This is a genomic window from Paenibacillus sp. Dod16, from assembly GCF_049893405.1.
GTDB lineage: Bacteria > Bacillota > Bacilli > Paenibacillales > Paenibacillaceae > Paenibacillus_AQ.
Genome location: NZ_JBNDYG010000035.1, coordinates 56,509 through 97,465, shown reverse-complemented (window position 1 = coordinate 97,465; position 40,957 = coordinate 56,509). Strand labels below are relative to the sequence as shown.

Genomic DNA, 40,957 nt, shown 5'->3' with positions numbered 1-40,957 from the left:
TTTATCTTGTTCACATCACGTTGACTAAATAACTTAATACTCATGGTTTTCTCCCCGAATTTTATTTCCTTAAGTATATAGAAAAGTACCCCGTAGAGTAGACCTTTTTTAGGTGTCTACTCTACGGGGTACATTTTACAAATTATGTCTATCCTTCTTTTTTTGCCTTATATAAGGAGCAACATTATATAATTCTTTCCTTTTATCAACTCATTAATAAAATGCCTTCTCGAAGATCGCTTGATAACAGACCTGCTGCGTGGCAATTGATCCAGAGCAGAAGTCCTGCTTATCTCGGGAAAACTACTGGTAATAGAATCTTTCGAGGTGAAGATCATTTCTTGACAAACCCTAAAACACATGCGTATTTATCTTTAATATTTAGCTTTCCTATATCCAGCGGCAATAGCTTCTTCTTCGGAACAATACATTTCTTCAGCTTTGGTTTCTTCGTAATTACGGCCACCTGGTATATGATAAATCTTTTCGTTTTTTGAATTAATGTTTCCTTTGATTTTTGGCTTAGCACATTTGTTGTTTTTTAAGACTTGTTCCTTGCTTCCCTCCCCCCATAAACCTTTATTATTCTCCCTAGCCTCACGTTCAAGCTCGACAAATTTTTTCGAGTACATTACATTCGGTGGTACTGTCATGGTATTCGCATATCCCTCGATTAGAAGTATCTCGTTATACATTGTTTTTTCATTCTCAATGAAAATATATCGTAATAATCTTCCGTACCTGTCTTTATCTCCGGTGTCTTGAAACATATACACCGTTTTACCGTTTAATCGTTCATGACTGAAATTGCTCGCTTCTTTACCAAAGAATTCTACTTTTCCAAAACTTTCGGGAGTGTTTACTCCAACTAGCCTAACCTTCTGGCCGGACTCCGTCTCGAATGTGTCGCCATCCACGATGCGCGTAACGGTTGTAAGTTCATACTTTTTATCTTTCAATTCAGGATAATCCAACAAAATTTGAGTTATAAATGCATCTGTCTGCTTGCGCTGATTTTCAGCTTGTGAACAACTTGACATGAAGATGAAAATAAGTAAAAAGAAAATAAAATAATTTCTCATCGTAACTCCTCGATTAGTTTTGTTAATTAAAAAAGATCAGGAAATTGATTTTGTAATTTGCTCATATTATTGTTTCTGTTTTCTTGCTTGTAGTCGATTTGATTTAATGCGGGAAAATGATCCTTTAAATTTTTTAAATCTAAGCATTCTTGATTTCTATTGCTAAATTCTATTACATTATTCGTAAGACCATACTCTTCTCTCAGGTGAGGCTCTACACTTGAAACAGCGACCTTCTCATACATGGTTTTATAGTGTATAACTTGTTGTTTAAGCTTTGACAGTTCGCGTTTATATTCTTCTATTTTCTCAGTAGCTCCCTCCAGCTTTTTCAATTGTTCAAGAAGGGAATGACGTTCTTTATACAAGTCCTGAAACATCAGTTCAAAATGATGGAGCTCATTTATTAATTTTTGTTTGTTTTGTCCATAAATTTCAAAGAGAAACTCGATGTTGGGGAAATACACCTCATCTCCTTCGGATAGACCAATGCTGCGTGAGATTGGGGTATTTAAGTCATTAATGTATTCTTTAATGCGCCGCATCCAGGTATTTCGGCCAATACCCGTTTCACGTTCAAGCAACGAATAGGTTAATTGCTGATGTTTGAATTTAGTTTTTATTTTCATGGCCAATTCCTTCATTTCCTGATCAGATAGCTTTTCTTTAGGCCCTCGCTTTTTCGAAGAATCTATCATCGTTTTTTTAGGTTTGTTATTCATTTGACAGGTCCTCCATTATCAGTAACTCAATGGATGCACAATGATCCATCAACTGCTGTAATTGTCTAGATTTTAACTTCAGAGATTCCTCTAAATCCGGACGAACAATAGAAGATAATGCTTTACTCGTTGCGATCATATGCCTGATTACATCATTAGCCTGCTTTTGAAGAATTATCGAATAATCTTCAAGCCACTTAAGCGCTCTTTCGTGATCGTTAATGCTTGGTTTAAATATAAAATAAGGGCAGGGACGGCAATCCTCACCGCAATGATTAGGGAAGTCGTCATCTTTGCAAAAACCGTAATCTACCGGACGAAATGCTTGTGCTTGTTCATATGAATACATTTTTCCTCTGTCAACCGCAGCTCGTCTCCAGCCAATAAAACCGTCGGACATTCGACGACCGATGTTGTTGGACATGCCTGATCTTACAAGGTTGTACACATAGGATTGGACAAAGTTTTCGGCATGTGTATAGTAATGACTTGGCGAGTTGATCTCCGAATGACCGGCCATTTTCGCAATGGTTAGCATGTTAAAACCTTGTAAGAACAAATTAATGATGGCCAGGTGCCGAGTGTGGGATGGTAGTAATTCAGCAGTATACGACTCATGATAAAACTTACATAGTACATTTTGGTTAAAGTGTTTTAAAAGTGCACGAAATTGAGCTGAATTCCACCTGTTTTCCACACCGTTTGAGGTTCCGCCAAGATGAAAAGAACTGAAGTTTTTATAGTATTTTTGAGGTAATAAATAATCGGATTCCATGTTGTGTTTGGACAAAATAACTTGAAATTCCTTAATAAGGTCGTAAATTTCCCTAGAGATTTGAAAAGTTTGAGTAGGGGATATATCCCTGACGGATTGCTTAACTTTTTTAGATCTTGGAATTGTAATCCAATATGTTCCATCCGCCGCACATTCTGTACAGTCAATCCTTAACCTGAGAAATTCGTTTGGTCGCATGGGTATAATATTGGTTATTGCCCACCAGAGTTGAATCGGTTTATAACGAAGATGTTCATCAGCGAATCGAGCTTGGCGAAAGTAATTATTCACTGCATCGTCAAATATCAGAATATCCATAAGAGGAGGAAGCTCGCGACGTTTACGTTCAGATTCGCTAAACTTTTGACAAATATCATGAAATCGCGTAGCTTGATCGGTCGGATAAAAATCAATGAAATTTAATAAAGTTCTTGCCATATAGTATGCTTGTGAATTTGAAGGATCTGAGAGGTATTCTTCTAATTGCTCTGGTTTGGAAAATTCGTTCGTCACCATACCTAGTTTTTTTATACAATCGATTGTTGACCATATCCACGACACTGATTTTCCTTTTGCTATAAGCATCACGGAATACATCCGTAGCGCTTGATTCAATTCTCTGAATACCTCCAGGTCAAAACGCAGATGAAAATACAGGTTTGTAGTATAACAAGGCAATTTCCAAACGATATCCCCATAAGTGGAAGCGATAATATACCCCTCATTTCTCAACTCATTGAAAACCTCGACATATTTAGGGGTATCATGCCCATTAAATCGGACTTGCTCCACGACATATACTTTACTGATTCCGCGGTGATGCAAATCTTTTATCAGTTCCACGAAATGCATCCTCCTATCGGTCAATTTTTATTTTATCGGCTATATTAAATAGAGATTCTTTCCTCAGATCAGCTGAAATAAAGCCATTTACTGTGTCAACTCCAAACGCTTGCGTTGCTTCTTGGAACAATAAGAGAATGTTGTATAAGAAAAAAGAGTCTCGCTGAATAATTGTCTCGGAATGACTGTTTTTTATGGATTCAATGAGGCGAAAAAATTCTCTTCTCGCTTCTATCATTACCTCTTGAACCTGTGGGATAAATTCTGGACAACCTATACATGTTTTACGTTGAGGGAACTCACATTCAGGAAAACGCAAGCATTGGCCGCAGCCATCACGTGAAGGCGTATTTCCCTTATAAATTTCAATGATTAGTCTTTTAAGAAAATCCGTTGGCATTTTACTCAATCTTTGGATAACGGTTTCTCTGCCTTGATTCTTTTGAATTACTGACTTGGCCCATCCTTCCAACTGTATGGGTGTATATTCTGTTCTTAGAGCTTGAATGGTTGCGGTTCTTTCTTCGAGTTTTTGAGCATGTCCTTGCTGGCTACAAGCTAGACGAACCATAAAGTTATACAACCATCCAAAGTGTCCTCTTTTAAATAAATTCATGGCCACGCGATCCATAGAGCCGTCTTTATTTGTAACTTTAATGTAGACAGCGGTTGTGTTTACATCCTCGTGAGATCGGACCCATTTTGGTATCTCAATGGCTAATTCAGCGTTATCCTGATCATCCTCGGTAATATCGAAAAACAAATAGGTCATTGTACTATTGTTTAATTTTCGACTGCTAAAAGGCTGTAGTTTTGGATCTGTTTCAAGAAACCTCATGTGTGCCTCTTGTCCAGATGTTTGTGCATATATACTATCTGGCTGACTCCCAACGATGAATGTGCCGAGCAAGCGCCGCTTATCTTCCAGCATATTAGAATCCAGAGTCCTACAATGAAGTTCAGATAATACACAAGCCGTTGCTAAACACTCCACGATATCTGGAGCGACGAGGAAGTGAAGTGTTGCATTCGTTTTCGAAACGTTTACGTCACGCAGTTTCAAGTACAATTGGTTGATAATCATCTGACAGTCCTGAAGGGATAGCTTGTGATGCTGGAACCATTCCAAGGAATTTACGCCAACCACATCAACGTCGAGTCGTGGCATTTCAAAAATGATATCACTTGGCCGCCATGCATTGGTAAGCAGCATCGTGACCATAACCCACATGTTCGCATAATAACGATCCGTTTTTGCCTTTTTTATATGTTCATCGATTTGCTTGACATGATGTTCAAAACGCCGATAGATATCCGGAGAATATATATCATCTCTTATTTTAGTTTCGTTTGATTTATGTTTCCTTGAGAACATGTATTCTCTTTCCGGCTCGATCCCCATGGTTTGATAGGAATATTTCAGAAAAAGAACATAGTGTTCACGAACCGGACTAGAATGTATATGGTTCGTAAGAATGGCTTCGATTTCATCATAGGATAATTCATGAATTTCGCTCGGAAGCTTGTGAATGATTTCTCTGTAGAGCTTTTTCAAATGATTCAAAACTCTCCGTAAATTACTCGATCTACCGCCTGTTGCATTTAATCTTGTTTGGGCATAATCACAATAAAGCTGATGGGTCTTCGTAATAACATGGGACACTGCCACGCTTGCTAGATAATCAAGAAGTTCTTGAATGACCTCATGCTTGCCAAATTTAACTGTCGACCTATCTTTGTTTTTTAGATATTCGTCAAAATCCGAACTTGTGATAATCCAATATCGATTCTCTTTTCGTGCAGTAGGAAATAAACCGCTGCGTATCATTTTGGTAATTGCAGCTTTCGATTGATTAAGAAGTTCGGCCAATTGTTCTACTTTCATATATCCTTCGGGAGGAACGAACTCTTTTGTTACTGGATATCTATTTCTATGTATTCGTTTTGGTGGGAGTAGCCTTGATTCTGATTCAGGTAGAAGCTTCGGCCCACTCTTCTTTATTTTTGATGCATGATGTTTGTGTTTACTCTCCCGGTATTTTTCAATATCTTTTTCATGAATGATCCAACGATTATTATTGATTTTTTTGGCAGATGGAAAAGAACCCTTTTGTATTAAAGTATAAATGGAGTCGCTTTTCACATTAAGAAGAGCCGCGACTTGATTAACTTTAAGGTACTCTTCTGGTATTTCTAACTTCTCGACAGAGCCGCGTATAGTACCACTTTTTTTGGTTTTGGCTTGCTGATAGTTTAATGCGTCAGACTCCGAGATGAACCAAACATTTTTGTCTTTGATTGCATTGGGGAATTTACCTTGCCGCAAAAACGCTTGTACAGTTTTATATGTGATGTTAAGCATTTGTCCGACTTCATACGTCGTTAGCCATTTTTGAGTCGTGTCCAATATTTGATCATTCTTACCGTTAAATTTTATTTTTCGATTAGTGATCGAAGAAATACTTTGTTTCTTCAACTTTTCGATATTTGCATTCTGCAGGTTTTTTAGACCACTAAATGACTTTCTTAGTTTAACGTCCGATAACTTGTCAGTCGCGACATAAAGTCTCTTATAATGGTCAACTACTACGAACTTTGACTCAATATCGCCATCAGAAGCCCATTTCGCAATTGTACCAGGAAATACCTTGATTAACTTCGCGGCGTCCTCAATAGAGTAATAACCGCTGGGGACCATTCGTTCATTCTTGATAAGTTGTGCAAGACGAACACACTCACTTTGTTCAATATATCGATAACCCATGTGCAGAATCGATGAAATGTTCTTGCTTCTAATCCAGTTGCTAATATCCGTCCTCTTGGCATTGATTCCTAATGACTTCAGGTACTTAGCAACCTCGTTTGTGGATAAAAAATTCATCTTATTGAATTTATCGTTATAACCCAGCATTTTCTTGATTTCGGGAATTGCTTCTGGATCAATCTTTATTATTTTCGCATCACGTATTACTCCTTTAATTGAGGTACCAGCAAGCTTTTTTGACAACGTACTTTTTCCTAAGCTCAGCATCTTTGCAACCTCGGAAACCGATAAATATTGTTTGTAATCCCCCATCATTACACCCGCTTTATTTAAACTCATTGCTTCGTTCAATAAGTCGAGGTACATAATCGGTATGCATGTGATTGATTCGCTCCTCAACTTTCCTCCGGACGCGCTCAGTATTCGCCAAGTAGGGAAGACAAGAAAGTAAATCGCTGTCTCCTCTAAGGAACATTAACTCTGCTGGATTCTCTATTTCTTCAGCAATTAAATTGGTGAACGTACCTCTGCAAATATGTGTAGCCCAGTTCGAAAATTGAAGATCCGCGGCTATCACCTTATCCTCGACACTGCCGTAATCTTTAAGAAAGTTTATAAATTTATCTTTGAGCTTGTAAAAATACTGGCTGTAGCTCTTTGCAGTCATCGGTTTACCGTCTCTATTCAAAAATAATGCACCTGTTTGGTTCGCATCTTTACCTTTATAAAATTCCACATGGTCACGATATAAAATATCTCCCCAGTCTTTGATCTGGAGGATGAGTTGATTCCTTGCTTTTTTAACATAATTGGATCCGGAACTATCCTTGATATCTGTTCTAAACTGTCTCTCCCGAACATCAATCAGGAAGTCTGCACTATCCATTCTTTTTCTAAAGCTTGTCCGCTTCAAATTGACAACTTCTCCGATTCTTAGGCCACCAAAGATTTGCAAATACAATCCAAACGCGATGGGATGAGCATATAAAATAGCTATTTCAAAAAGAAGTGGTAAGTATTTAACAGGAAACAAGTGCTTTCTATTCACTGTGGTCCGGCTAGGAAGGATGGGACTAAAAATGGACTCAAAATAAGTCCTGCCATTATGGGGGTTAGTCATTTTATTAATTTCGAGTATCTTTTTATCAACATAAGGAAGACAATCTTGATTACTAAGCCATAGATAAAAATAGGTCAATGTTCTCCCGGCATCCAGGATCGTATCTCTTCTTAGTTCATTATTTGTCAGACTGTTCAAGTATGTATTCCCAATCGTAATAGATAGGTCGGACAGACTCGTAATATTGAGATTACGCTTGTTGGCCAGCAGGTAATTAAGAAATTTGACCAAATTGTTCGCATGTTTCCTTTGAGTATTATATTCGCTGGATCTCCACTTCCAAATCAAAATAAAATTGCTTACGGGGTGAATGGTATGAACATCTAAATCCTTGTTCTTCAATCCAATAGCGGCAACCTGTTTCCTAACAACACTACCATCCCTTAATTTATGCCAATCCAACCAGACCGGAACCATCACAAACTCATATGGATCGGGATGGTCAAAAGCTACCACATTATTTTGAGCGATACCCTCAGCTATCAACAAAATATCCCCCCCAATGGATAATATGTACATTCGATTTCTGGTAAAGTTATGCAGATATCTGTCGATTTCTATAATATCACAACATGGGAATATGTACACAAATAGAAATCAAAAAAAGAGCGCAATATCGCTCTTTATAAGGGTTTTCTTGCTATATAATTTGTACAGTAGAAATATGCGCAGAATTATGGTGATAGTCCGTCAACGGCTTTAACCAGTTCCACGGCTACCCGCGGAAGATTCAGATCATCGGTTGGATAGGTCGTTTGTTTTGAATTGGTCGTGCTGGTGTTTGACTTGGCTTCGGATTTAACGGTTGTTGCGGTTTCATGGTTTGATGTCGCCGGGGACATCAGCGGCTGGCTGCAGCCTGATACTAGCAGCAAGGCGGTTAGCATAGCGGTTAACATTCGTTTGTTCACTTGTTGTCACGCTCCTGGCTTGGAAGTTTGGTTCAGATGGTTTAGGAGTTTATGTAATGTTGGTTCTATATAAGTAGTTCTTATATAGAGAACATTCGTTCTAAGCCTATATAGTAGGACATATATCCTTGTTTTGACAATAGTGAATAAGGGCTATCTGTATATCAAAATAATATCTTGCCGTTCTGCTGCAACTGTGATATTCTAATGTCAAATTATAACAGACAACGGAAGCACCGTTCATGGACCGCATATTGCGGCCTTGGACGGTGCTTTTTTGGCGTTGTTACAGAAGAGAGGGATTGGATTTATGATACCGGCCCGACTTGTGCTGGCAGTGCAGGATTCCCGGTATGTTGAACCGCTGCTGAGTTATTTGCATGGAAGTTCTTACGGATCGGCTCTTCAGGTGACCGCATTTACCCGCATCGATTCATTTCTACATTATATGGAAGTGGGAGAAGTGCCCAATCTGGTCGTGGGGGATACGGAAATGCTGGAGAGCTGGCTTAGCCGGGGGGAGACTTCGGTTCCGTGGCTGCTTCTAAGTGAAGGTCATTCATCTTCTTCTCTTGTAGAGGGCGGCAGCAGTACATTCAAGTATCAACCGCTGCCTCAGCTGATGGAAGTCATCATCACCCACTGTAAGCGAAGCGGTGGAGCGCTGGAGAAATTGAATGTCGGAACAACCTCGGTGATTGGCATTGTATCTCCCCTGAGCGGGAGCGGGAAGTCAACGATAGCCATGAACATGGCGAAGCAGCTGGGCGTGCTGGGATTAAAGGTGTTCTATCTCAATTTGGAGACGGTGAACAGCGGTGCATTATTTCCTTCCGGTTCGGTGGGCATGGAGGGGAGCTTTTCAAGATTGTTGTACGACATTAAGGCCTCACAAGAAACGGCTTCGGGGACCGATTTGTCAGTAACCCCTTATATCATCAGACATCATGGCCTGAAGTGCGATTCCTTTGAGCCCAGCTTCAACGTGAAGGAAATCACGGAGATGACCATGGAGGACACGGCTTTGCTGTTGGCTTCCCTCGTATCGTGCAATCAATATGATGTCATTGTCGTGGATACCGAGGGGTGCATGGATGAACGAATGCAGACGGTTCTTGAACAGGCCGGGGTACTAATCTGGGTTTTATTGGATGATCTCATAAGTATGTATAAGAGCGGTGTGTGGATGGATCAATTGGAGCTCAAGATTCCCGCGCTTTTCGGAAGCGTGAAGAAGCGGAGCCGATTCATTGTCAATCGGTACACAGGGCAACTTGTTAACGGATTCCCCCGCAAGGATATAAGCATAGACAGCGTACTGCCTTATATTCCTTCATGGAAACAGCTCCATCGGGAAGAACTGCTGTTGTCCTCACCCATCTATCAGAGAGAGGTATTGAAGCTCTGCCAGCAGCTGCTGGAGGGCTCAAGTATCACACCAGTGCAAGCGGGTGGTGAGCAGTGATGATGGAGGATCCGTTCAAGTCGGTTCGTGACCAGGTTCGTTCCGAGCTTGATATGAGTGCGAGCATTAACAATTCGGAATTGATGGCCCGCATCGAGGAACTGATATGGAGAAGACGCGAGCTTATGGAGCTGACAGCCGCCGAGAAGCGGAGGCTGGTGCGGAGGGTATTTGATTCATTTCGCGGGTTGGATGTGCTTCAACCATTAGTGGATAATCCTCGAATTACGGAAATTATGATTAACAGCCACCAGGACATATTCATAGAGCAGGATGGCGAGGTGAAGAAGCTGCCGCTCCAATTCGAATCGCAGAGCCGCCTGGAGGATATCATTCAGAGCATTGTCGGTACGGTAAACCGGGTGGTGAATGAATCCACCCCCATCGTTGACGCCAGATTGAAGGATGGCTCGCGGGTAAATATCGTACTGCCTCCAATAGCGCTGAAAGGGCCGACCATGACGATCCGTAAGTTTCCGGAATCGCCGATGACGATGGATGACCTGGTTGGAAGGGGCGCGCTAACAGAGGAGGCAGCGGAGCAGCTTCGGATATTGGTCAAGGGTAAATACAATATTTTTATAGGCGGAGGGACGGGTTCGGGGAAGACGACTTTCCTGAATGCATTATCGCAGTATATTCCGCCTGATGAACGTGTCATCACGATTGAGGATTCGGCGGAGCTGAAGATCGTGACGGTCCCGAACCTCGTGTCGCTGGAGACCCGGAATGCCAACACGGAAGGCCGGGGGGAGATCGCGATACGCGATCTGATCCGATCCTCGCTACGGATGCGCCCCAACCGGATCGTGGTGGGCGAGGTGCGGGGAAGCGAGGCGCTGGATATGCTGCAGGCGATGAATACCGGGCATGACGGAAGTTTGTCGACGGGGCACGCCAACAGCACGCAGGACATGATCAGCCGTTTGGAAACGATGGTGCTGAGCGGTGCGGATCTTCCGATCAGCGTAGTCCGCCAGCAGATTAGCTCGGCGATTGATATATTTGTGCATTTATCCCGGTTAAGGGATCGATCGCGACGCGTAACGGAGATTAGCGAAGTGATCGGAATGAGCGATGGCGAGGTGGTGCTGAATCCGCTGTACCGGTTCCGTGAAACGGGCGAATCGGGCGGCCGGGTGATTGGGCGTCTGGAGTCTTGCGGCAATCCGCTTCAATCGTCGGACAAGCTTCATATGGCTGGGATTGCGACTTGGCCGCTGCAGAAGATGTTGGAGGTGACATCGTGAAGCGATATGAAGGTTCAGTCTTGACTCCGGAAGAGGGTCAAGGTGAGCGGGTGATCATGAAGAGGAATGGAGCTGGAAAGCGTGAGCAAGCTGCTCCAGCTCGAACCAACACTCTTCCGGATTACGGCGTCTATCATCTCTCGATGAGACAGAGAATGGGATGCATTATCCTTGGCTGTCTTATATTTTTCTCCATCGGTTATCTGTTTTATCACAATCTGATTTTGTCGCTGCTGCTTGGAACGGCAGGTCTGACGACCCCTAAATTTTGGAGACGGTTTATGCTGGAACGCAGGCGCAAGACACTGAATCTTCACTTCAAACAAGCTTTGTATTCCTTGTCCTCATCATTGTCCGCTGGCCGCTCCGTAGAGAATGGGTTCAGGGACGCGGTACAGGATTTGCTGCTGCTGGATCCCGGAGGCACCAGCGATCTGATCTTTGAGCTCAAAGTCATCGTGTCTCGGATGGAGTACGGCGAGCCTATTGAAGTGGCTTTGCAGGATTTTGCCCGAAGAGCGGGGATGGAGGATATGGACAATTTTGCCGATGTCTTCTCGACTTGCAAACGAACAGGCGGCGATCTGGTTGAAGTCGTGCGGAGAACTTCTTCAGTCATCGGAGAAATGCTGGATATTCAGCAGGAGATATCCGTGATGATCGCCCAGAAGCGGTTCGAATCCAAGGCACTGCTGGCTGCGCCGTTCCTGCTGCTGCTGTTCATGAACCTGACGTCTCCCGATTATATGGAGACGATGTACAGCGGGCCGGGGATTGTGATCTCTTCTTTTGCCCTGGCCGCTCTAGGAGGCTGCTTCCTGTGGATCAGCAAAATGATGAATATCAAGGTGTAAGGAGGTGAGGCGGCCATGTTGACATGGGTAGCGGGCACGTTGGTGGTTCTGCTTGTGGGTGGTTGGGTGGTGCTGAATCATATGTGCGGTGAACGATACCATCGTCTCAGTAAAGTGCCCATGGAAGGTCTCAGGCTGCAACGGTTAACACCGCCTCTGTTGTTCCTGCTGGAGCAGGGAAAGATTCCGATGCGTTTTCTGATCGTGTTCTATCGGATGCAGGGCTCCGTCCAGAAGATCCATGGCTTGCGGCACAGCGCAGAAATGACGTTGTTGTTTATGGCCGAGGCTCTTGCTTATACATGGCTCATTTTGATTGGTGGCTGTATATGGTCATTGTTGTCGGGAGATGTCACCGGACTTCTGGCTGGATTGGGATTGGGGGTGTTGCTGCCTGTTGCTATGGCAAAGGATCTCCACAAAAAGGTAATGTTGCGCGAGCAGGATATCGTTATGGAGCTGCCGGAGCTCCTAAACAAAATTGTGTTACTTGTTGGCGCCGGCGAGACGGTGCAGCGGGCGGTCATTCATTGTGTAGAGCGGAATAAGGATTTGAACCACCCTCTGTATGTCGAGCTGAAGCGAATGGTGCTTGAATGGGAAGGCGGCCATCCGTTTCAGCAAGCCTTCGAGCAGTTCAATAAACGTTGTGGCGTTCAGGAAGTATCGATATTCACAACAACCGTTTTGCTTAATTTTCGACGCGGCGGGAATGACTTTGTTTTGGCACTGCGCGATTTGTCCCGAGTGCTCTGGGAGAAGCGTAAGGCCATCGGAAGAACAAGGGGGGAGCAGGCCTCCTCAAAGCTGGTGCTGCCAATGGTGGTCATTTTCATGATCGTGATTGTTTTGCTCGGAGCGCCTGCATTTATGATGATGAACATGTAGAAGGGATCGGTGTATGCGTTATGATGTTGTCCATGGTAAAGAGCGGTTTGAAAGCTTTTTGGAAGGATGAGAAAGGAATCGGAACACTTGAGATGATTCTGATCCTTGTCGTTATTTTGATTATCGCGCTGATATTTAAAGATAAGATTACGGCGTTGGTTAATAATTTGTTTCGTAATATTGACAATAAAAGTAAAGGTTTTCTTGAGTAAAGGGTTTCAGAGAAGATGGAAGGATGAGTCAGGGAGCTTCACGGTGGAAGCTTCCCTGGTGCTTCCCATCGTGTTGATGGTGACGGTATTGCTGCTGTTCCTATGCTTGTACGTCTATCAACAGTCTATGCTGGTCCAGGCTTCAGCTGCAGCATCCGAGCGGACTGCGTATAGCTGGGATAACAGCCATAAGATTGCAGCCACGGGATCCGTAGAGCAGGGACAATATGATTCGCTATATTGGCGGTTGACGGATGATCAAGTTATAGGAACTCTATTCGGCTTGGCTGGGGGTGAGAAAACGAAGTCCATTTCATTGCCGCATGGCGAAGAAGGGGGCGGGAAACTGCCTGAACTCAAAATGTCCAAGGGCGGCACGGCTGTTCCCACAAGCATGGCGGGAGAGATGAGTTATACCAATCAGTTGCTCATTCGAAAGGTAACGACTTCGTTAAATGAGCAGGTATCTCTGACGCCATTGAGCCGAATATTGGACGATGGAGGCCAGATCAAGGTCAGCGCACAATCGATCGTGGTGGATCCTGTTGAATTTATTCGCACGGTGGATCTAATGCGATATTACGGATCGAAGTTTCAAGGCGGGAGAAACGGAACGGATAAGACTGCCGCAGGAGAAGTTCTACAAAAGTTCGGAGGTTCGCGATAGTCATGACGAAGCGTAGGGAAGCACGGTCGAGTCGGAGAAGGAGAGAGGGTGGCCGATCTTCCGATGGATCTGTATCTGTTTTTTTGATTATCGCCCTGGCTGCTGTATTCATGTTTGTAGCTATCTTTATTGATTATTCCCGCATAGCAGCGATGAAGGTACAGAGCGAAAGGCTGACCAGAGCCGCCGTACGCTCCGTAATGTCCTCCTATGATCCGCAGCTTCAGAAGGAATATGGATTATATGCCCTTGGGGACACCAGTGGCGATCTCATTATGGGCAATGTGCTGAATGACAGCATGAATCCGGGAGAACGGAGCGATGCATTCCGGTTAATGGCAATGGAGCTCGATAGTTCGGGTCTTGATCTGCAGCGTCCGCTAGGGACTTATGACATATTCAACCGGCAGATTATTGAGGAAATGAAGTATAAAGCGCCGATTGATTTCACTTTGGAATTAGTCAATAAGTTCAAACCGTTATCGCAGTCCATGAAGGAAGCTTCCAATACGGCAGATGCCCTTAAGAAGCTTCGCAAATTGTATGACAAGCGGGAAGCGGCACTGGATGAGATGCTGGCAAAGCAGCGTAAGGCAGGGGAGCATGCAATCCGGCTTTCGAAGCTGGTTATGGATCCGCCGGGACAATCGATCTCCGACACTTCGCTGGGGAGCAGGATGTATACCGCCGCTGATGTGGCATCACAATACGAGGATTATAAGGCTAAACAACAGGAGGATGCGGACAGGCCTCCCAAGGAACAACAGTATACGCTGCTGCTCATGGCTTACCGGAGCGGAATTTCTTCCATTGGCTCACAGATTTCGAGGGAGGCCAGCCGAATTCAGAGGGAGAATGACAAGCTGCTCTCAGATGCACATCAATTATGGGAGGAAGCAAGGAATCTGAATGAAGAGATGAAGCAGGTCATCAAGGATTCCGAGAGTCGTTCATCTAATTGGGGATATGATCTGGTCACGAATGATGTAACGCCAGGGTCTAACGATTCTTCCGGGGCAGAAGCGGAGATGATTCAATCCATACGGAAGCAAGCTGACAAATTGATTCATAGCGATGAATTCTTGAACGCCTTCCGGCAAGAGATTGACAGCCAGGAGAGTCGATACCAACAGGTTGGACGAGCAGTAACCACTCTTCAGTCTTCTCTAGGGGGGGAGGGAATGAAGGGAACGGTGTTTGAAGCCAGTCGCACATTAGAGCGTTTTGTTTCTAATTATGGAGCATCAGGCAGTGGAAATATTATAGATCGGCAGCAGGCGTCATTGGAACAGTTCCGCACATCGGACAAGGAACGGAAGGCGATGGAGAAGCAGGCCAATCAGAAGCTGAAGCAGGCATCCAAAGTCATTGAGTCAATTAACGGGTTGAATGGACAACATCAGGCGATTATGGATGAGTTCCGTGAACTCCAGCAGTACTATGACGAAAGTCTTCAATTTAATGCCGAAGCGGACAGCATGAGTAAGGGCAAACCTATGGACGATGATCCGTATGATGCCGGTAAACAGGCAATGGATAATATGGACGGTATGTTTGGATTTATGGGGAACGTGCTTGGCGGTGTCAGGGATGAACTGTTTCAAAATGAGTACGCCGTTCATTATTATCAGCATTTTGATATTGGGAAATTAACCGGAATGGTTGATGGTTCCAACACCGGCGGAGATGTCGTCCAGGAATTCGACATTGGGAACCAGGAAGTGGAGTACATTCTATACGGATTTCATAACCCCGCTGGGAATATATCGGCGGCTTATGCAGAGATTTTTTCTTCCAGACTCGCGGTCCGGACGATGGAAGGATTCATTGTGAATAGTAAATTAGGAAATCCGTTGGCGATTTTGGCGGCAGCCATTCTGTATGGGATTGAGAAGGCCATAGAGGATATGATCCAGTTGTGTCAGAAGGGGAGTGTTCAGCTATCCAAGTATGCCCCCATTGAGCTGACTTACAGAGATCATTTACGAATATTTTTGTTTATTCACAGCAATAACGAGAAGAAGCTGTCGCGCATGTTGGCATTGATTCGATTGAACACCGGCACCAATCCTGCGGAGCGATTTACCTACGCTTCAGGAGAGGTCAAGACGGCCATGCGTTTATGGTTTCTTCCAGGGGTGACGAAAGCGATCGGCGTTGTATTTGGAAGCGATGGGGACGAAGTTCAGGGAAATCGTTACATGGTAAAGCGCAAGGCGGATTTTTCCTATTAGGATTAGGGGTACTTGAATGAAACGATTATCGGTAATACAGAAACCTCTCCATAAAGGTAAAGCGTCATCGGAACAAGGAAGCATGGTGGTGGAAGCTGCGCTTGTGCTGCCGATGTTTATGTTTTTTGTCATTTTCCTCATTTATATCGTGCAAATGACGTTGATATCGACAGCACTCCAGAGTACCGTTTCGGATACGGTCAAAATCGTAGCGGCTCATATGTATCCCGTCTCGCTAGCCGTGCAGGCCAATTCCGATGGTAGTGGAACAGGAGAGGGCTCACCAAGCACATCCCATTGGGAGATTCCCAAATTGTCACTTTCTGATTGGGTTTCGAATTACAGCGACTCTCTTCCTTCTCCTGTTCATGAGTGGATAACGCAAGCCGTAGCGTCAGGCGAGGAGCCGCTGCAGCAGCTTAAGAACCAAACCGTGGAAGCCGTACTCGATCCCGTGGTTAAGCCGATGCTGAAGCCATTTATGCCTGAACATCTTCTGGACTATGATCGAATCCATGTGTCCAATGTTCACATTCCCAATTTGAAGAGCGGGGCGAGTCCCTATTTCGGCATTGAGGTGAATTACGCGCTTCCGATCCGGGTTCCTTTCTTGAACAAACGCATCGTGCTGCAGGCAAAGGCTCAGGAGAGATTATGGATTGGCGACACCGGCGAAGGAGGGATGGGTTCAGGGGATGGCTCGGGGACGAACGGGGCTATCGAGCTGTTGGAGAAGCCGAATCCGGCCGTTGCCAGCAAGCAGGCTAAGGTAAAAGTACGAGTGGAGCCGGGCAGCAGTGCTCAATTGTCAGTCTATTATAAGAGTGGTCTGAGTACGGCTAAATATTTGGGCTGGGAAACCGCGGACGAGAACGGCTATATCGAATGGGAATGGAACGTAGGCTTTAATACAACACCGGGAACGTGGCTGTTTGTCGTTGAGACAGCAGACGGGCAGCGGATTGAGGTGCCGTTTACGGTGGTCGCGCGGTCAGGTTCTTGAAACCTTGATAGCAAGAGTTCGAAATGAAGGATTCCCTAAGAAGTGTTCCAGAGAAGTGTTCCAGAGAAGTGTTCCAGAGAAGTGTTTCAAAGAACGTTTCAGGGAAGTGTTTCAAAGAAGCGTTTTAGAGAAGTGTTTAAGAAAGTATTCCAAGAAGCATTGGTTGTACATCCATAGTTAAAACCCTATCACGGCTATTCCAGTGAATAGTTTAGCAAGGGAGTTATGATATCGCATGTCCGTTGCCTTTGGTGTTTGTGCTGTTTATTTGATTGCCGCATTCATTACAGACCTTCGTTCCATGAAAATACCGAATGTTTTAACTGGTTCGGCTATGCTGTCCGGCCCTGTCTATCATGGCGTTCTGGACGGGTGGGAGGGGCTGCTCTTTTCTTTGAAGGGGCTTGGAGTCGGGTTTCTTATCTTGTTGATCATGTATTTTATAGGGGCTGTAGGAGCGGGTGACGTTAAGCTGTTTGGGGGCATTGGTGCCTGGACCGGCTTATGGTTTACCTTGCAGGGCATTATGTATTCTGTCCTTTTTGCCGGTGTCATCGGTTTGCTTATCCTGCTATGGCGTCGGGAAACGATGAAGCGAGTACGTAATATCGTTGGTAGTATCGCCGGCGTTTTTGTGATGAAGAGCTGGTTGCTATGGCGCAACAGCCAGGAGGAACACTTGCGATTCCCCTTTATGATTGCCGTCCTTCCTGGCGTTATCAGCACGTATGTGGTACTGCACATATAGGAGGGGGAGCTTATGCTCGGATTAAAGGCGGATTTTATGCAGAACGGTGGAACCATTATGGTGCTGGACCGGGCTGAAGGAATCCAATCATCAGAACTTAATCATGTACAGCTGGGAATGATCCGTTCGTCGAGAATCCCTCATTTCTTGAAGCTGCATATGAAAGAAGTCGATTATAAGGTAACGCTGGAATATGATATTACCGGCAAAAAAATGCTGTCTCAAACGTTAAAGAGCGAGCGCATGACACTGACTGAATATTTTGGATTGCTGCTTCAGATCGTCACGGCTCTGGAGGACAGCAAGTTGTATATGCTTCAACCGGACAATTATATTTTGCATGAGGATTATCTGTTTATTGAAGGTTCCCTGCATCTTGGCACTTTATATTTAACTTATGTTCCCGTTGCAGCTACCGAAGTAAGCGGCACTCGTCTTCCGCTTATGCTCAAGGAACTAATGACAAGGTTGCTCGCATCGGTGACGGAGCTAAAAGGGGGAGGGATACAGGCACTGATGTCGTTCTGCAGCGAACAGAGCTTCAATCTACCGGGCCTTAAGAAGCTTGTGATTGAACTGTTAGCAGGAGAGGGTGAAGACCATCGTACTGTAACTCAAGCAAATGCAGCAGTGCCTTTAGGTTTGAATCAAGGATCGCCCTATACCGATAGTCAATCAAGCAACATGGGCTCCAGGCCTTCATTCGCATTTGCAGAACCGACTCGTGGACGGACAGCAGTGCCACAGACGGAGAATGACATCTACACAGATAAACAGAGTTTAATTCAAGGTCTGAAGGAACGTACAAATGAGATGTTCGGGAAGAGGGGCAAGAGCGAGGAAATGAATTCTCATGCGGGTCGAAGCCCATTGGGTTCCACTCCTTCGTGGCTGCCCGATACGGATGACACAAATTCAGAAGCTTCGGACAATGACAAAGCCTCGCCGGTTCGCACCTATATTATGTTAGGATGTTTGCTCGCCGCAGCGGGAGCTTGGAGATTGCTTTACATGAATCAGCCTGCTCCACTGATGCTGGGGTTGTCGGTAGGGATTACGATTCTGCTTGCTGCGGTAACCTGGCTTGGCTGGACAGGTAAACTCCAGCTGCTCTCACGGAGATCCGGCGATTGGTCCGGTTCCTTGCCCATGTTCGAGTCAACAGAGCTTAGTCCGCAGGAGCATTCCAAGTGGAAGTCTGTCCCGCGTTTTCAGGCGGACCCTTTATCGGGTCTTCTTGGGGATAACTCGGAAACAGACGCTGGAAAAGCAGAAGCAGGGCTTGAGGAGGGGAAAGAGAATTGGAGATGGCGGACCCCTAAATCTCCATTCAACTCCGAGAGAGATCACCATTCAGGGGGATATTCCGCACAATCTCCGCAGGGCCATGCTTATTCGCGTTCATCTGAGGCAGAAGCTGCGGCCGCGGATCCATATGGGGAAGAGGGGGATTATTATGCCCAGTTGTCCCAACGGACGGAAGTGCTTTCGTTCCCTGGAGGTGAGGGAGCTACCGTCTTGCTAAGTCCGGATGCAACAGCCCGTCCAGCCGTGCAGCATTCAGCAGGTGCTTACCTCGAGCTAAACGAACCGAATGCAGCCGCCCCGCAGCGGATTGAACTATATCAGCCCCATTTCATCATCGGCCGATCCCCTGACGTAGCCCAATTCATCGCACAGGGTGTGGGGACTTCACGGGCGCATGTCGAACTTTCGCGCGAAGGCGGAGATTACGTCCTGAAGGATCTGGGTTCGAGAAATGGTACGGTGTTGAAAGGGGAATCCATGGTGCCTTATAAAGAATATCCTCTGATGGATGGAGATAACTTTATTATTGCTGGATGGTCGTTTACCATGCGAAGGGGATAATATTAATACGGGATATTATAGTAGAAGTAAGATTTGCGTAGCTATTATTCTATGTAGTTTGGAGAAAAGTTGGATTATTGCAGAAAACCAAATGGGTTCCTTGGTTTATGGGAATTCTTTTGGTTTTTTCTTTTTTGTATGTATTTAGAAACATTTGGTATGATGCTAAGGTAAAATATACCTGCTAACTAATAGGGATAAGTTTGCATGTTCCAGAGGGGGTAACATTTTTATAGGAATGGTCGTGTGTATAAGGAGGGCTTTGCTATGTCTGAAGATCTAAATAGAGAAATATTGAAAGAGCTAAAAGAAATCAATAATAAACTAGACACCTTGAACTCGTCAAAAGGAATATCCGGAACTCTAAAAGTGATTGCCCTGATATTCGGGTTTTTAGTGATAGGACCTTTGCTTGTAGGGATAATGGTGTATCTATTTAATTTAACTGGCTAAGATCTCCTCTATATTCAGGGCGTAGGGACTTCACGGGCACATGTTCAGCTTGGCGCTAAAGCGGAGGATATGTAGTGAAGGCTCTGGGTTCGAGAAACGGTGCGGTGTTAAGGGGGAGTCCATGGTCCCTTATAAAGAATACCCTATGATGGGGGATGTCTTTATTAATGCTGGTTGTTTACCCTGCGCAAGGGTTTATACTGATATGGGATAATATAGTAGAAGAAAGAGATTTGGCTATTTCCGAAGCCAATATTCAAGGGGAAATACTTACTTGTATAGATATGATTCAAATTATGTTTTTAGAAGATAATAAGATTGTATCTAATTATAAGGAAGCTAATAGATTTAAAATAATGTCAGTTATACCCGACTTGAGTTATTCCCAAGAGCTAATAGGAGAGATTGCAGTTGAAAGACTGAGTGAAATTTATAAGGATATAATGAAAAAAATAGAGTCACCTGCCCTTATGGCAGAAATACTTGGAATAGAGGCAACTACGAATGAAACAGTTCTGATTCAAGAATTTTTAAGACAATATTGGGATCTTTGGGGAGCTTCGAAAGAAGAGGCAGAAATCATTTTTAATGGGTTTAGAAAAAAACTCATAAAAATTGCAGAAAAAACTAAAGGCGCTACACTTGATGTTTGCGGGGAATGGTTACTTGATACGCCTAATGATGATGTAGAATCAATGGAAATGAAGATAGATGTAAGTGAGCAACCTAGAGAAATGACCAATGCCCAAAAAATTGGTGCTAAGCTTCGTTACTATCGAAAGAAGAAAGGGTTAACGGGTGAGCAGGTTGCTAAATATCTTAATGTCAGCAGAATGACTATAAGTAGCTATGAGACTGGATCAAGAGAGCCTAATTTTGAAACAATAATTTTACTTTCCAAACTATACGATATGTCTGTAGATAACCTATTAGGGATAAATGGGATATCAAATGGATCTGAAACCTATGCTTGGATCTCTGACCTGTTATCAGCTAGTCCTGAAAAACAAGAAGTCGTGAAAAAGGTATGGGAAGCTATACGAGTTATGAAATAATACAATACTTATCTGAGAGGTTTATGCTATGTATAATGATTTTCAAACTAAAACGATTGATTTAATTAAAGTCTTTTTTAATTTTTTCTCTCCAATTAATATTTGTATTACAAAGTCATCTGATAAACCCAGAAAAATTGATTAATTGTGGTGGAGCATACTGCAAAATGGAGAGTGGAAATTTTTATGTTTATATTCATGAAGACTTGAGAGCTATAGTTGATCCAAATGTATTTAGAACAGGGATAGAATATCGATTGAAAACATTCTTTTACTCTCTGGATGTTCCAATCACAAAAGAATCAATATTTCTCTTTTCGCTGTTGCATGAACTGGGACATCTAGACACATTTGAAAAATTGCATTTAGCTGGGTCTCCTGAACTCTATTTAGAAATGTCTAAACACCGATTTAAGAATGAAATAGCAGATATATGGGAGCAGAACAATCAAATCCAATTCGAACAGTATTTTAATATCATTGAAGCACAAGCTGATATTTTTGCTATGACCAATTTTCCTGAATTTTGGGGATTAGTAGAACCAATATAATTATCAAATAAAACAATTCACTTATCAGGAGTAGAGATGAAAAAGAAAATTATTGGCGGAATTATAGCCGCTTTAATTATTTTGACTTTATTACAAGTCCCCAATTACCTCAGATACAAGATAGAGTCGGCCTTGGGCAATCCCCAAACTTATTTTTATGGAATTAACATGGGTATTATGCTTAATGATGTTGGAGGGGGATATGACGAAGAAATCAATCTGGATGAACTGTCCAATGTAAGCATCGATCTCACTAAGTATAGTGACGATAAGGTGGATATATTTCTCTACGGTAGATATGTGAACAGTGCTGATCCTCTAGTTGTATTTCTAAATGATAAAATAATTTATAACGGGCAACCACAAAGTACTATGTCAGACTTCTATGCGAGTGATTATATTAAGAAACACTTTGTTGTTAAGCTCACTGAATCAATACGAAAAGGCGAAAATAAACTGCTAGTATCTACAGGAAGTGCGAACGAAAACTATAATATAACCATAAAATGAGTCATTCATAAGGGGAGAAAAGTATGGTTGATCGTGGTAAAGCAACATTATTTAAAGAACAAATTAATGATCTATTGTCCCACGATTGGAAGATTCACTACAATCCGGAAACAGATACCACCACAATTATAAATGAAGTGGGAAAAGAAATTAGTCCATCAACTCTTGGCTTTGTCGGTAGTGAGCTATTGGACTATATCAATCGCAGAGAAGAGGATAAATTTGGGAAAAAAAGAAAAACTCCTTTAGATGAGTTCTCCAAAAAGCGCTTTGGTATTCAGGACTACGTATTAATTGAGGAAGCAGAGGACTTAAATCAATTCTAGAGGCGTATCATGATCAAAATGGCTTATTCATGTTAGAAAAATTTACTGTACTTCCTCAAAACAACTTGAAATATACCGAGTTTGATGTCTGCTTAACAGTTGATGAAGCTGAGAAAATATTAGTTTCGCTGCAAAGATTTGTTGAAAAGAACAAGCGATAAAATAGCCTTTCATAAGGAGTTGGACTTTGTGGAAGAATTTGATGTCGAAAAATACAGAAAAGAAAATCCAATGGACTACTTAAAAGTCATGGATATATTAAATGAGCATCATGATAACCCATTTATATTTGAAATCATGTTTAAGATTACAAGGCTACATATCCCTAAACTACTATACAAATACTATTCATTAGCTGATAACGATCCATTTAATGAGGTTAAGTTCAGTACACTTCTTGATAAGAAGATTTATATTTCTGATCTCGAATCATTTAACGATCCTTTTGATGGAAGAGCATTTTTTTATCGTAGTGAGGAATTACTTAAATATGAATCTTTAAAAAGTTGGAATGGAAAACCAATTGATGATTTTGCATCTTATGTTCGGCTTGCGTCATTTACAAAGGTAGGAATCAATAATATGCCTATGTGGGCACATTATTCAAATAATCATAGAGGGTATTGTGTAGAGTACGACACAACACTTCAGGAAAACCTGTACCTTAAAGCTTCTATGTTTCCAGTTCAGTATGTTGATAAACGCATCGATATTACTCCAATTATGGATACAATCATGTCTGAACTCGAGAGATTAAAGGAAAAAGCCCTTAGGGAAGGCACTAAAAGGATACATCTTGATAATATGATTCTTCCGCTTATTGGCATATTTTATAACTGTATTAAACACCCAAGTTGGAGTTATGAAGAAGAAATTCGTTATATAACATCCTCAACAAACGATTATTACGTAAATGCTATTCCTTCTGCAATATATATAGGAGAAAAGTGTAATAATGTAAACAAGAGTCGGTTGTTAGATATTGCAAATGAGTTAAGAATACCCGCATATCAAATGGGTCTAAGCAAATATTCCTTAGAGTATGAGTTTGAACCTAAATTAATTAGCTAGATCTTAATAAACGAATCTTTCAACGGCAGTGAAAACAAATGGATATGTTATCTGAAATCAGATCCTTAATATTCTAAATGCTAAATGAAGTAAAAATTTATCCTGAAGTGCCAGAATACTAACCTGCAAATAACACTGAGTAACAGACATGACGGGTTAACGATAAAAGAAGCATTCAAGATATTAGATTTAACCTGAGTAGTCTTAAACTAGAATCAACTGCGGTACAAGATAGAAATAAATTAGGATTTATAAATCATCTAAAATAACTATTTCTTCAGAAATGAGATGAATTTTTGTATGAGTCTAATTAGTGTAATTGCAAAAGAAAATTATTGCTGTGTCATGTCTGATGGAAGAGTAGTGGACCAGGTAACGAAAGAAGTTATACAAGAAGATTTCCAGAAATTTATAAATCACAATAATCGTTCTTTTATTGCCTATGCTGGTGGAAAAGACATTATAGACATGCTTGTGAATAATATTGAAATTAAAACTAACGAATTTGATTTATGGCTAGCGACATTTCAACAGACCTTCCAAGAATTAGAACTTCGTGAATTATACAATATCGATCCCTTAAGGTATAAAGTGTTACTTTTATTTGGTGGAAGGAACGAAAAGAACGAGATCGAACTATATTCGATTAGTTCAATTACTGGAGATGTTCAGCATTATCTCCCAAAAGATGATCAGGTAGCCGTTACTTTTTTATGTAGTGGCAACGTTGCAAATCACTCAGATATCATGGAATTCATGGGGGCTAATCTTAGGTCTTTGGGTCATAGGACACCAAGCGATGCGCTTAGTATTATGAAATTAACGAATACTTATGTTTCAAATATTGATTGGTCTGTTGGAAAGAAGACTTACCGCATGGTTATAAAATGACTGATTTATAAAGAAATTTTGAAGAGAAGAGGTTATTATGGAATGATCGCAACATGCCACTCATGGCATGCGTAGAATGAAATATAACTTACAGAACAGGTGGGGCTAATATTGATATACAATTATGCTGAGAAAAGTTTTAACTGGGATCAAAGAAGTAATATTTGGGCATCTATTCGTTCAGATTTTGAGGCTGACTTGATCTTAAAACGTGCTAAATCTTCTGTAGAATCAGTTTTAGCTTTACACCCTAAGGATATTGTTAGTGAAGATGAGGCAGTGATTGAAGAGGCATTAGGAAAGCTAGAAATTGCGATTAGAAGAATTGAAGATTCACCAAATTTATTCACCTTCAATGATGAAGTGAAATCAGAATTCAAGTCTTCTTATAATGAACTGTGTGAGAAGTTCGCACCTGATTACTCAAAGACGAATTTCTTGGTAAATTACGATAAAATGGCTATTTCTTATTGAGATTTATACTAAGGGGACTAATATGAATTTTCAAATTCCTATAGACTGGGGTTCATATTTTATTTCAGTACCACTAATATTAGCAGCCATGTGGGCTGGAATAAGGTTGTTCGCAAAATCATTTATGAACCAACAGTTTAATAAATTGCTTGAAACACATAAACATGAACTACAAATGTTAATGGAAAACAATAAATTTGACCTGCAAAGAAAAATGCTTGATTTTAATTTATTTACGACTAAAAAACACGAAGTGTATACTAAATTGTATAATTTATTTTTGGTTGCCGAGGGTAGGGCAAGGGGCATAGGGGGAATTGGAGACGATCCATTTATCAGAAAATATGGTCGATCAGAAATTGAGGAATACTTAAAAAGTTTGAATATGCCAAGTGCTGATATACAAAGCTTCGTAGGCAATTGGACCCCAGAAAATGCCCCCCAAATTGTGGACCACATAGTTGACTATTTGCAAAAGTTAGAGGTTAGAAAGGCCATTGAGTGTCATCAAGAAGCCAAGAATTTCTCAATATCCTCTGGATTATATTTATCGGATAATGTTGCAGTAATTTCTAAAGAGTTGTCAAAAAATTTAGGGTCATTCTGCAATGATCTCAATATAATTTACAATTTTAATTTGCTTCAACCTGATAGGGAAAGTATAGCAGAAGAAATGAGAGTTAAAGAAAAAAAGATTGGGGAACTAATCGCTTCTTTGAAGTATGAGATGCAACAAGAATTATCAATAGGATATTACAAAATTTTAGAATAAGAGCTTTTGTATGAAAGGCTTTCATCAGAAAACTAGGGAGGTAAAATTATGGCTTTGATGACATCATTTAAATTACCGTGTGGGTCTAAAAATTTTTATCCGGAAGTGATCGATTATCTAACTAGAAAGGGATCGTATGTAATTTTTCAAACTCTATCCGATAAAACTAATACCGCATATCTTATCTCCCCAAGAAAAAAGGGATGTGAAGTGGTTGCTAAAGGTGTTATTTTAGACATAGTCGGACTATATGGAGAGTTGGATTTAATTGAAGAAGAGGTAAGCGATTCTAACGGAGTTTTCTTCTATAAGGTTGCCAATAATCAAGAAGAATATGAAAAGTCAATTTCAAATTTAGTTCCAGATCAAATATAGATATTGTATATGTAAAGTAGCTGTAAAGTAAAAAGACCCTCCTGTTATGGGAGGCCACTGAAAAAGCCGCTCTTCTAAAAATAATAAAATATCAGAAAAAAACGAGCCTCTAGAATCGCTTCTAAGGCTCGTTTCGTATTTATGGAGACATTTTTGATCCCCCTAATTTCTTGATTTTTTCAAAAACATTAGTTTTTCAGTGGCCCCCTGTTATGGGAGAGTCTTTTTTTATCTTAGTCGTCATTCCACTATAATACTACCCTTAATCATGATGATTACTCGTAATAAATCGAACTTCAAATAGTTCGTTTGGAGTGACATCAAAGTAAGCACATAGTTTTGCAATAAGAGAAGCGGGAATCCTTTTGTTCTCCATTTCTTTATTGTGTATAAGTTCATTTATTGTACTTCTACGATGATCAATGTCCTTGGACAGTTTTAGGCCAGAGACTTCATGCTTATCACCTTTGATGGAGATGACTTGAAACATTCCCGCTTCTTCAGCCGACTCACTAGTTTACCAATCCAAGTTAAATTTAAAGAATATATTAAACGCCTCCTTAGAGGTTAGTAATTTTTCGTAAAGGGTTAACTTGCTCTATTGCGAAGGGGAATGTAAAATGGTCGCCATAGGTTTATAGCCGATAGTAGATATTAATCATATTGAAGAGTGATAGGTGAATTCTGGATCTTGTTAGAAACCAAAGCACTAGAAAAAAGGGATCACCGATTGATGATCCCTTTCTAGTAAAATCTAGTTTGATCTTTTGAATAAATATGAAGCGATCTCAGAAGTGAAATATCCAACCAAATATGTCCCAAGAATGATTAGCTGAACATACAGTATACCTTTCGATGATAAGCCCCAACTCTTAAATAAATTAGGAATCCAAAATATACAAACCATAGCTAAAATAATCAAAATGAGAACCGGAAGAGTACGTAATAGTGCCTTCATAGTTGACTCCCTTATTCTTAGTCTTCATCATAACTTAGAAGCATTTTGTTGGCAGCTCACGTGGCCAGAAGAAATGCATAAGTATATTTTTTACTGTTGTTTTTCCTACTTCATCACCAACAGTAAGACAAACTATGGATCTTACCAGGTCACGTTCGTACATTTCAAATGTGACGGACATGTCCTCATCTCTTACTATTTGATAAGCAGTAAGAATCAGTCCGGTTACAATTGCAGTAATTGCAGCAGCAAAGCCTGCTGTTATTATAGCTTTATATGCTAGTATGCCAAATAAAGCACCCACAGCAGCTACTCCTAATCCTAAAATATAGCTTGCATCACCAGCAGCTATATAAACCTTATAGCCAAACCCCTTGACTGCACTCCATATTTTTTCAATTTTACTTCCTTTCCAAAACCCATCCTGGACACCGATGGCCCCCAGTGCACGAGCAGAATCAGCACTATCTATTGCTTCCTCAAGGTTCTTCTCAAATTGGAAATATGTTCTTTCTACAACAACAGATTCATTATTATTTGCTAGAAGAGCGAGATTATCCTCACTATTTATAATAATTGTTGAAGAAACTGTAGCATAATGAGTGTTACCGTCATTATTATTTTTCACTTCAACAACCGACATTCCATTCTCGGCATTAGTGTAGACAACTGTAGATTCACAATCACATTCTTCGGATTGAGCATACGCCGGGGCAACAACTGAAAACAACAAAATCAAGGATAAGAATAGACTAATCATTTTCTTATTTTTAAACAAGGTTAAAACCTCCTATAAAAAGTGATTTATTTGAAATCCGGCCGGATATTCAAATCGTAACACGATCTATATGTAATAATATACCATGAAAACACTTTATATGGAACAAATAATACAATTATCCTTTTGTTTAATATATTTCATACTTATTTATGAATGATGAGACTAAAAAACTATCTAATTAAACATGGTTAATAAATCTGTATGGGATTGTCCAAATCACAAAGTTGTTCAGAACTAATACTATTAATGGGGTTATATGAAAGATGGAGATACAAATGATATGAGGAAAATGAGATGTTAAGGTACACAGAAAGACATCAAAAGCCCCCTTCACTATTATAGAAGGGGGTCAGAAAATATTACTTGTTAATCAAATGCTGATATGGCTTGTAGTCGATTTCCTTCTTCTGGAGGAAATTCATCAGGAATTTGTAATCTCGCTTCGGCGTAGCCACGATGTAACCTTTGATGCAGTGATCCCGGGTTACTTCGTTTGCGCCGGATTCGACGGCGATTTTGCCGATTTCGGCAGCAATGGAGTGTTTGGCGATATCCCGGAACGGTCCCGGAACAGGCTGCACCAGCTCGTCCAGAAATGCTTTGGATTCATCCGTCCACAGCGGGCGGCTTCGTTCTACCCAGTAATTTTGCCAATCGAGCTTTGATTTACCATCGGCTTTGGGAAGCACTTTCAGAAACTTGCGGAACATGAAAAATCCGCCGATGCCCATCAGCCCAAGCATGACCCATCCCCAGAAGGCAATGGAGTTCATGAACCATGACGGCGGCGCACTGGACGACAAATAGCCCATGACGGCCCCTGTGCTCTTCATTTGTATATCACCTCAATGATTATTGTCACATGACACTTTCATGAGAATTATAACGCATTTCTAGATTTATTTCGATAGCCCAGACATAATTAAATCATGTACGGTACTATAGGGATTTCGGAAGTTATGGTGAGGATGTGCCCACGTGTTACCCACACTTATGAATTCATTACCTCTTCGAAACGGTCAGGAACTAGTTTTCGTTGTTGTTCGGTAACGTGTAGATAAATTGTTCTTGTGATTTCGTCGTTCTTATGACCAAGCCTTTCTTGGATTACTGCTAATTCTTCTTTGGCTTCGGCAAGTAGTGAAACATGGGTATGTCTAAGGCTGTGAGGGGTAAGGTTGTCAGGAAGTCCACAGTCTTTCAGGATCTTTTCAAATCGTTTCTGATAGCGACTATAACATGCTGGATATCCGGGAAACCTCAAGCTCCAAAATATAAAATCTGCATCATGTTGTAGTTCACCGTTATTGATTTTACTTTCTCTCCAAGCAAATTGCGCTTTGATGGCTTTGATTACACTTTCACCAATGGTGACCGTGCGGACTGAGCTATCATTTTTCGGGGGACCGAGTACATAGTTTTTTACGGACCCATCGACATACAGATTTTTTTTAACAGAAATAGTTTTTTCCTCTTCATCGAAATCAGATACTTTAAGTGCGAGTAGTTCGCCGATCCTCAAGCCAGTGTAAGCGAGAGTTAAAAAGACGGCATACTCTTGCGGCTTACCGCGGAATCTGATGTATTGAAGTAAGTGCTGTAACTGCTTCTTTTCGAGGAACTTCGGAATTTTAACAACGCCTGATTCTATTTCTTCAAGGGTTGATTTAAAAACAGGTAATGAAGCTTCTTCTGTTGGATCATTGAGTATGATTTTCTTCTTCTTTGCATCTCTAAACATGAAGCTTGCTGCTGAATGATACAGTTTTATTGTTCCTTGCGCAAAATCATCTTTTTTTAGCTTGTTCAAATAAGACTGGTAATCATAACTTGATATTTCTTTAAGCTTTGTATGTTCACCTAAATACTTTTTAAGGCACTTTAACCCATTCTCCCTACTCCGCACAGTCCCCTTTGCCGGTTCGCGTTCTATCTTATAGTCTTCAAGCCACAGTTCAATCCATTGCCCTAATGTGATTGTTTTTTCATCAATTGTTTTTCCTTCAAGGCGCTTTGCTTCAATTTGGATACCGGCAAGGTAAGCTTCTTTTGGAGTCTTGAACGAGGGGGTTTCTTTCTGTTTCCGTGTTTTTTTTCCGTTCACTATTACCGGAACACTGTAGCGATAAGTATACCTTCCGTCCCTTTCCCTAACACCAGGAGGAAGCACTTTCTTTTTGGACATGTTATCTACCTCCCACCCGAATGAGTTTTAATCTTCATTCCACTTGGGTTGAATTTGAAGGGCTGCAAGATAGGCTTCCTGTGCTGTTTCATATGGAGCGGTTTCAATTTGCTTTCGGACTTTCTTTCCATTTTTCATTACCGTATCGGTGTAACGATAGGTGAATTTTCCATTACGCTCCCTGACACCATGAGGTGAAAATTTCATTTTTGACATGTTATCCCTCCTAAAACAAGATCATATGTTTGGTTTTATCATATATTTAAACAGCCCGTTTATAAGCAGGCTGGGAAACATTCAATTGTTATTCAAGCGTTTTAAAAATTCTCAAGGGATCAAAACAAATAATATGGTTGCCAATTTTTTTGCTCTGGCCGTATTTTTCAAGATAATGTTTTATTGATTCATCTATGTATTCTTCGGTAACATCCAAAAAGTCTGCTATTTCAAATCTATTTCTAGCACCTGCTTCACAAGCTTCTATTAACCCCTGAAGAGTCACTAATTTTTCATATCCCCAATTACGGGCGCGTTTTTCTTGTTTGCGGTTGGGTATTCCTTTAACATCCAAGATATTGCCGTAGCTGGTGTAATGATGTCCTAGTTCTTCTGCAAAAATGCAGACCCATTCCGTTTTAGTTGCAATAGCCCCTTTATTCAATGCAATTATATTGTCAAAGTAAAGCCCTTTTAGCTTATTGTTTTTGAATATCACATGGTAGTCTCGTTCCTCTACAACAAGGATTCCTGCTAATTCGGCTTCTTCAAGAAGTTTATCAATCATGCAATACACCTCATTTTCGTCGTGATTTAATGTATTTTGCATATTCCATGATTTCTTTTAATTCTTCCTCGGTGAAATTTTCACCATCGAAATGCGCTGCTATCGTGAAAGGAATATCTTGAGCAAGGTTTTCCATTCCTCCTTCCTCAATAATATTGCTTTTTTTAATATTGAAATGAGTAGCAATTTTTTCAATCGCCCCCATGCGAGGCTCCTTTAAGCCGTTCTCCCATGCGGATACGGCTTTATTAGTAACCCCAGCAATATCAGCTAAGTCTTGTTGAGTAAGATCAAATTTTTCGCGAAGCATTTTTATATTTTCACTGATACCCACCATTACCACTCCATTCTATTTTAAGTAGATTATAATCGACATGTAGATAAAAATCAACTGAAAGGTCTAATTTTGGCCTTTTTGGTGTTGACATTCTACTTTAAGGAGACTAATATGGGTTTATCACCAAAGAAAGGAGGGCGCCAAGGTGCAATTATCTCCTGATCTGAAAAAAGGAATTACCCCTAGGCAGGCAAGATTGCTAAGTGATATGTCCCAAAAACAGATAGCGAATTTGCTTGGAGTTCACAGGCATACTTACATGAAATGGGAACGGAATGCTGACGAGATGCCTGTGGGAAAAGCAAGAGTTTTTTCGGAAATTGTTGGCATGCCGGTTGATGAAATTTTTTTTAGTCGTCATTCTACTTAAAGTAGATATTAAGGACACTTTAAGTGGATTGATTATTAAAAAAGGAGGTAAAAAAAATGAATGCGAGCAATAAAGAGCTTCCAGCAATTTTAACCATTCAAGAAGCGGCGACTCATCTTCGCCGCTGCACGAAAACAGTACGCAACAGAATCAAAGCTGGTAAGTTGAGAAGTTTTAAGGAAGGCCAAGAACATCGTATCCGGCGAGAATGGTTGCTTGAATATGAAGAAAGCCTGATTTCTAAATCGCAATAAGGGGTGACAGGCAAATCACCATATTCAAAAAAACTAGAAAGGAGTAAATAAATGTCTAATATCTATCCAATCGAACAGAAGCTTGTCCCGTTTAATGGCGCTGAACTGCTTGGCGTGAAGGCGAATGACGGCAAGATTTATGTTGGTATTCGGTGGGTTTGCGACGGAATCGGTCTATCAAGAGGTCAAGCTAACAACGAAGTAAATCGAGTCCAAACAGATATTGTACTAAGAGAAGGCGCACGAAATTTCGTGTTACAAAAAATGGGAAATGGTAAAGGTAGCGTCTCTGATGCCCTCACCATCGAACTTGAATCTCTTCCATTGTGGTTGGCTAAAATATCCATCACTCCGAGTATGCAAAGGTATCAACCAGAAGTGACGGAGAAATTGGTCCAGTATCAGTTAAAGGCCAAGAATGTATTGGCATCTGCATTCATTCAATATACTCCTTCTTACCAAATTGACGACCCGATTGCTAGAGCTGAAAGATGGATTGAGGAAACGAAAGAGAAAAAAATGCTAGTCGAAACGATCGAGGAACAAAAGCCATTGGTTTCATTCGCTGAGATATGCATGCAATCGGATGAATCCGTTAAGGTTCGGGATTTGGCACATTCATTAAGCAGTCACGGTTTCAAGATCGGCCAGAACAGACTATTTGATAAACTCCGTGAATGGAAACTGATTTGCCAAAACTCTACGGAGCCCACTCAACGTGCGGTGGAACAGGGATTGTTCGAAGTTGTAACCGGTGTGAAGCAGAAGCCTACTGGTGAACCGTTCACTTGGAGGACGCCATATATTACCGTCAAGGGTCAAGTCTACGTGACTGATCGGCTGAGAAAGGAATACGGAGAATGACACTTCCTGAGCTTGCCCGTCTCTGGTTCAATCACCCGCTGCAACACGCAATCATTATGAAAAATATAATCCGAGGGGAACGAATGAAATGAAGAATATTTTTGAAATCAAGAAACTGGAAACGGAATTGAAAAACTGGACTGAAATCGCTAATAAGCATATCAATCACTTCCAACAAGTGTATACAGCAAACGAAAGCGAAATTTTAAATCTGAATATGAAGATTCTTGATTCCTTCACTTATGCGTTTTATAAGAGAATCCCCAGTGATGAAAGGGAAATGCTGTTGAACGCTGTGACGGATGGTGAACTATCAAAATCCATTGCAAAGAAATTCGAATTAGCCGACGCCATGCCGAAGTACGGACCGATGAACCCTTTTGCGGCTCTTAGGATTTATCACCGCAAGATCACTGCTTTGGTCAGAGAGACAGCAGAGATCAAAAGCGTAGTAAGGGACCTTTTCAAGGAACTGAAAGAAATCGACTTGAAGGCAAGGGAGTTCGAAGCAGCTGGTGTTCAATCAGGCATTCTTTTCAACATCCAAATGAACATACTAGCCTTCCAACAGTCAGTTAAGGAGATTTTGGAGTTGAAAACGAATGCTAATCGAATCGATTTCATGATTTACGTTCGGGCATTAATAGAAGGCCAAAAGACGATTAAACGGGAGGATTTCTTGCAAGTCATTACTTTAAACAAAGATCTTCGTCACTGGGGCGAACCAGTTAAATCGTTTTCCAAAGTGTTTTCTGAAATCCCTGAGGAAATCAGTTGGGAAGAGTTTCAAAATTTGATTTTCGTAGAGAACATCGAGCGTCCGGGAGAAGAATACCTTGCTGATCTATTCATGGAACATGTCTTTATGGTCCGCGAACAATATGAGGAAGCGACCGGAGAGAAGGCTTTTGATGCTTTCGAAATTCTCGAAGAGATCACCGGAAAACCTATGCAGACGTACACGGCAAAATTTGATGAGTATGGCGATGTCATCAGTTTGACACCAAACAAACCAAATTTGAAAGTAGTGGAGGGTGGCGTACATGAGCAATAAAATCTCGATTCAAGAAGCTAGAGAAAAAGCAGGCATGTCATTGGGGGATGCTGCACTAGCAGCGGGCATCACGAAGAAGAAAATGACTTGGTATGAAGAAAATCCGGGGCTTATGGAGTTCGATGAAGCGATAGCATTATGCAAACTATATGGATGCAAGTTTGATGAGGTAGACTTCCGCTCTAAATCTAACAAGGCTGAACCTCACAAGATTTATCTGCCTTACAGACGATTGACCTTCCTGCTGGAAATGAAAAAGAAAATGTCCAACATCATGTTATCAGTCACCGATGATGGTCAATATTCAGAAAGGCATCTTTTGGAAGATCTTATTGATTTGTTAAATGATGTTGGTCACGAAGAGGAAGCAATCATGAACGAACTGGAAGCCGGTATTGTGTCTATAAAAAGCGAAAATCACCTTAACTTGTCTTTGGCGGGACGTTAAGGCGATCTAACAATTAGAGGGTATTCCCTTGGCGTCATTATTACATAACACCAAGAGAACCGTCAAGGGGTGCCCCATTTAGGAGGGTAAAATCCATGAGTTCTGCAACTATGTCAAAAATTGAATTCATCTCTAAAAATAATGAAGCGCTGTATGTAACGCTTATCGAGAATTACGGCTTAACCTTTGCACTTCCATTCCTCAAAGTGATTGATTCCGTTCGCTACCTTACGATGGATGAAAAGATAGAAGCATCAAAGCTCTATTTGGCTAGTGTCGGCCGGATTGTTGAACAGAATTTTGTTCATAGTGACGGTCACACAGTAGAAGTCTCGAGCGGATATAACGACGATATGGGGTTTTTCATTGAGGCAAGATGCTGGGAATGTGACGTATCAGATTGCCACTGCAGCAAAAGCCTTGGCCTTAAGGATGGAAAGCCGGTTGACAGGGTTAGGCGTAATTGGCACGGGCTGAAACGGAAGGTTGTGACTTTATGATGAATAGGGACCAGCTTCTTAAGTCGCATGGGCTTGACATTATGATTGATAACGGTAAACGTCCCGATTCGGACTATAACGGCAGATACCATCATTTAAATGTGAATTGGAAGCCGTTCGTCAACGATCGGGACCTGATGACCAACTTGATATTTGATGCACTGGATTGTGTTGGTATAGAAGAGCGCAGAGATTTCTTTGTACAGATGGCTTGGCGCATCATAGACGGCGGAGATGCCTTGGAACGGCTGCTGTCTGCGGCTTTTGGGCAGCAAGAAATAGCAAAATGTTAATAAGCGGGTGGTGACATGGAAGGGTGGATCAGCCTTCACCGTAAGCTAATGGAAAGTGAGATATGGGAGAAGCCGCCACTTTATATGAAGGTGTGGGTGTTTCTCCTGCTCTCTGCTCAGCACAAACAATATAAAGGTTTGAAGCCTGGGCAGGTTTTAACGTCTATCCCAGAAATCATTGAAGGGGTTTCGTGGATGGTAGGAGCGAGGCGGGAAAGGCCTACGAAAGACCAAGTTTTTCAGGTTTTACAATTTTTACGCGGTAAAGCGATGAAATCGAAACGAAGCCCGGACGAAAGCAACGAAGGGACGCCAATGATCACGACAACGAAAGCAACGCACAAAATACTCGTGACCATATGTAATTACGGGGTTTATCAGGACAGGAATAAGGGCGAAAGCAACGACGAAAGCAACGACAATACACCTACGAACCCGCCGCGAAAGCAACGAGCACCCGACAATATAAACAATAATGATAATAATGACAATAACACTGATATAAAACCTTCTTCTCGAAAACGCAAAACCCGCGTTTACGAAGCGGATGATCGTTATTATCAAATGGCCTTATACCTTCACGGAAAGATTATGGAGCATGCAGCAGCCAATAAGGTTGAACACCTAGTCCGGGATGCGGACATGCAGAAGTGGGCTGATGAATTTAGAAAAATCATAGAGATCAACAAGCGGGATCCTAAAGAGCTTCAAGCAATTATCGATTGGTCTACATCCCATCATTTTTGGAGCAGTAATATTTTGAGCCCTAAAAAGTTGAGAGAAAAGTACCAAGATCTCGGCATCAAGATGGCATCGGAACGGAAGTTACCGCAAAGTAGTGGAAACCGTCAAGAAAGGAATAAGGAATATCTAAATAAACGCATGGGGGAGATTGACCGTGAACAACAAGGAGCTGCTACATCTCCTTTCGATAGTCGTCACAGCCTACCCGACAGTTCAAGTTTCTGAGGAAATGGAAACGCTATGGGGCAGCATGCTTGGTGATGTGAGTTATAAGAGGGCCGCGCAAAACTTAGCCCAGCATATCAAAACTTCGAAATACCCGCCGACCATAGCCGATATCAGGGGGAACATCACCCCCTTATCGGTGGAGAATCTAAGGATACAGACACAGGAGCGGTTTCGTCTAATGGATAACTGGCAGAAAAACGCATGCCCGCGGCCGAGGCTAACGGAGGGAAAGCAACATGATTGATTTCAGTATGGAAGCGGAACAGGCGGTATTAGGCAGTATACTCCTTGATCAGAGCCAAGAGACAGCGGCTAAAGCAGTAGAGCGATTAGAACCCGATTACTGGTCGGAAGCACACCGACCCGTGTTTGAAGCGATATGCGAATTGCAAAGAGAAGGTACTTCAATTGACATCGTAACCCTATCGCAATGGTTATATGATCGGCAACTAACAGGGTACTTCGGCAGCATCGATTACCTAGGAGGATTAGTCGAACAGGTGCCTTCCGTTGCTAATGCCGGTCACTACATGAAAATCGTTGAAACAACAGGTATCAGGCGCAAGGCTCTTGATTCACTGGAAGTACAAAGACGGCTGATAGAAGAAGAGTCGGATCCTCGAAAGGTCGCCGCGCTATTCCAAACGGCTGCCGATGAATTGGGGAGCAAGGTCCGGTCAGATAAGAAGCTAACACGTATACGCGATGTTATGAGGGACCACGAGGACGAATTAGAGGTCCGTAGTCAGTCCCAAGGTATAACTGGTGTACCAACTTGCGGAGCGGACTTAAACAAACTCACAGGAGGCCGACAAAAAGGAGATTTGATCATCGTGGCGGCTCGGCCCAGCATGGGGAAGACGGCATTCATGTTAAATGGGTCCGTAGCTGCGGCAAACGCTGGATTTGCCACTGCTATTTTCAGCCTAGAGATGCCAGCGAGGAAACTTGGTGAAAGAATCATAGCCAACATCGGGAACCTGGACAGCACCCTTTTACGTACAGGGGATCTTGGACCGGATGAATGGCCTAAATATACACAAGCCCGCTCCATTCTGGATGAGATGCCGATTTACATTGATGACACAGCAGGGATCACGATTCAGGAGATTGCATCCAAGGTCAAGCAATTAAAGAAGGTCCATCAAGATTTACATGTTCAGATTGATTATCTACAGCTGATCAATTCCGGAAAAAAATTTCAGAGCCGGGAGCAAGAGGTTTCATACATCAGCAAAACATTGAAGCAGATTGCGCGGGATAATGATTGCCCAATTGAGTGCTTATCTCAGCTCAGCCGCGGAGTGGAGCAGAGACAAGACAAGCGACCGATGATGTCCGACTTGCGGGAATCTGGTTCCATTGAACAGGATGCCGACGAAATTGATTTCCTATACAGAGATGATTATTACAATGCCGAAACGGAGAAAAAGAACATCGTTGAAATCATCGTTGCTAAGGGGCGTAACACCGGAACAGGGTATGCCGAAATGATCTATCTTAAAAATTTTAGCCGCTTTTGCGATCTGCATCGGATTCATTATTGAATGAGGTGATAGCATGGATACTTCTTTTTCCCATAGTGAGGACTCGGAAGAAAATGTGCGTCTCATAATTAGGTATCACAAAATCTTTCTTAGACAACTGGACGGCGCTAATAAAGATGGCCAACTTGACGATTTGACATATCAGAGATTAAAGAATGTAAAATGCACCGCCCAAACTAAACAAGGAATTTATGATCATTTTGACCGGCTCTTTAGGGAGCTGGTCGAACATTACCAAGAACGACTAAGGAAACGAATATATAAAGGCGCTCAAATGCTGGATTCCATGGGTAAGAATCATCCGAATTATCAGAGTTACATGAAACTGTATGATGAGCTATGCGAAGAGCTGAAACGAAGCGAAGAAAGGGGTGCTAGCTTTGGAAATATCGGCTAAAGAAGCAGTCCAGCAGCTCCACGATATTTTTAAATCCGTTAAGGAAAATTACGAACAGAACATTGAAGAAATCTCTTACTGTGATAGCGAATATCTCGATTTGAACCACGCCCTAGAATTCTTTGACGCTGATCAAATAGGGCATTTAGAGTTGGTCAGTCAGTTACAAGAGAATCGCAGACGGAGACGAAAGGCGAAGGATGAAAACGAAAGGCTTCAACCACTCTATGAACTGGTGACCCAAAAGAAGGAACTCGTAAACGAGGTTAACAAGGGGCGTCGTACGATCCAAGGGATCATAAAGACACAGGCGGGCCGGAGGTACACACCGCGGGTCCGCTCGGACCTCCAATCCATTTTCGATGAAGTGAGAGCAGCGAATCAGAATGTCTCAACCCATCAAGAACATGGAGTGTGAGTCACAATGGCATTTGCGAAAAAGAAGAAAGATATAGCCCCTTGGCGGCAAAACATTCTATCGCATCACAAAGGGCGTCCATCCCGTGCGGATCGGGCAGTGTTCCCGGCAAGTGTTGTTAAGGAATTGATCGAGGAAGCGGGTGGGCTTTGCCAGTGCGGCTGCGGCCGACCGGATACGGAAACGCACCATGTCATGCCCCGTACGCGGGACGGCCGCGGTGTCAAAACGAACGGCATGCGAGTGAATGGCATCTGTAATCAACGCTTTCATGCGAACGAGGATGAGTTACAACAATGGATCAACGTCTATACCGAACGATACGGCCCTTATTTCTGGTATGACGATCAAGATTGGGAAGAGTATCGACGGAGAGAGAACGCCGAATTTCAAGCGGCCGAAGCCCAGCGCCTGAAAGATGCACGTTTAGAGCCGGTAATGACATTATTATCATCCGCTGCAGGTAGGAAGCTTAGAGCGAAGGAGAAGCGACTTATTGAATCCCTTCCAGACAAACAAATGAACGTTCTGGCGGATTTGATTGCGGATGTGGTAAACGGTGTGCAACAGGCAGCCGGTTATTACCCAAATCACGGATACGGCCATTATTTCGAGGATTAGGGGGAGTGATTGGGAATGAGTAAAGACAAGCAGAAAATAAAAAAAGGCGACTCGGTAATATTGCGAGACGGATCTATACATGAAATATCAAGCATTCAGGACGTTCATAACCGTTATCAGCTTGTCGGGGTTAGCGGATGGCAGAATGACATCGATTCGTTGGTATTGGTTCAACCGGGTTCAGCATATCGATATTGGCAACTTCAAGCCGCTGCAGCCAAAGAAGAAATAGCCCGTATCAACTGTGACTATTATGCAGACAAGCAGCGTTTTCACAATCAGGCCCGGGAACTGGTAGAAGTGAAAGAGCGTGAGCAGAAGCTAAAAGAAAGGTTAGAGGATATAAAGGAGCAGGCAATGTGGAGTAATAATGAGATTTTCGTCATTGCGCGAAATATATTGGATGTCCTTTATCCGAAGGAGAGGGAGCAATGACCGACGAAACAAAAGCAGAAATCATGGCGTTCTGGCAAAGAATCAAAAAGGTCGTGTATGAGCTGATAAACCGTATTAAAGCCTTCATAAAAAAAATCATTATGGATTTCGTTCATTACTGCTTAGAATACGAGACATTGAAATCAAGGGCGAGGATATACCTGCTGACAAAAAACCGGAGGATAAAGCGCAAGCAATTCAAATGGCTGGTGAAGGCAGTGTTTGGAGGTCGAACGGCGTGAAAGTAAAAGCTCAATCCTATTGGGTCTGGACTGATAAAGCACAAGAGAAGAATCCTAAATACTCAAGGGCAGGCGATCCGATTTGGCCGGATTACAAACATGAAGCGCCGTCTGAATGGGTAGAACAAGGTTTAATCTGTGACGCAGCGGAGGTTGAGAAGGAAGGGCAGGCGGATCTATTTGAGTACATTTAAAAAGGGGTGACCCTATGGGGACGGTGGAGCAAATGGAACTATTCCCGAGAGCTACGGCGGATGAAATCAAATATGTTCGGCAGCAGCTCAAGAAATATCCCGAGATGCGCCGTACAATCGCTGTACTGAATCAGAAGCCCGCTTTAAACGACATCGAGCAGAAGGTATTGGCTAAATACAGGCGCAAGACAGAGGCATTAGAAACAGCCATTCAATGCATACTCGATGACGAGATTAGAGAGATCATGCACTACCGATTTATTGAAAGTCACGAACGGTGGGCGGCAGTATCAAAATGGAGTCGGTTCACTGATCGTTCGTTAGACCGAAAAGTTCGGGATGGTGTAAAGGCCATCGCCGGAACATTGAAACTGACTCATGATATAGATTGAAATCGTGTCTGTTTTACGTCTGTACAGCGTCGCCTTTGTAAATCGGTAACATATTAAAGTAGGGACATAGAGCTAAACGCTCGGGTGTCCCTGCTACCCCTTATCGTCGCAGGACTCGACTGTGCTGAAAAGGGAGCCTTGCGGCAATCTGGAGCGTTTATCGCGGCGGTATGGATGCGGGGAAGGAGGTAAGATCACTCCAAACGCACTCCGCCCGGGCGCGATATAAATACGGGCTTTTAATATGGCCTTCATGGCATTGGTAGGTTCGAATCCTGCAAAGGCCTTTAGAATCGAATAAACTTTCAAAGAATGAGTCGCTATAATGGCGGCTCTTTTCTTTTTGGCCGAAGGGCATCAATGCGACTGAATAATCCCAGGCGTAAGCCGAGGGCCGGATAACAAGGTTTTATTATTTCTCCTGAAAGGGTGACGTACAAGGTGGGGTATTCAGAAATGGTATTTACTCGTGAAGAGTTACATAGTGCAATGGACGCGCTAGATCGGTTAGGGAAGATGTACACCATCGATAAAATCACAAAGAATATAGAAACGGAAAAAGATGAAGAAGATTCATTCCGACTATATCCATCCAAAGAGAAGCATCCGCATTTATTCGATCGTTGGATTATAAGGGAAGTGTAATAAGTGGCGCTGAAAAAGTTCTGCCGTCACACAGGCTGTAAGAAGCTAACCACAACCGGTTACTGTGAAGACCATCCAAAGCAATCCTATGACCGGAAGCGGGGCACATCAGCGGAGCGGGGATATGATCATCATTGGCGGCGAGAGCGAAAGAAGTTCTTGCGTGAGAATCCGCTTTGTATCGACTGTTACGCTTTGGGCAAACTGACACCCGCTACTGATGTTGATCATGAAATACCACATCGCGGCGATAAGAATTTGTTCTGGGATAAAAGCAATTGGCGGGCACGCTGCCATAGTCACCATAGCCAAAAGACGGCGAGAGAAGATGGAGGGTTTGGAAATGGGCAAGAGTAGTAAGCCTCCCACAATTCCCACAAT

General features: G+C 42.2%; 51 protein-coding genes. 38 read left to right on the top strand and 13 right to left on the bottom strand.

The features are described from left to right. Positions 1-374: 374 nt before the first annotated feature. From ACPV3A_RS24460 to ACPV3A_RS24435, 6 genes are all read right to left on the bottom strand, one after another. Positions 375-1,082 (bottom strand): thermonuclease family protein, encoded by a 708-nt coding sequence (locus ACPV3A_RS24460; protein WP_426201765.1) that lies wholly within the window; start codon positions 1,080-1,082, stop codon positions 375-377. Positions 1,083-1,108: 26 nt separating this feature from the next. Then, complete coding sequence (locus tag ACPV3A_RS24455) at positions 1,109-1,804, bottom strand: hypothetical protein (protein ID WP_426201763.1); 696 nt, start codon at positions 1,802-1,804, stop codon at positions 1,109-1,111. After that, entirely contained in the window at positions 1,797-3,422 is a 1,626-nt protein-coding gene (locus ACPV3A_RS24450) for a site-specific integrase (RefSeq protein WP_426201761.1), read from the bottom strand. The genes ACPV3A_RS24455 and ACPV3A_RS24450 overlap by 8 nt, the downstream gene beginning before the upstream one ends. Before the next feature lie 13 nt (positions 3,423-3,435). After that, positions 3,436-6,537: a helix-turn-helix domain-containing protein gene (locus ACPV3A_RS24445; protein ID WP_426201759.1), complete on the bottom strand. Its 3,102-nt coding sequence runs from the start codon at positions 6,535-6,537 to the stop codon at positions 3,436-3,438. Then, positions 6,512-7,795, bottom strand: a complete 1,284-nt coding sequence (locus ACPV3A_RS24440) for a hypothetical protein (protein ID WP_426201758.1) — start codon at positions 7,793-7,795, stop codon at positions 6,512-6,514. The genes ACPV3A_RS24445 and ACPV3A_RS24440 overlap by 26 nt, the downstream gene beginning before the upstream one ends. Positions 7,796-7,980: 185 nt before the next feature. Next, positions 7,981-8,217, bottom strand: a complete 237-nt coding sequence (locus ACPV3A_RS24435) for a hypothetical protein (RefSeq protein WP_426201756.1) — start codon at positions 8,215-8,217, stop codon at positions 7,981-7,983. A 310-nt stretch (positions 8,218-8,527) separates the two neighbouring features. Between ACPV3A_RS24435 and ACPV3A_RS24430 the strand changes: the two genes are divergently transcribed. The 20 genes from ACPV3A_RS24430 to ACPV3A_RS24335 all read left to right on the top strand — a co-directional run bounded on the left by ACPV3A_RS24430 (position 8,528) and on the right by ACPV3A_RS24335 (position 25,885). Further along, positions 8,528-9,682: a hypothetical protein gene (locus tag ACPV3A_RS24430; protein ID WP_426201754.1), complete on the top strand. Its 1,155-nt coding sequence runs from the start codon at positions 8,528-8,530 to the stop codon at positions 9,680-9,682. Beyond that, positions 9,682-10,932 (top strand): CpaF family protein, encoded by a 1,251-nt coding sequence (locus tag ACPV3A_RS24425; protein ID WP_426201752.1) that lies wholly within the window; start codon positions 9,682-9,684, stop codon positions 10,930-10,932. The genes ACPV3A_RS24430 and ACPV3A_RS24425 overlap by 1 nt, the downstream gene beginning before the upstream one ends. Positions 10,933-10,988: 56 nt before the next feature. Further along, positions 10,989-11,786 carry a type II secretion system F family protein gene (locus ACPV3A_RS24420; protein ID WP_426201771.1) on the top strand — a complete coding sequence of 266 codons (798 nt, stop codon included), beginning with the start codon at positions 10,989-10,991 and terminating at the stop codon, positions 11,784-11,786. Between the two features lie 15 nt (positions 11,787-11,801). After that, positions 11,802-12,674 carry a type II secretion system F family protein gene (locus tag ACPV3A_RS24415; RefSeq protein ID WP_426201750.1) on the top strand — a complete coding sequence of 291 codons (873 nt, stop codon included), beginning with the start codon at positions 11,802-11,804 and terminating at the stop codon, positions 12,672-12,674. A 20-nt stretch (positions 12,675-12,694) separates the two neighbouring features. Beyond that, positions 12,695-12,886, top strand: coding sequence for a Flp1 family type IVb pilin (locus ACPV3A_RS24410; protein ID WP_098748904.1), 192 nt, complete (start codon positions 12,695-12,697; stop codon positions 12,884-12,886). 43 nt (positions 12,887-12,929) lie between these two features. Then, positions 12,930-13,553: a TadE family protein gene (locus ACPV3A_RS24405; RefSeq protein ID WP_426201748.1), complete on the top strand. Its 624-nt coding sequence runs from the start codon at positions 12,930-12,932 to the stop codon at positions 13,551-13,553. 2 nt (positions 13,554-13,555) lie between these two features. Then, positions 13,556-15,787: a hypothetical protein gene (locus ACPV3A_RS24400; protein ID WP_426201747.1), complete on the top strand. Its 2,232-nt coding sequence runs from the start codon at positions 13,556-13,558 to the stop codon at positions 15,785-15,787. Between the two features lie 82 nt (positions 15,788-15,869). After that, positions 15,870-16,790, top strand: coding sequence for a TadE/TadG family type IV pilus assembly protein (locus tag ACPV3A_RS24395; protein ID WP_426201769.1), 921 nt, complete (start codon positions 15,870-15,872; stop codon positions 16,788-16,790). Between the two features lie 235 nt (positions 16,791-17,025). Further along, positions 17,026-17,538 (top strand): A24 family peptidase, encoded by a 513-nt coding sequence (locus ACPV3A_RS24390; RefSeq protein WP_339219621.1) that lies wholly within the window; start codon positions 17,026-17,028, stop codon positions 17,536-17,538. A 12-nt stretch (positions 17,539-17,550) separates the two neighbouring features. After that, complete coding sequence (locus ACPV3A_RS24385; protein ID WP_426201744.1) at positions 17,551-19,407, top strand: DUF6382 domain-containing protein; 1,857 nt, start codon at positions 17,551-17,553, stop codon at positions 19,405-19,407. 267 nt (positions 19,408-19,674) lie between these two features. Next, on the top strand, positions 19,675-19,860 hold the full coding sequence (locus ACPV3A_RS24380; protein ID WP_076324645.1) for a hypothetical protein: 186 nt from the start codon (positions 19,675-19,677) through the stop codon (positions 19,858-19,860). A gap of 167 nt (positions 19,861-20,027) precedes the next feature. Then, the gene (locus ACPV3A_RS24375; RefSeq protein ID WP_426201742.1) at positions 20,028-20,915 is read left to right on the top strand and encodes a helix-turn-helix domain-containing protein; all 888 of its coding nucleotides are present in this window, start codon (positions 20,028-20,030) and stop codon (positions 20,913-20,915) included. 167 nt (positions 20,916-21,082) lie between these two features. Continuing rightward, positions 21,083-21,466 (top strand): hypothetical protein, encoded by a 384-nt coding sequence (locus ACPV3A_RS24370; RefSeq protein WP_426201741.1) that lies wholly within the window; start codon positions 21,083-21,085, stop codon positions 21,464-21,466. A 36-nt stretch (positions 21,467-21,502) separates the two neighbouring features. Continuing rightward, positions 21,503-21,976 carry a hypothetical protein gene (locus ACPV3A_RS24365; RefSeq protein WP_426201739.1) on the top strand — a complete coding sequence of 158 codons (474 nt, stop codon included), beginning with the start codon at positions 21,503-21,505 and terminating at the stop codon, positions 21,974-21,976. Positions 21,977-21,999: 23 nt separating this feature from the next. Further along, positions 22,000-22,302 (top strand): hypothetical protein, encoded by a 303-nt coding sequence (locus ACPV3A_RS24360; RefSeq protein WP_426201737.1) that lies wholly within the window; start codon positions 22,000-22,002, stop codon positions 22,300-22,302. A 189-nt stretch (positions 22,303-22,491) separates the two neighbouring features. Further along, positions 22,492-23,373 (top strand): DUF2971 domain-containing protein, encoded by an 882-nt coding sequence (locus ACPV3A_RS24355; RefSeq protein WP_426201735.1) that lies wholly within the window; start codon positions 22,492-22,494, stop codon positions 23,371-23,373. A 300-nt stretch (positions 23,374-23,673) separates the two neighbouring features. Beyond that, positions 23,674-24,264 (top strand): hypothetical protein, encoded by a 591-nt coding sequence (locus ACPV3A_RS24350; protein WP_426201734.1) that lies wholly within the window; start codon positions 23,674-23,676, stop codon positions 24,262-24,264. A gap of 111 nt (positions 24,265-24,375) precedes the next feature. Next, entirely contained in the window at positions 24,376-24,738 is a 363-nt protein-coding gene (locus ACPV3A_RS24345) for a hypothetical protein (protein WP_426201732.1), read from the top strand. A 22-nt stretch (positions 24,739-24,760) separates the two neighbouring features. Further along, positions 24,761-25,510, top strand: coding sequence for a hypothetical protein (locus tag ACPV3A_RS24340; RefSeq protein ID WP_426201730.1), 750 nt, complete (start codon positions 24,761-24,763; stop codon positions 25,508-25,510). Between the two features lie 48 nt (positions 25,511-25,558). Then, a complete protein-coding gene (locus ACPV3A_RS24335; RefSeq protein WP_426201728.1) occupies positions 25,559-25,885 on the top strand; it encodes a hypothetical protein in 327 nt (108 codons plus the stop codon). A gap of 262 nt (positions 25,886-26,147) precedes the next feature. Here ACPV3A_RS24335 and ACPV3A_RS24330 read toward each other — a convergent pair whose 3' ends face one another. The 7 genes from ACPV3A_RS24330 to ACPV3A_RS24300 all read right to left on the bottom strand — a co-directional run bounded on the left by ACPV3A_RS24330 (position 26,148) and on the right by ACPV3A_RS24300 (position 30,927). After that, the gene (locus tag ACPV3A_RS24330; protein ID WP_426201726.1) at positions 26,148-26,375 is read right to left on the bottom strand and encodes a helix-turn-helix domain-containing protein; all 228 of its coding nucleotides are present in this window, start codon (positions 26,373-26,375) and stop codon (positions 26,148-26,150) included. A 502-nt stretch (positions 26,376-26,877) separates the two neighbouring features. Next, a complete protein-coding gene (locus tag ACPV3A_RS24325) occupies positions 26,878-27,621 on the bottom strand; it encodes a hypothetical protein (protein WP_426201724.1) in 744 nt (247 codons plus the stop codon). 362 nt (positions 27,622-27,983) lie between these two features. Further along, positions 27,984-28,457 carry a DUF2621 domain-containing protein gene (locus ACPV3A_RS24320; protein ID WP_216530670.1) on the bottom strand — a complete coding sequence of 158 codons (474 nt, stop codon included), beginning with the start codon at positions 28,455-28,457 and terminating at the stop codon, positions 27,984-27,986. Positions 28,458-28,615: 158 nt separating this feature from the next. Next, a complete protein-coding gene (locus ACPV3A_RS24315; protein WP_280756415.1) occupies positions 28,616-29,809 on the bottom strand; it encodes a tyrosine-type recombinase/integrase in 1,194 nt (397 codons plus the stop codon). Positions 29,810-29,836: 27 nt separating this feature from the next. After that, positions 29,837-30,025, bottom strand: coding sequence for a hypothetical protein (locus ACPV3A_RS24310; protein ID WP_280756414.1), 189 nt, complete (start codon positions 30,023-30,025; stop codon positions 29,837-29,839). 88 nt (positions 30,026-30,113) lie between these two features. Further along, entirely contained in the window at positions 30,114-30,593 is a 480-nt protein-coding gene (locus ACPV3A_RS24305; protein ID WP_280756413.1) for an ImmA/IrrE family metallo-endopeptidase, read from the bottom strand. A gap of 10 nt (positions 30,594-30,603) precedes the next feature. Then, positions 30,604-30,927 carry a helix-turn-helix transcriptional regulator gene (locus ACPV3A_RS24300; RefSeq protein WP_426201721.1) on the bottom strand — a complete coding sequence of 108 codons (324 nt, stop codon included), beginning with the start codon at positions 30,925-30,927 and terminating at the stop codon, positions 30,604-30,606. Between the two features lie 148 nt (positions 30,928-31,075). Here ACPV3A_RS24300 and ACPV3A_RS24295 point away from each other — a divergent pair, with 148 nt between their 5' ends. The 18 genes from ACPV3A_RS24295 to ACPV3A_RS24210 all read left to right on the top strand — a co-directional run bounded on the left by ACPV3A_RS24295 (position 31,076) and on the right by ACPV3A_RS24210 (position 40,933). Then, on the top strand, positions 31,076-31,300 hold the full coding sequence (locus ACPV3A_RS24295; RefSeq protein ID WP_280756411.1) for a helix-turn-helix transcriptional regulator: 225 nt from the start codon (positions 31,076-31,078) through the stop codon (positions 31,298-31,300). 56 nt (positions 31,301-31,356) lie between these two features. After that, positions 31,357-31,554 carry a helix-turn-helix domain-containing protein gene (locus ACPV3A_RS24290; protein ID WP_280756410.1) on the top strand — a complete coding sequence of 66 codons (198 nt, stop codon included), beginning with the start codon at positions 31,357-31,359 and terminating at the stop codon, positions 31,552-31,554. A 51-nt stretch (positions 31,555-31,605) separates the two neighbouring features. After that, positions 31,606-32,418: a phage antirepressor KilAC domain-containing protein gene (locus ACPV3A_RS24285; protein ID WP_280756409.1), complete on the top strand. Its 813-nt coding sequence runs from the start codon at positions 31,606-31,608 to the stop codon at positions 32,416-32,418. Positions 32,419-32,506: 88 nt separating this feature from the next. Next, positions 32,507-33,472, top strand: coding sequence for a hypothetical protein (locus tag ACPV3A_RS24280; protein WP_280756408.1), 966 nt, complete (start codon positions 32,507-32,509; stop codon positions 33,470-33,472). Continuing rightward, on the top strand, positions 33,462-33,920 hold the full coding sequence (locus ACPV3A_RS24275; protein WP_426201718.1) for a helix-turn-helix domain-containing protein: 459 nt from the start codon (positions 33,462-33,464) through the stop codon (positions 33,918-33,920). Before ACPV3A_RS24280 ends, ACPV3A_RS24275 begins: the two co-directional genes overlap by 11 nt. A gap of 95 nt (positions 33,921-34,015) precedes the next feature. After that, positions 34,016-34,420 (top strand): hypothetical protein, encoded by a 405-nt coding sequence (locus tag ACPV3A_RS24270; RefSeq protein WP_280756423.1) that lies wholly within the window; start codon positions 34,016-34,018, stop codon positions 34,418-34,420. Continuing rightward, a complete protein-coding gene (locus tag ACPV3A_RS24265; RefSeq protein WP_280756424.1) occupies positions 34,417-34,713 on the top strand; it encodes a pyruvate-formate lyase-activating enzyme in 297 nt (98 codons plus the stop codon). Before ACPV3A_RS24270 ends, ACPV3A_RS24265 begins: the two co-directional genes overlap by 4 nt. Positions 34,714-34,728: 15 nt before the next feature. After that, positions 34,729-35,682, top strand: a complete 954-nt coding sequence (locus tag ACPV3A_RS24260; RefSeq protein WP_280756425.1) for a hypothetical protein — start codon at positions 34,729-34,731, stop codon at positions 35,680-35,682. Beyond that, entirely contained in the window at positions 35,612-35,929 is a 318-nt protein-coding gene (locus ACPV3A_RS24255; protein WP_426201716.1) for a replicative helicase loader/inhibitor, read from the top strand. Before ACPV3A_RS24260 ends, ACPV3A_RS24255 begins: the two co-directional genes overlap by 71 nt. Then, complete coding sequence (dnaB, locus tag ACPV3A_RS24250; RefSeq protein ID WP_426201714.1) at positions 35,922-37,232, top strand: replicative DNA helicase; 1,311 nt, start codon at positions 35,922-35,924, stop codon at positions 37,230-37,232. The genes ACPV3A_RS24255 and dnaB overlap by 8 nt, the downstream gene beginning before the upstream one ends. 13 nt (positions 37,233-37,245) lie before the next feature. Next, positions 37,246-37,629, top strand: coding sequence for a hypothetical protein (locus ACPV3A_RS24245; RefSeq protein WP_426201712.1), 384 nt, complete (start codon positions 37,246-37,248; stop codon positions 37,627-37,629). Then, entirely contained in the window at positions 37,613-38,047 is a 435-nt protein-coding gene (locus ACPV3A_RS24240; RefSeq protein WP_426201710.1) for a hypothetical protein, read from the top strand. The genes ACPV3A_RS24245 and ACPV3A_RS24240 overlap by 17 nt, the downstream gene beginning before the upstream one ends. Before the next feature lie 6 nt (positions 38,048-38,053). After that, a complete protein-coding gene (locus ACPV3A_RS24235; RefSeq protein WP_426201709.1) occupies positions 38,054-38,668 on the top strand; it encodes an HNH endonuclease in 615 nt (204 codons plus the stop codon). Between the two features lie 15 nt (positions 38,669-38,683). Further along, positions 38,684-39,103 (top strand): hypothetical protein, encoded by a 420-nt coding sequence (locus ACPV3A_RS24230; protein ID WP_280755848.1) that lies wholly within the window; start codon positions 38,684-38,686, stop codon positions 39,101-39,103. Then, complete coding sequence (locus ACPV3A_RS24225) at positions 39,100-39,345, top strand: hypothetical protein (RefSeq protein WP_280755849.1); 246 nt, start codon at positions 39,100-39,102, stop codon at positions 39,343-39,345. The genes ACPV3A_RS24230 and ACPV3A_RS24225 overlap by 4 nt, the downstream gene beginning before the upstream one ends. After that, complete coding sequence (locus ACPV3A_RS24220; RefSeq protein ID WP_280755850.1) at positions 39,342-39,539, top strand: hypothetical protein; 198 nt, start codon at positions 39,342-39,344, stop codon at positions 39,537-39,539. The genes ACPV3A_RS24225 and ACPV3A_RS24220 overlap by 4 nt, the downstream gene beginning before the upstream one ends. A 14-nt stretch (positions 39,540-39,553) precedes the next feature. Then, a complete protein-coding gene (locus ACPV3A_RS24215; protein ID WP_280755851.1) occupies positions 39,554-39,931 on the top strand; it encodes a hypothetical protein in 378 nt (125 codons plus the stop codon). Positions 39,932-40,579: 648 nt separating this feature from the next. Further along, positions 40,580-40,933, top strand: coding sequence for an HNH endonuclease signature motif containing protein (locus tag ACPV3A_RS24210; protein WP_426201706.1), 354 nt, complete (start codon positions 40,580-40,582; stop codon positions 40,931-40,933). Positions 40,934-40,957: the final 24 nt, after the last annotated feature.

Coding starts and splice junctions, on each gene's coding strand:
- ACPV3A_RS24260 (WP_280756425.1), top strand. CDS start 34,729: ATGGAAGGGTGGATCAGCCTTCACCGTAAGCTAATGGAAAGTGAGATA.
- ACPV3A_RS24455 (WP_426201763.1), bottom strand. CDS start 1,804: ATGAATAACAAACCTAAAAAAACGATGATAGATTCTTCGAAAAAGCGA.
- ACPV3A_RS24390 (WP_339219621.1), top strand. CDS start 17,026: ATGTCCGTTGCCTTTGGTGTTTGTGCTGTTTATTTGATTGCCGCATTC.
- ACPV3A_RS24245 (WP_426201712.1), top strand. CDS start 37,246: ATGGATACTTCTTTTTCCCATAGTGAGGACTCGGAAGAAAATGTGCGT.
- ACPV3A_RS24330 (WP_426201726.1), bottom strand. CDS start 26,375: ATGTTTCAAGTCATCTCCATCAAAGGTGATAAGCATGAAGTCTCTGGC.
- ACPV3A_RS24305 (WP_280756413.1), bottom strand. CDS start 30,593: ATGATTGATAAACTTCTTGAAGAAGCCGAATTAGCAGGAATCCTTGTT.
- ACPV3A_RS24410 (WP_098748904.1), top strand. CDS start 12,695: ATGATGTTGTCCATGGTAAAGAGCGGTTTGAAAGCTTTTTGGAAGGAT.
- ACPV3A_RS24365 (WP_426201739.1), top strand. CDS start 21,503: ATGAAAAAGAAAATTATTGGCGGAATTATAGCCGCTTTAATTATTTTG.
- ACPV3A_RS24380 (WP_076324645.1), top strand. CDS start 19,675: ATGTCTGAAGATCTAAATAGAGAAATATTGAAAGAGCTAAAAGAAATC.
- ACPV3A_RS24235 (WP_426201709.1), top strand. CDS start 38,054: ATGGCATTTGCGAAAAAGAAGAAAGATATAGCCCCTTGGCGGCAAAAC.
- ACPV3A_RS24315 (WP_280756415.1), bottom strand. CDS start 29,809: ATGTCCAAAAAGAAAGTGCTTCCTCCTGGTGTTAGGGAAAGGGACGGA.
- ACPV3A_RS24425 (WP_426201752.1), top strand. CDS start 9,682: ATGATGGAGGATCCGTTCAAGTCGGTTCGTGACCAGGTTCGTTCCGAG.
- ACPV3A_RS24225 (WP_280755849.1), top strand. CDS start 39,100: ATGACCGACGAAACAAAAGCAGAAATCATGGCGTTCTGGCAAAGAATC.
- ACPV3A_RS24400 (WP_426201747.1), top strand. CDS start 13,556: ATGACGAAGCGTAGGGAAGCACGGTCGAGTCGGAGAAGGAGAGAGGGT.
- ACPV3A_RS24375 (WP_426201742.1), top strand. CDS start 20,028: ATGCTGGTTGTTTACCCTGCGCAAGGGTTTATACTGATATGGGATAAT.
- ACPV3A_RS24460 (WP_426201765.1), bottom strand. CDS start 1,082: ATGAGAAATTATTTTATTTTCTTTTTACTTATTTTCATCTTCATGTCA.
- ACPV3A_RS24270 (WP_280756423.1), top strand. CDS start 34,016: ATGAGTTCTGCAACTATGTCAAAAATTGAATTCATCTCTAAAAATAAT.
- ACPV3A_RS24370 (WP_426201741.1), top strand. CDS start 21,083: ATGGAGAGTGGAAATTTTTATGTTTATATTCATGAAGACTTGAGAGCT.
- ACPV3A_RS24230 (WP_280755848.1), top strand. CDS start 38,684: ATGAGTAAAGACAAGCAGAAAATAAAAAAAGGCGACTCGGTAATATTG.
- ACPV3A_RS24430 (WP_426201754.1), top strand. CDS start 8,528: ATGATACCGGCCCGACTTGTGCTGGCAGTGCAGGATTCCCGGTATGTT.
- ACPV3A_RS24320 (WP_216530670.1), bottom strand. CDS start 28,457: ATGAAGAGCACAGGGGCCGTCATGGGCTATTTGTCGTCCAGTGCGCCG.
- ACPV3A_RS24385 (WP_426201744.1), top strand. CDS start 17,551: ATGCTCGGATTAAAGGCGGATTTTATGCAGAACGGTGGAACCATTATG.
- ACPV3A_RS24360 (WP_426201737.1), top strand. CDS start 22,000: ATGGTTGATCGTGGTAAAGCAACATTATTTAAAGAACAAATTAATGAT.
- dnaB (WP_426201714.1), top strand. CDS start 35,922: ATGATTGATTTCAGTATGGAAGCGGAACAGGCGGTATTAGGCAGTATA.
- ACPV3A_RS24335 (WP_426201728.1), top strand. CDS start 25,559: ATGGCTTTGATGACATCATTTAAATTACCGTGTGGGTCTAAAAATTTT.
- ACPV3A_RS24350 (WP_426201734.1), top strand. CDS start 23,674: ATGAGTCTAATTAGTGTAATTGCAAAAGAAAATTATTGCTGTGTCATG.
- ACPV3A_RS24275 (WP_426201718.1), top strand. CDS start 33,462: ATGAGCAATAAAATCTCGATTCAAGAAGCTAGAGAAAAAGCAGGCATG.
- ACPV3A_RS24420 (WP_426201771.1), top strand. CDS start 10,989: ATGAAGAGGAATGGAGCTGGAAAGCGTGAGCAAGCTGCTCCAGCTCGA.
- ACPV3A_RS24310 (WP_280756414.1), bottom strand. CDS start 30,025: ATGTCAAAAATGAAATTTTCACCTCATGGTGTCAGGGAGCGTAATGGA.
- ACPV3A_RS24415 (WP_426201750.1), top strand. CDS start 11,802: ATGTTGACATGGGTAGCGGGCACGTTGGTGGTTCTGCTTGTGGGTGGT.
- ACPV3A_RS24340 (WP_426201730.1), top strand. CDS start 24,761: ATGAATTTTCAAATTCCTATAGACTGGGGTTCATATTTTATTTCAGTA.
- ACPV3A_RS24215 (WP_280755851.1), top strand. CDS start 39,554: ATGGGGACGGTGGAGCAAATGGAACTATTCCCGAGAGCTACGGCGGAT.
- ACPV3A_RS24265 (WP_280756424.1), top strand. CDS start 34,417: ATGATGAATAGGGACCAGCTTCTTAAGTCGCATGGGCTTGACATTATG.
- ACPV3A_RS24280 (WP_280756408.1), top strand. CDS start 32,507: ATGAAGAATATTTTTGAAATCAAGAAACTGGAAACGGAATTGAAAAAC.
- ACPV3A_RS24285 (WP_280756409.1), top strand. CDS start 31,606: ATGTCTAATATCTATCCAATCGAACAGAAGCTTGTCCCGTTTAATGGC.
- ACPV3A_RS24395 (WP_426201769.1), top strand. CDS start 15,870: ATGGTGGTGGAAGCTGCGCTTGTGCTGCCGATGTTTATGTTTTTTGTC.
- ACPV3A_RS24290 (WP_280756410.1), top strand. CDS start 31,357: ATGAATGCGAGCAATAAAGAGCTTCCAGCAATTTTAACCATTCAAGAA.